The following is a 54,586-nucleotide window of genomic DNA, read 5'->3' as shown; positions in this document are numbered from 1 at the left end:
CATAGATAAAAGTAACTGATTACAGTTTTGGTAATAAACTGAAATATTCATTTACAAATGTTTTTTGACCATCTTTAAAGATATTAAAACAATTAAAATTGATTATAATTCCTTTTGGTGCTTTTAACAGTTTCATATAAGTTAAAAGTTGTGCTTGATGCATTGCATTTATTTCAGAAACTGACTTTAACTCAACCACAAAACAATTCTCAACAAATAAGTCACATCTTAAATCTGTATTTAAATCTTTGCCTTTATAGATTATCGGCACTTTCATCTCTGTGAAAAAATTTAATTTTCTATATGATAGTTCTTCTTTCAGACATTGATGATAAACACTTTCTAATAATCCTTTTCCAATTGTTTTATGTACTTCTATAGATGCTCCAATTACTTCATAAGTCAATTCATCTAAATATTTCTGAGTAATCATTAATTCTTTAATTAAAATAAAAACTATGTTTCTATGTGTTAAAAAAACAAGATACTAAATATTTGTAAGTATTTTACTCAAAATTTCTTTTTCGGACTAATAACCAAATTACTACTGGTGCTCCAATTATTGATGTTATCGCATTAATCGGTAATGTGGTTTCTAATCCTGGTAATTGTGATGCGATGTCGCAAAACAACATAATTATTCCTCCATAAAAAAGAGTACTCCAATATAAAACTGCATGATTACTGGTTCTAAATGTAAGCTTAGCAATATGCGGAACGGCTAATCCTATAAAAGCAATTGGACCTGCAAATGCAGTAACACTTCCTGCCAAAATACTTGTGGCTAGAATAATTATAAGTCTTGTTTTCTTGAAATTAAGTCCCATGCTTTTGGCATAATTCTCTCCAAGAAGTAATGCGTTTAATGGTTTAATACTACTCACGCTTAAAAGCAAACCGATACTAACACTAACTGCTAAAACTACAATCGACGACCAGGAAAGATTCCCTAGACTTCCTAATGACCAAAAGGTAAATTTCTGCAATTGTTCTGCTGAACTAAAATAGGTTAGAACTCCAACAATGGCACTAGTAAAACTACCGAACATAAGCCCGACAATTAAAATAGCCATTGTGTTTCGTAACCGTTGCGATACTAATAAAACCAAGAATAAAACTGAAATACTTCCTAATGTAGATGCAAATACTATCCCGTAGCTTGACAACAAAATTGTATTTAAAAATGAAGGCAATAAACCTGCTCCTAAAATTACTATTGCCACGGCTAATATTGCTCCGGAACTTAATCCTAAAACATCGGGACCTGCTAATGGATTCCTAAATAATGTTTGCATTAACAAACCGCTTATCGATAATCCTACACCTACCAATACTGCCGTAATTGCTTTGGGCAAACGGTAATTAATTATGATATATTCCCATGTCGATTTACTTGCTTCCCCTCCAGTTAAACTGGTATACACTTCTTTAAACGGGATTGTAATCGACCCGAAACTAATATCCAGAAAGAATAGTAACAAAAGTGCTAAACCGAGTATAAAGAACAAGATTGTATTTCGCTTTTGATTCGCCAATTGAAATTAGTTTAATTTAGACGCAAACGTAAATTCATAACTAGGCAATAATTCTGGATGAAATATCTTGATGTAATCTTTAAGAACTAAATCTGGGCGGCTTGGTGCCAATTCGTAATAAATTGTTCCTCCTGTAGCTCCAAATTTACTCTCGAATGTATATACATTTTTTGTTTTGAAAGCATCGAACTGACTGTAATGTGGGTTGCTTTTTTCTAATTCTGATAATGATTTAAAAGAACCTGTTGCAATCCAGACTGAAGCTGTTTTGGCTTTGTCTAATATTTTTTCAAATGATAATCCCTGGCTTCCTGTTCCTTTTAGATCTGCCCATAAATAATCGGCTTTGGCATCGGCCATAAATTGTGCCACCCAACTATTTCCTTTGGCAACATACCACTGATCCATATACATAGAACCATATAAAACTGTAGAAGTTGCTTTCTTAGATTCTACTAATTTCTTAGCTTCTTTATAACTCGTTACGATTTTATCAAAAAGTTCTTTTGCTTCTGCTTCTTTTCCGAATAAGGCTCCGTAAAGTTTAATCCACTCAGCTTTTCCTAGTGGTGATTGTTCCATCCAATCGGCTTGAATAAGAACTTTTAAACCACTTTTTTGTAAATTATCCAACATTGGGTTGTTGTTATCTACCCCGAAAGTAACAATTAGATTTGGTGCTAATTCTATAAGTTGTTCGATATTTAATTTTTCGTTTTGACCTACATTCTTAACAGAGCCTTTGTCTATTAATTTTCTGGTTTTCTCAGAAGAAACATAATCGGTATGTGGAAAACCAACTAAATTGTTTTCGACATCCAACATTTCTAAAAACGGAATATTGGTTGTTGATGTTACTACAATTGTTTGTAACGGAACCTGAATGGTTGTGTAACTTTTTAAACTATCTGGTACAACTCCGTCTTTTTCTTTTAATACATAAGTATAATCTTTTCCAGCATCTGGCCAAGGGTTTGTAACTTTTACAACTGAATATCCTGTGAATTTATTGATGGAAAGTCCAGAAGCATATTCAATACTGTTTTGTCCTGTTTCGGCTTTTATTTCTGGAGTACTTTCGTTTTTCTTGCATCCTAATACTACTAAAAACGAGAAAAGAAAAACAACTTTATGCAATGATGATTTCATATATAGTTAGTGTTTGTTTTTTAAAGAAATATGAAATATCTAATCTGATTTTGAATCACGATGATTTCATATTTTGCAATTTGGATAGCGACAAAGGTAGCGCAATTTCTAAATTTCTTGTTTACTTTTAAACGTAAAAAATTGAACAAATAGTATCTTTGTAACATGAATGGTCTTAAAGTAAAAAATTGCTCTAGCTGCGGAACCGCATTTAATTGCGGAGATTCTCCTGATGGAAACAAATGTTGGTGTAACGACTTCCCTCCTATTTTTGTACCTTCGGAAGTTGTAGATTGTCTTTGCCCAAATTGTTTTAAAAATGCTTGCACTGTAAAAATAGATGATTTTGTAAATACAATTACTCCCGAAATTGCGATTGATAATAAAGCCTCGGTTTTACCCAAAAACAATACGCTTATTGAAGGAATTGACTATTATCTGGAAAATGGGAATTATGTTTTTAAGGAATGGTTTCATCTAAAAAGAGGAAGTTGTTGCGGAAATAAATGTAGACATTGTCCATATAAATAATTGTAAATTATTAATTGTTAGTTATTAATTATGAAAAGTAATATTGTAAAAGATAAAAGTTTTGATTTCGCCATTCGGATAGTTAAATTATATCAATACTTATGTGTCGAGAAAAAGGAATTTACACTTTCTAAACAACTTTTAAGATCGGGAACGAGTATTGGCGCAATGGTTCGAGAAGCTGAACATGCTGAAAGTAAAAATGATTTTATCCATAAATTTGCGATTGCTCAAAAAGAGGCCAATGAATCCGTTTATTGGTTAGAATTATTAAAAGCAACTGATTATTTAAATGAAAAACAATTTGAAACCATTTATAATGATGCTATTTCAATATTAAAACTTATAACTAGTATCCTTAAAACTACTAAGCAGCAACTTACAATTAATTAATTAATAATTAACAACTAATAATTAATTAAATGGTTGCGTTAGGGATAGTAGCGGCATCCTTTTATTTTTTTCTTTAAAAAATAAAAGATATAGCGAATAGCCCGACCGAAGGGAACGCCCTTCTTAAATTTACAATTCATAATTAACAATTATAAAAAATGGTTTACTTGATTACTGGTGGGGAACGTTCGGGGAAAAGCAGTTATGCTCAGGAACTGGCTTTAGAACTTACGAACACACCAATGTATGTGGCGACGGCTCGAAAATGGGATGAAGATTTCCAGAACAGAATTGACAGACACCAACAAGAACGCGACGAACGCTGGACAAATATTGAAAAGGAAAAACACTTAAGCGAAATTGATTTTTCGAGTAAAGTGGCTTTGATTGATTGTGTAACGCTTTGGTTAACGAACTTTTTTGTTGACACTAAAAACGATGTTGCATTATCTCTTGATGAAGCTAAAGCTGAATTTTTGAAAATAGCCAATCAGCCTGATGCAACTTTGATAATTGTAACCAACGAAATCGGAATGGGACTTCATGCTGATACCCACGTAGGAAGAAAATTTACGGAATTACAAGGTTGGATGAATCAGTTTCTTGCAAAAAATGCCGATACTGTTGTGCTAATGGTTTCTGGAATTCCGGTAAAAATAAAAGGGTAAATTGGCTTTGTCCCTCTGAACCTTTGCGCCTTTGAACCTTAAAAAGAAAAAAAATATGAGTTATTTAGATGATATTTTAAAATCACGCCGTGATACACGCCATTTTACAAATGATGAAGTTCCTGACGAAGTTATCCAAAAAGCTTTGCAGGCAGGACATTGGGCACCTTCGGTAGGTTTGACTGATGCAACTAAATACTATATCATAAAATCTGATGGGGTTAAAAAAGCTATCAAAGATTTATTTTTGGATTATAATAAAAAAGCAGAATCATTAACTGATGACGAGCACCAAAAAGAGCACTATAAATCCTTGAAACTAGAAGCTATAGAAGAAGCTCCGATTGGGATGATTATTGCGTATGATCGCGCTGTACTAAATAACTTTACAATAGGAACCGTTGGCAGTAACGAAGCGGTAAAATTTAGCTCAGTTTGTGCTGCGCAAAATATCTGGTTATCTCTTACAGAACAAGGTTACGGCATGGGTTGGGTTTCTATTTTAAACTATTATCAGTTTAAGAAAATAATTGACTTACCCGAAAACATCGAACCTCTGGGATATTTTTGTATTGGCAAACCTGCAACAAACTACGATAATCAGCCGATGTTGCAGCAATTAAATTGGAAACAGAAATCGGAAACTTTTGATTGTACTGAAATCAAAACCATAAATGAGAATTTTGTTCCGAAATTAGATTTAGACAATCAATCAAAAATTGAAGTTACTGCTTCTTTCAAAGAATCACTACAACATAAAATTGACTCAAAAACGAAGCCTCTTGGCGCTTTGGGTATTTTAGAAAAGTTAGCATTCCAAATCGGGACTGTTTTCCAGACTTTGAATCCTGAGATTATAAAACCTAATATCGTTGTTTTTGCCGCAGACCACGGAATTGCTAATCATGGTGTGAGTGCATATCCGCAAGATGTTACCAGACAAATGGTTGGTAATTTTCTTGAAGGTGGCGCTGCAATTAATGTGTTTTGTAAACAAAATAATATCGGACTTTCTATTGTAGATGCTGGTGTAAATTATGATTTCCCTACAAATGCCAATTTAATTAATGCCAAAATTGCTAAGGGAACTCAATCCTTTTTACACGTTCCCGCTATGAGCGAAACTGAACTGCAATTGTGCTTTTTGAAAGGTTCTGAAATAGTAGATTCTATTGCAAAAACTGGAAGTAATTGTATTGGTTTTGGCGAAATGGGTATTGGAAACACCTCTACAGCATCTGTCTTAATGAGTATTTTAACTGGTTTCTCTATAGAAGAATGCGTGGGAAAAGGGACTGGAGTTGATGATGCTAAATTAATTGAGAAACAGGAAATCTTAAAAAAAGCTATCGGAAATTATTCTGGTCAAGCCGAATTAAAAGAACAACTCGCCTATTTTGGTGGTTTTGAAATCATGCAAATGACTGGCGGAATGTTAGCCGCTTATAAAAACAATATGCTTATTCTTGTAGATGGTTTTATTTGTACTGTCGCTTTTTTAATTGCCTTTAAAATAAATCCTGATATTAAAAAGAATGCTATTTTCTGTCATTCTTCGGCTGAACAAGGACATCAGAAATTATTAGATTATCTTGAAGCCAAATCAGTATTACAACTTGATTTACGATTAGGCGAAGGAACTGGCTGTGCAATTGCATTACCCATATTACAATCGGCAACTGCTTTCCTAAACGAAATGGCTACTTTTGAGAATGCTGGGGTGAGTAATAAATGACAGTAACAGTTTTTAGTTTCAGTAATCACCTAAATAAAACAAAACTCTTAAATGAAAAAACAACTCCATATATTTTTTACTGCATTAATGTTCTACACAAGGATTCCTTGCCCTAAAAACATCGATCATAATCCTGATTATCTTAATAAAGCAAGTCGCTATTTCCCTTTGATTGGTTGGATTGTTGGAGGGATTTCTTTTCTGGCATTTTATGGCGCTGCATTTTTAGTATCATTATCTGCTGCAGTAATTATAGGAATGATTGCCGGAATCTTGACTACAGGTGCTTTTCACGAAGATGGTTTTGCCGATGTTTGTGATGGCTTTGGTGGTGGTTGGACTAAAGAAAAGATTTTATTAATTATGAAAGATAGTGCCATTGGTGCTTATGGAGCCATTGGAGTTGTATTATTGTTTTTATTGAAGTTTCAATTACTTTCAGAACTAGTAACCACAGAAACAATCACAAACCAGCAATCAGCATTTACTATCTTGTTATTGTTTATTGCAGGGCATTCTATTAGCCGTTTAGCCGCAATAAGTATTGTATTTACTCATGAATATTCTCGTGAAGATGCTACAAGCAAAAGCAAACCAATTGCAAAAAACTTTAGTTGGAAAGAAGTTTTAGGTTCTTTCTTTTTTGGTTTATTACCTCTTTTAGTACTTTCTTTTTTTCAATACCAATTACTTTTGGTTATAATCCCTGTTTTTCTGGCTCGTTATTTCTTAGCTCGTTATTTCCAGAAATGGATTGATGGTTACACTGGAGATTGTCTAGGCGCAACACAACAAGTTTGCGAAGTTATTTTTTACTTAAGTGTTATAGCAATATGGAAATTTATTTAGTTCGTCATACCGAAACTGTTTGCGAAAAAGGAATTTGCTACGGTCAAACCGATGTAAATATTGCTGAACCATACGATTTGATTTTTGACAACATCGTAAAGCAATTACCTCAAGACGCATTGTTATATTCAAGTCCGCTGAAACGTTGCGTATTACTCGCTGAGCATATCCAACAAGAAAACAAAATTTCAAACTACCAAGAAGACAAACGCTTGATGGAAATGAATTTTGGCGATTGGGAAATGAAAAATTGGAATGAAATTGCTCAAGAAGATTTAAATCCGTGGATGGAAGATTTCGTAAATATTCGAGTTCCAAACGGAGAATCTTTCATCGATTTGCATGAAAGAGTCACTCATTTTATGGAAAACGAAATACTTACTAAAACCTCATCAAAGTCAATTATTGTTGCACATGCCGGAGTTGTACGAAGTATTTTATGCCTTTTAAATTCTCTTCCTCTTAAAGATGCTTTTCAAAACAAAGTCGATTTTGGACAGGTTATAAAAGTTGAAATCTAAAGAAAACCTACTTTTACTTTGTTTATGAATAGCGTTAAAAAATCAAATAGCATTGATTTTTAAGCTTTTTTAACTTTATATTTGCACCCACATTAAGGTTGTGCCATATTTTTTAGACACATTAAAAGGGAATCAAGTAATTGAAGATTGAAATTATCAAAATCAACATTCGAAAATCTTGAGCTGTACCCGCAACTGTAAGCTTAGTTCTGTAAGGAATGCTTGTTGTTAACTACAAACCACTGTTTTAGGACGGGAAGGGAAACAACAAGACGCGAAGCCAGGAGACCTGCCTTTGTTAACAAATATCGAACTCTCGGGAAAAAGAGTTTAGAAATTATGACATTACAAAAGTTTTACATCGGTTTTTTGCTCCTAGCTTGCCAATTTATTTCGGCACAAAATGATTCTATAACAAAATTAAAAGAAGTTATAGTTTCAGATACTAACCTCAAGAAATACTCAGACTCACAATCGGTTCAGGTGCTTAATGATTCTATTATTAATAAAAACCAAGCGTCCTTAACTTCTCTTTTAAATTACAACACTGTTATTTACTTTAAGGAGAATGGTCTAGGAATGACTTCTGCACCTTCTTTTAGAGGAACTACAGGCGCCCAAACCGCAGTTATTTGGAACGGAATAAATATCAATTCTCAATTTTTAGGTCAAGCCGATTTTAATACAATCGGAACTAGAGATTTCAATTCTATTGCTGTAAAAGCTGGAGGAGGAAGTGTTTTATACGGAAGCGGTGCAATAGGCGGAAGTATTCACTTAAATAATGACATCCGTTTTAAGAAGGGTTTCTCTAATCATTTATTCCTCAGTAGAGGTAGTTATGATACTTATAGCACAAATTATCGTGCAAACGTTTCGTCCGACAAATACAGTATTCAGGTTAATATTTCTAGAAACAGTTCCGAAAATGATTTTAAATACCCTGGAACTACTGACCAAAAAAACCTTAATGGTGCATACTACAATACGAGTATGAATACAACATTTGGTTATAAAATAGACTCTAAAAACACCTTAAAACTATATAGTCAGTTTTATGATGGAGAACGTCATTTCTCTTTAACCTCTCCAAATGAAACAAAAACGAAATACAATGATTTCAATACTCGTAATCTTTTAGAATGGGAAAGTTTATTTAATCGTTTTACTTCCAAATTAAGAGTCGCACATATCGGAGAATCTTATAAATACTTTCCAAATATTACCTCAGATTCTTTTACCTATGGAAAAGTTGAAACTTCTATTATAAAATATGATTTAGCTTTTGATGTAAATGAAAAAATCAAATTAAATGCAATTGTTGATTACAATCGTAATAAAGGATATGGCTCTAGCATAAATAATGTAAAAAGGCAAGTTGGTTCCGCTAGTTTATTATTGCAACATTTCGTAACCGATAAATGGGATTACACAGCTAGTATTCGCCAAGAATTAACCGATAATTATGGTAATCCTTTCCTCTTTTCATTAGGAACAAGATATGAATTTACAGATTTTTATCGCATAAAATTAAACGCTTCTAAGAATTTCAGAATGCCTACTTACAACGATTTATATTGGCAAGGAAGTGGTAATCCTGATTTAAAACCTGAAACTTCTTATCAAGGAGAAATCGGCAATGAATTTTTTACAAAAAACTTCTCATTATCTGTAACTACATATTACAATTCTATAAAAGATTTATTACGCTGGATCCCTTCTGAGGGCGGAGGTGATACTTGGTCTCCAGAAAACACAGCCAAAGTAAGAGCTTATGGTGCCGAAATACTTTTGGAATGGAGAACAAAAATAAAAAATCACAATTTGACTCTTAACGGAACTTATGCCTATACCGTTTCTGAAAGCAAACAATTAATTAAAGGAGAACTATTATACAAACAACTTATATATGTTCCTTATCATAAATTAACTGGGTCTGTTTCTTATAATTGGAAAAAAGTTTCCTCTTATTTTCAATACTTATATACCGGAGAAGCATTTAGCACACCATTTAATAATCCCGCTACCAAAATAAAACCTTATAACGTTGGTAATCTAGGAATTGATTACGACTTAGGAAAAAAGAATAGCTACAAAATTGGATTTCAAATACTAAATATTTGGAACGAAAATTATCAACCAGTTATTAGCAGGCAAATGCCTGGAAGAAATTACACAGTATATATAAATCTTAACTTTTAAAAAAATGAAAAAATTAAACAAACTATTTTTGGCTGTAATTATAAGCTCTGCATTTTTTGCTTCTTGTAGTAGTAGCGACGATGATAATACCCCTCAAGAACCAAGAGGAAATTACGAAAGCGGAATCTTTATTCTGAATGAAGGACAATTTAAAAATAGTAATGCATCAATTTCTTATTTATCAGATGATTTAAAAATCGAAAACAATGTATTTTCATTAGTTAATACAGAAAAAAATTTAGGTGAAATAGCTCAAAATATTGGATTAAATGGTGATTTTGCTTATATCGTTGTTAATGTTTCTAATAAAATTGAAGTAGTAAACAGATATACTTTTAAGAGTATTGCTACAATTACAACTGGCTTAAATAACCCTAGATATATTGCTTTTGCAAACGGAAAAGGATATGTTACAAATTGGGGTGATGGAGCAAGCGCTACTGATGATTATGTAGGCGTAATTGACCTTGCTTCAAACACGATTACTTCTAAAATTTCTGTAATTGAAGGTCCTGAAAAAATCATTGAAAATGACGGAAAACTATATATAGGCCACAAAGGCGGCTGGAATCAAGGTAACTCATTATCAGTTATCAACTCTACCACTAATACAGTTACAGCAAACTTTGTAGTAGGAGATGTTCCTAGTTCATTAGTAAAAGATAATGGCACTTTATATGTTTTATGTAATGGACGACCATATTACGCTTTACCTGAAACAACTGGTAAATTAGTAAAAGTCAACATGAGCAACAATACAGTTTCCTCAACAATTGATTTTCCCGGCATAACACATCCTGGATTCTTAGCTATTGAAAATAATAAACTATATTATACTATAGGATCTGATATTTACTCTGCTGCAACTAGTATAACAACTTTGCCAACCACTCCAATATTCAAAGCAACTAAGACTTCTAATCTTTATGGTTTTGCAGTAAAGAACAATAAAATATATGTTGCAGATGCAGTAAACAATCAAGATCCTGGAGATGTTTACATTTATTCTTTAACAGGAGTTTTATCTAATGAATTTAGTGTTGGTATAGGACCAAATGGTTTCTATTTTAATAACTAATAAAGAATCATCAATTTCATATCTTACTTGTTTTCAACAAAAAAGGCTTTCTAACGAAAGCCTTTTTTGTTATTCTTATCTATCTTGCAATGCTCGCAAAAGTCCTTCAGGAGCTTTATCTAGATACATTTGGTTTCTGATACCATCTATTGATTTTGAATCGGTAAAATATTCAAACTCCTTACCTTCTTTAGGCAAAACCACTTTCCCTGTTCCTGTAATTTTAGAAATTGCAGTACCTAATAACGGCTCATTTTCATCTCCTAAAACACCTAATGCGTTTATAGATTCAATTACACTATATGTAGGTGCTAATCCGTTAGTATATTCTCCAAAACCTACTGAGTTAACAATTTTCAAGACAATTGGCTGCATAGCATATTTATGACTTGGATTTCTATTTGTTTTGCTAAAAGTAGGAGAATCATATAAAGTAACCGAACCCACATTTTTACCAATAGTTACATCACCTATCTGCACCACATCAATATACGGCTTTAGCCCATTAATAACCAATTCACTTGCAGATGCAGTACTTTTACTTGTTAATATATATACTTTGGTCAGATTCAAACTATTTAATGCAATACCATTAAATTTATCTACAAAATTATTGTTCAATAATTCTGCGTCTTCACTTTCAAAATATTTATTGAGCTTGCTATTCCATTTTTGTTTAGAGAAATTTTTATCTGTAAACTGCCCTGTAATCATACTTGCTAATCGGGTTGCCGTTTGCACAGAACCTCCACCATTATATCGCAAATCAAGTACTAAGTCGGTGATACCTTTACCTTTTAGTTCTCCAAATGCATCATTTAACTGAATATCATAATTACCATAGAAGCCATTATACATTAAATAACCTATTTTACGGCCATTTTTTTCTATCACCTTATTAATGTAAATTGGATTTTCATCCAAAACTGTTTTAGTAAGAGTAACTGATTTTCCATTTGGCACAAATTTAGTCCCATCATAATCAGTTAAATTTATAGTATAACTATCTGGCGCAAGTAACGTTTTGTAATTATCATAGGTAATTTGCGTTCCGTTAATACCATAAAATAAATCACCTCGCTTCACTCCTTTGCTAGCTGCATCTGAGCCAGGCAAAATATAGCGCACAAAACCAATCAAATCATTAGAACCTTTAGATTTTGGGCTTAACTTAAAATCAATTCCGTTATTTTTTGATGTTCCCTGAAGTTCTTGTTCTAATACAGTATAATCATCTACAATCCAACTAAATCTATCTATTGACGGATCTACGCGCAAAGAATTAAATAATGTTTCTGGATCTGGATATCCTCTTAAAAAAGAATTTAGTTGTTCTTGATTTCCAAAACGATCATCTGCTAAATTTGGAACATCTGCTTGCCATAAATAATATTGATTTAATCCTTTCCAGATAAAATCCTGAACTTGTAAGCTTTTAGGAGCAGACACATCATCCTGATCCTGACAGGCTTGAAAGCAGAATATAGCTAGAAATAATAATATTGCGGTTCTTAATATTGTCTTCATATAGTAGGTGTCAATATAGTATTAACGTAAAAATACTATCTTTAGTTTTATTTCACACACATTTGTAACAAAAATAATTCTGTTTCGTCTTGATATTATAAGCGAACCTATAATTTGTAATTTTTATGAACCAAATCGTTTTCCTTCAGTTAGTAAATCCTTTTAAAGACAAAGTATTTCGTCTGGCAAAACGATTACTCATAAGTACAGAAGAAGCAGAAGATGCCTCGCAAGAGATTTTAGTTAAACTATGGAGTAAGAAAGAAACATTAAACACCTATAATAATGTAGAAGCTCTTGCCATGACAATGACAAAAAATTATTGTCTGGATCAATTAAAATCAAAACGAGCTAGTAATCTTACTCTTGTACATTCTAATTACACTGATAGGGAACCGCGGTTAGATCAAAAAGTAGAAGACAATAATAGTTTAGAATGGGTAGAAAAAATAATGAGTCAGTTGCCAGAACAGCAACAAATTTTAATTCAGTTACGAGATGTCGAACAATATGAGTTTGACGAAATCTCCAAAATAGTTAACATGAACGAAACCGCTATTCGCGTAGCGCTTTCAAGAGCTAGAAAAAAAATAAGAGAATCTATGCTTAATACACATCAATATGGAATCAGATAAAATAGAAATAATATTAGAAAAATACTTTCAGGGAGAAAGTACTATTGCCGAAGAAAATGAATTAAAAAATTATTTTTCTTCTTCGAATGTTGCGCAGCATTTGGAACAATACAAACCAATTTTTGGTTATTTCTCTCAAGTAAAAGAACAACGTTTAACGCAAGAAATTCCACTACAAACTAAGAAACGTAATGTGGCGTGGTTATCAATTGCTGCTTCGGCTGTCCTTTTACTAGGAATAGGTTCTTATTTTTACCTCAACAACACAAATAATACAACTCCTGTTGTTGCAAAATCAGACTTAGGAACTTATGTCTCTCCAGAAGAAGCTTTGGCGGCAACGCAAAAAGCCCTCGCCATGGTGTCGCACAATGTTAATACTGGTATAGAAAGTGTCCAGTATATTAAAGAATACGAACAATCAAAAAACTTAATTTTCAAACAAAATAAAATTAGATAAAATGAAATCAACAATTCAAGAAAATAGAAAAAATAATAGAAGAAGCTTAAGTAAAAACTTTATACTAACACTAATTTTCGCATTAGTTAGCCATGCCTTTTACGCACAAGGAGCTTTTGATAAATACGATGGTCAAGACGATGTAACATCTGTAATTGTAAACAAAAAGATGTTTGATTTGATGAGTAAAGTAAAGGTTGATGCTTCTGATAAGGAAACACAACAATACTTAAACCTTATCAAAAAACTAGACAATTTAAAAGTGTTTACAACACAAAGTACAAGAGTTGTAACCGATATGAAACTTACTACAGATAAATACATTAAATCTGCAGGCTTAGAAGAATTAATGCGAGTAAACGACAACGGAAGAAACGTAAAAATTTATGTGAAATCTGGAGCAACAGACACTCAAATAAAAGAATTATTTATGTTTATTGATTCAGGCAGAAATGAAGATACTGTTTTACTATCACTTACTGGTAATTTTGACTTAAACGAAATCTCGGTACTTACAGATAAAATGAAATTACCTGGAGGTTCTGATTTGAAAAAAGCATCTAAAGGAAAAAAATAACATGAAACGAATCACCAACATTTTCGCCTTTTTAGGATTATTACTTTTAGTAAGTTGTAATTCTGAACCTTCATTACAGAAATATTTTGTAGAAAATACTGAGAACAAAAACTTTATTGCTCTCGATGTTTCGCCAAGTATTCTTAATGTAAACAAAGAAAAACTATCTGCGGAACAAAGCGAAGCTTTAAACTCTTTCGATAAAATGAACATCTTGGCTTTTAAAAGAAATGATAAAAACCAAACGGAATACGAAGCTGAAAGAACTAAGTTAAATACTATTTTAAAGAACCCAAAATACCAACAATTAATGAAATTTGGTTCTGGAAAAGATGGTGCTTCTGTAAGTTATGTTGGGACAGATGAAAATATTGAAGAGTTTGTGATTTACGCTAATAGAAACGAAAATGGTTTTGCTGTAGTTCGTGTTTTAGGAAAAAATATGAATCCAAACAATATCATGACATTAATGACCGTTCTTAAAGAATCTAATATAGATATGGAACAACTTAAACCGCTACAACAACTGATTAAATAATTCATTCTTACTTTAAAAACAAAAAAGCCTCATAATTGAGGCTTTTTTTATATCCTAAATTTGATTTTTTTTTCACAACTCCAACAAAAGACAATTTTAACAAAATTATTAAATTATATTTTTTTAACAAAAAAAGAAGCAATAACAACACTCTTTCTTACAAAAACACACCATTAGAAACTAAAAAACATATCTTTGATTAAACATTAAAATCATATATATGAAAAAAATTTTACTCTTTGCTTTATTCTCTACATTTAGTATTAACGCCCAAACACCTAGTGATTATGTAACTGGATTACCAAATCCAACAGGAATTGCATTTGATAGTGCTGGAAACTTATATGTTGCCGATTACGGCGCATACAATGTGACTAAAATCACTCCAAACTTTACAAAAACTCCTTTTATTAGTGCTCTAAATGGAACACCACAACAAATAGCTTTTGATGTCAATGGGAATCTTTGGATTGCCGGATCTGGATCCTTTAATGGAATCGTAAAAGTAAACACAGCTGGAGTTTCAACTACTTATTCTGCATCAGGTAGCCCTTACGGAATAGCCATTGACGCATCTGGTAATGTATATTATTCAGAGGCTAATTCTGGAGATATTAAAAAATTAGACCCAAATGGAACCGTTTCCACTTTTGCAACTGGTCTTACTCAACCAAACGGGATGGTATTTGATAAATCGGGCAATTTAATTGTTGCTGATAAAGGTCAAGGTGAAATAAAAAAAATAACTCCTGCTGGTGTTGTAAGCACACTTATTTCTGGAATGATGAATCCCTCTAACCTTCTTTACACACCAAATGGAGACTTATACATTTCAACAGGTATACTAGGTAGAATTTTTCGTTTTCCTACAGGAAGCGCTAATGGAACTGCACCTGATTTCTACATAAGACCTAATATTAGTGACAGTGTAGGGCAAATGGCTTTTTATAATGGAGCACTTTACGTTAGTACTAATGCAAAAAAAGTAATCAAAATTACTGATCCAATGTTAGGACTAAAAGACGTAAACAGCGTTACAGACAACTTTGTTGTTTATCCTAATCCTGCAACAGATTATTTAGTTATCGAAAACAGTAAAGTTGATTTAAAAACGATTCAATTATTTGATATGACAGGTAGAGAAGTTCAAAACTTCAAAGCATCTGACAGCAAAGACAATAAAATCATTTTATCAAATTTAACTTCAGGAAATTATATTTTAAAAGTTAACAATACATCTAAAAAGATAATTGTAAAATAAGCGATTTATACATTAAACAAAAAAGCCTCAAAATTTAATTTTGAGGCTTTTTTTATATCCGGATTTGAGATTATTTACTCAAATACATTTTTCTTCTTGAATACAATTCGTAGAATTGATCGTCTTTTAAGTCATCAATAAACAAGATACTTTCTCCTGTCGATTTCATCTCTGGCCCTAATGCTTTGTTTACATTATGAAACTTACTAAAAGAGAATACTGGTTGCTTTATTGCAAATCCTTTTAATTGTGGATTAAAATTAAAGTCGGTTACTTTATTATGACCCAACATTACTTTTGTAGCGTAGTTTACATAAGGCTCTCCGTAAGCTTTTGCAATAAATGGTACTGTTCTCGATGCTCTAGGATTTGCCTCGATAATATATACTGTATCATCTTTTATCGCAAACTGAATATTTATTAAACCTACTGTTTTAAGAGCTCTTGCAATCTTTTTAGTATGATCTTTTATTTGTTGCATCACAAACTCCCCTAAGTTAAAAGGAGGCAATGTAGCATTACTATCTCCCGAGTGAACTCCGCAAGGTTCGATGTGCTCCATAATTCCGATGATATAAACATTACCATCAGCATCACAAATTGCATCTGCTTCTGCTTCGATTGCTCCAGCTAAATAATGATCAAGAAGTAGTTTATTACCAGGAATCGTTTTCAATAAATTAATAACGTGTTCTTCAAGTTCTTTCTTATTGATCACAATTTTCATCCCCTGACCTCCTAATACGTAAGAAGGACGAATCAATAACGGGAAGTCTAAAGTATCTGCAAGAGCAGAAGCTTCGTCAGCTGTTTCAGCAATTCCGAATTGTGGGAAAGGAATATGTAATTCAGTTAATAACTCAGAGAAACGTCCTCTATCTTCGGCTAAATCTAAGGCATCAAAACTTGTTCCTATAATTTTCACACCGTATTTAGATAATTTATCTGCTAGTTTCAAAGCTGTTTGCCCACCTAACTGTACAATTACACCTTCTGGTTTTTCATGCTGAATAATATCGTAGATATGCTCCCAGAAAACTGGCTCAAAATATAATTTATCGGCAGTATCAAAATCTGTCGAAACCGTTTCTGGATTACAGTTAATCATGATGGTTTCGTAACCACATTCTTTAGCCGCAAGTACACCGTGTACACAAGAATAATCAAACTCAATTCCTTGTCCAATTCTGTTTGGTCCTGAACCCAGAACTATGATTTTCTTTTTATCCGTTACAACACTTTCGTTATCTACATAACGCTCACCGTTTGCTTTTTCTATTTCTGCTTCAAAAGTAGAATAGTAGTAAGGTGTTTTTGCTTTAAATTCGGCAGCACAAGTATCTACTAATTTAAACACACGATTAATGTTCTTATCCATACGTAAAGTATGAACTTCACTTTCTAAACAATTCATCATGTGAGCAATTTGTCTGTCGGCAAAACCTTTTTGTTTCGCTTCTAGCAAAAGTTCTTTTGGCAAAGTAGCTACTTTATAGTTCGAAATTTCTTTCTCAAGAGTATAAAGTTCTTCATATTGTTTCAAGAACCACATATCTATTTTAGTAATTTCATGAATACGGCTCAACGGAATTCCCATTGCAATTGCATCATAAATTACAAAAACACGATCCCAACTTGCAAAAGTTAGTTTCTCGATAATTTGTTCGTAGTTTTTATATCCTTTTCCATCAGCACCTAAACCATTACGTTTAATTTCTAATGATTGAGTTGCTTTATGTAAAGCTTCTTGGAATGAACGTCCGATACCCATAACCTCTCCTACAGATTTCATCTGAAGACCTAGAGTTCTATCAGCACCTTCAAATTTATCAAAGTTCCAACGAGGTATTTTTACAATCACATAATCAAGAGTTGGTTCAAAAAGAGCCGAAGTTGATTTTGTAATTTGGTTTTGCAATTCATCAAGATTATATCCTAAAGCTAGTTTAGAAGCTATTTTAGCAATTGGATAACCCGTTGCTTTTGATGCTAATGCAGATGAACGAGATACACGAGGATTAATTTCAATCGCTACGATATCTTCTTTTTCGTCTGGCGAAACTGCAAATTGTACGTTACAACCTCCAGCAAAATTCCCGATACTTCTCATCATTAAGATAGCGTAATCACGTAATTTCTGGAATGTTGTATCTGATAATGTCATTGCTGGCGCAACTGTAATCGAATCTCCAGTATGAATTCCCATTGGATCCATATTTTCGATAGAACAAATAATTACAACATTATCATTTTTATCTCTTAAAAGCTCCAACTCGTATTCTTTCCAACCCATTAAAGCTTTATCAATTAAAACTTCGTGTATTGGCGAAGCTTCAAGGCCTCTTGTTAAAAGTTCATCGAAATCTTCTTTTTTGTAAACCACCGCAGCTCCAGTTCCTCCAAGCGTAAACGAAGGACGAATTACAAGTGGAAAACCAAATTCCTGAGCAATTTCTTTTCCTTCTAAGTATGAAGTAGCTGTTTTTGCAGGTGCAGTTGGTACATTAATTTTTTCAAGAAGTTGTTTAAACTGCTCTCTATCTTCAGTAATATTAATGGCGTTCACATCAACACCTATTAATCTTACTCCAAAATCAGCCCAAATTCCTTTTTCATCTGCTTCTAAACATAAATTTAATGCAGTTTGTCCTCCCATTGTAGGTAAAACAGCATCAATTTGCGGATGAGCTTTCAGAATTTCAATAATCGATTTTGTAGTTAATGGCTTTAAGTATATATGATCGGCCATTGATGGGTCGGTCATTATAGTCGCTGGATTTGAGTTTATCAAGATAACTTCAATTCCTTCTTCACGAATAGAACGTGCAGATTGAGAACCTGCATAATCAAATTCGCAAGCTTGACCAATAACAATAGGTCCTGAACCTATTATTAAAACGGATTTTATTGATGTGTCTTTAGGCATTTTATTTGTATTGTGTAGTTATATAAAGTACTTTAAAAAACATTCGTAGTATATTCTAAACTAGAATGTTGAGAGATTTTTTACCGACAAGGTATAAAAAAAGGCGATACTAAAAAAGTAATCGCCTTATGTATGTTTATACAAACATTATTTTTTGTGTCTAGGTTCGCTAGAAACAGTTAATTTATGTCTTCCTTTAGCTCTTCTACGCGCCAGAACTTTTCTTCCATTCGCAGAAGCCATTCTGTCCATAAATCCGTGCTTATTTCTTCTTTTTCTTTTCGATGGTTGAAACGTTCTTTTGCTCATTGCTTTGTATCTTTAAATATGGTGTCTAATATCTTCTTTTTGTTCTTCGAATACTGTTACTCTAAAACCGAGTGCAAATATACAAAGACTTTTTTTCCTTGCAAGTAGTTTTATAAAAATATTTTTAATTCATTTTACTATCTTTGCAATCACAAAAATACACCTATTATGTTTCACAGAAATATTAAAATTATTTTAGCCGGACTATTAGTAGTTGCTGGCGTTTGGCAATTTACAGAAAGTAATATCGGGAATGGAATTTTCCTTATTTTATTGACGGCAATTCCAATTTTTCTTTATTTTAAAAATGAATTTATCTTATTAGCCTTCTTGAAATTAAGAAAACAAGATTTTGAAGGTGCTAAAAAATGGCTGGCATACATCAAAAACCCTGAAACTGCTTTAGTAAGAAAACAACAAGGTTACTTTAACTACCTACATGGTATTATGGTTTCTCAAACTAATATCAATCAAGCGGAGAAATATTTCAAAAAAGCAATTGAACTTGGTTTATCTATGGATATGGATTTGGCTGTTGCCAAATTAAACCTTGCTGGTGTTGCTATGTCACGCCGCAGAAAACTTGAAGCTACAAACTTGCTAAATGAAGCTAAGAAATTAGACAAACAAGGAATGCTGAAGGATCAAATCTCAATGATGAAAGATCAAATGAAGAAAATCTAACGATTTTTTAAAACCAATATCTAAATCCCAAATTCCAAAAGAGTTTGGGATTTTTTTATTTTAAATTAGAGGATCTCTCTAGTTAAACACACCGCAGTGCGCCTAATCAAAGATTAGCACATCGGGAATTACCTTATGGAAAAATCTTTGTCAGAGTTTTAAAACTTTGACAAAGATTCTTAATCACGAAACATTAGTGATTTTATAAAAACTAATCCTCCAATATAATCTTAGGTAAATTTTCATTCAACCATTTATATTTATTGAGAATCATGATATGAGTTCCGCCTTTTACCACTTTACAATTGGCAATATATTTTATCGGGAAAACCTCATCTTCATCACCATGAATATGAATTACATTATCGTCAATTTTAGTTCTATCCCAAAGAATTACTTGTTCGACGGCCCAATCTAAATAACGAATATCACGCACAGATAAGAATTTCTCATATAGCTTTAACCTCTTATTAATCTTTTCTCCAAAAGAAAACTTAGCCAAATTCTCTACATTCAATATCAGTCGCATCGGAATCAGCTTATATGCTTTTGTAGTTTTAGCAATTTTCATTCTTCGAGGAAACTCTGTATTACATTTAACGCTCGAAATAATAATTACTCTTCTAACCTCAATATGCTTCGCCATCTCCTGAACAAGAATCCCTCCAAACGAAACACCTACCAAAACAGGATTCGGATGTTTTATATTCAATGTCATTCTTTTTGCATAATCTGGTAAAGACTCATGATCAAGCGGAATTTCCCATTCTAATAAATGTATTTCAAAAGTGTCTTCAGGTAAAGCGATTCGCTCAAAAATAGTAGCACTTGCCGCAAGACCCGGCATAAAGTAAACAGGAATTTTATTCATAATTGTATTTCAGGCATTAACAACCAAGTGTATATCATTATTGATATAAAATTATTGCTTTTTAACGACTCTTGTCTATTTTTTTAGATAATATTATTATTAAAAAGTACAGCAAATATGAGTGCTGACAACATTTTTAAAAACGTAAAACATATCTCACTCACAAAATCATTTGATATTGAATATCAAATGATTATCTTTGCTATAGAAATAATTTGTTTCTGATAATATATTACAAGAAGTTTTTTGAACCTCTTAATATGGTTCATTTCTTCTATTTTTTTTTAAATACCACATAAAAAACAAATAATATGGAACCCATTTCATTAATGGAGATCAAAGACAATGCCTTTGCAAGACAATTTGAAACCTCAAGCCCTACAGGATTAGTTACAATCGAATACTCTTTTCAAGAAAAAAAGATATTTCTAACAAAAATTAATACTCCCGACTCATTCGAAGACCAAGAATTTCTTTTTAGCATGCTTAGAAGCATCATGGAAATTGCGATTGAACGAAAATTAAAAGTAGTCCCTATTCATCCTAAAATTGTAGTTTTCTTTAAGAAAAATCCAACTTATAAAGAATTACTTCCTCCTGGTATCCGAATTTAATAGTACCCTATTATATTCATCCACAAGCCTCCTATTACCATATATATGAGTAATAGGACAATTCCTGTTACAAGACCTTTTACCCACCAGCTCTTTAAATCAACATAACCACTACCAAAAAATACAGGAGCTGGCCCGTGACCGTAATGAGTTAATGTTCCGTAAAGTGAGCCCACAAACCCAAGCATAAAAGCCAATAACAATCCTGGAATACCAAGAGAAACTCCTACTCCTAATAATGCTGCATACATTGCCGCAACGTGAGCTGTTGCGCTTGCAAAAAGATAGTGACTAAAAAAGTACACCAAAATTATTATAGGAAAAGCCATTTGCCAGCTTAAACCTCCTATTTGTTGTTTTACCAAATCGCTAAACCAGCCAATAAATCCTAATTCATTAAGCGAACTTGCCATCATTACCAAAACCGAAAACCAAACAATAGTATCCCAAGCTCCTTTTTCAGATTTTACATCTTCCCATGTTAATACTGAGGTTAGCAATAATATCACCAATCCTATAAAAGCTGTTGTTGTAGCATCGATAGAAAACAAATCGCCTGTCATCCAAAGAAATAATAAAATGAAAAACGTTAACAACATTAGCCATTCATTTCTAGAAATTGGCCCCATTTCTTTTAGTTTTTGCTTAGCAATCCCCGGAGCATCTTTTGTCGATTTTAATTCAGGCGGATAAATTTTATATAAAACAAAAGGAATTACAAAAAAAGCTACTAATCCCGGCACAATTGCAGCAAGCGCCCAAGACATCCAAGTAATTTTAATTCCTAAGTTTAAAGCAAACTTCTGACACATCGGGTTACTTGCCGTTCCCGTTAAAAACATCGAAGATGCAATAAGGTTCATATTATAACTATTTAAAGTTAAAAAAGAACCTAATTTTCTATGCGTTTCAGGTTTATCTGGCTCTGAGCCAAAGCTTATTGCCATCGATTTCATAATAGGATAAATAATACCTCCACCTCTGGCTGTATTACTAGGAACCGCAGGAGCAAGACATAAATCGGCAAGTCCTAATCCGTAGGCTAATCCCAATGAACTTTTCCCAAATATTCTTATGAATATAAAAGCAATCCTGTTTCCTAATCCTGTTTTAATAAAACCACGTGCTATAAAAAACGAAATTCCGATAAGCCAAATCACTTTATCTCCAAAACCTCTTAATGCAAGCGTGATTGACTTTCCTGCTTCTCCCGGAGCCAGAACTTGTGAAAATGCCGTAACTGCAATCGCAATCATACACATTGTACCCATTGGAGCTGCCTTTAAAATAATTCCAAGAATAGTGGCTACAAAAATGGCAAATAAATGCCAAGCTTCTTGTTTTACTCCTTCGGGAGCGGGAATAATCCAAAGAACAATACCTACTGCAAGTGTTATTAATGTTTGAGGAATTTTTACTTCTTTCATAAAAAATAGAGATTAATTTAAACTAAAGTCTGCATTGAAATTGTATAATAAATAGCTCTTTATCATAATAGCTTGTATTAGGAATATTCTTGCTGTATCTATCTATTTCAACTCCCATTTCAATACGCCCTGTATATGCTTTTCCAAATTCTAAACTCAGCATTGGCGTAAGCGTTTGCCTCACATTAGAATCTACTTTAAAACTTGAATCAAAATATTCATATCTGGTAGAAAATTCAAGAGAGGTAAGTTTTTTATAATTGATTACATATCTAAAATTAGGTAAAAAATAAAAACCTCTCATTTGGTAATCATTCACATTTGCAGTTCTAGCATCAACTGGCAAAGAATAATACAAATTATGATTGGTTCCTTGCTTGATTTCAAATTGAGTATCTAGAGAAAGTTTATCTGCTAGTTTAAAATCGGCAGCAATATCTGCTCCTAAAGCAAATACATCGCTGGTATAAACTTTTCCTGTTCCTCCGTTAAGTCCTAAATTAACATGATGTTTTTTTGATAATCCAAAAACAACACGGGTAGAATATTGTTTTCCACTGTCTTTATCCATGTTTTGATTTCTCCCATTTCCATTTAAAACTGAAACAGCATAATTAACGGGAATCTCTCCTAAATCTACAGATCCCGTCATCGAAGCCCCGATTTGAAAACTAGTCCATCCGTTTTTACCAAATTCATAATATTGATTAGAAAAATCAAATGACTTAATAATATCTACAGGAACACTTTCTTCTATACCAAAACCTGGTCGAAACTGACCTCCTGTAAAAGCAATGTATTTATTAAAAGTATATTTTGCATAAGCATTCTCTAACACTTTATTTTGGGGATCTGTTTTAAAATCGGCTAAATTTACCAATACAACTACCTCTGTATGTTCGCTTAAATTTGCAGCAACACTTAGACGCATTCTTTTTATATCAAATGAGCTTCTTGTAATTTCTCCAGTAGTATGCTGAACTCCTAAAACATCGACATTATCTGTAATCGACCCTAGAAAACGCACTTGCAAAAGTCCCTTAAATTTAAATTTCGGGTATATTACTTCTTTTTCTTTCTCCTTTTCTTTCAGCTCTACCTTCACAGTATCCTTCACTGATTGAGCTATCAGAAAAACTGGCATTATCAGAAATATAAAAACAATTCTAGCTAGCATAGATTTCCCCATAAGCTTCTTAAATATAAAATTAGGCGTGTACGTTCTATCTGAGTTTAAGCTCAGCTTTATTTTTAAATCTATCTTCTCTCTGTACCGCGATTTGCAGGTCTTGTTGTCGTTGGCCTTGTTACTGGGCGCGTTGTTGGTCGAGTCGTAGGAGTCACTGGACGAGTTGTTGGTCGAGTTGTTCCTGGATTAGTTGGTCTGGTAACTGGTCTTGTAGTTGGGTTAGTCGGCGTTACAGGACGAGTGACTGGCCTTGTAGTACCTGTTCCTCCTCCCGGCCTAGTCGACGGATTTGTAGGTCGCGTTACTGGACGAGTAGTTGGGTTTGTAGGACGTGTTACTGGCCTAGTTGTTCCTCCTCCCGGTCTAGTAGTTGGATTCGTAGGTCTGGTACCTGGCCTATTTGGCCTTGTAGTAGTAACTGGTGCTGGCCTTTTATAATCTCTACCATTATAAGTCGTATTATAACGCCCGTTTACACGATTATCTCTAACAATTACTGATGTATTTCTTCTAGAAACATAATTATTATAATATCTTGGATTCCTTACAACAACTGTTCTTCTGTAATATGGGCTTCTGTAGTAATGACCATGGTATCCCCAATAATCATGGTAATAAACCGGACGCCAAGGACGCCAGTACGGAGGATAATATCCCCAGTGCCAAGGTGATCTATACGCCACATAAATAGGAGAAAACAAAAATAATATTACTGGCCATGCACTTACACTTGTACTTACATAACTAGGGTTGGTAGTTGTATTATAATTATTGGTTGTGTTATTATTTACAATTACAGTAGCATCTCCTTTATAACCAGGGTTAGGTGTTCCCGAGGCAGTATCTGCAGGTTCAACTATATAATTTTTGCCATATAAATCTTGATCTCCAATAGCTTGAACATGGACATTACCCTTTTTATCTTTGTCGACTTCAATTACAGCAACATCTTGTGTCTCCTTACTATTTACTGCTACCTGAAGTACAATAACATGGGTATTCCCTTCTTTATGACCTTCAACCTCAAGGTAGTCAATCTCTCCATCATTATTTAAATCTAAATTATTAACCTTATTATCAGGATCGTTCAATGCTTTTTCAAAATCTTCCAACGTTTTAGATTTCTGAAAAATGTCTAAAACTGCATATAAATTAAGATTATCTCCTGGCAAACCTAAAGCGACTGGCTCATTATCTGTTTGAGAAAATATAGGAAGACTAAAGAAACTAGTCAACACAATAGCTAAATATAATATACTTTTTTTCATGTTAATAATTAGTTAATTTATAAATACGCATACTAAGGTATAAAAAAACTGACAAAGTTTATCAACATCCTACAACTTTCTATTTTTAACAAACCTTACTGAAAAGTTTTTAAATAAACCACCTATTTTCCTATTGATAAAACGCAAATTGTAAGACTTATATCCTTAACTTTGTAAATAACCGTATTTCGCATACGTCTATTCTATTTGTAATACCTTACAAAAGCCGTTTACAATTTATCATATAATAGAAACAAAAATTATGATGAGAAAACTTTTACCTATTTTCTTTTTCTTCTTTTCCTTAACTTATGGATATGCCCAGATAGAAGTTTCACCAACTCTTGAAGATGCTATTTATAAAGCTATAGAAAAAAGCACCTCCTTAAAAAATAAAGATTTAGACATTGAAAAATTAAATCTTCAGGAAAAAGGAGTCTGGAACAAATATATTCCTACTGTCGAAGCAAGTGCTTTATATACTTATTTTGACAATAAACTTACTGTAGATCTTCCTACGGCTACTATACCTATTGTAAATTATCCACTTTTTGACGGTAAAACCGCTTTTAAAAATTACGGAAATATTTTTAACGGAAGTGTTATGGCAAAAACGGTATTGTTTAGCGGTATGCAAATTCCTAATGGTGCCAAAGCCATACAAGAAAAATCTAAAGGAACCGTATTCTTAAAGGAATCCGAGAAAGACGGAATCATAAAAGATGTCATTAATACCTTTGATCAATTAGAGCTTTTAAAAGAAATAGACAAACTAATAAAAGAAAGCGAAAAACGATTAGACACCGAAACTAAACGCGTTACAAAAGCAATAGAACAAGGTCTTGCAATTCCTTACGATCGAGATAAAATTAAATTAGCTTCATTAGAATTATCTTCTAAAAAAATTGAACTGGACGGAAAACGTAAGTTAGTTTATAAAAAAATCCAGTACTTAACTGGTTATTCGATTAGCGAAATAGACAACGTTCAATACAACTTAGTTCCTTACTTAATTACTGATGAAAAATTAAGCACTCAAAACAAACAAGAAATAAAAGCCTTAGAATCGTTTAAAACAGCTTATGAATATTTATTAAAGAAAGAAAAAGGTACGTATTTACCAACTTTGGGAGCTTTTGGAGGGGTTTCTTATTCCAGCTTATTTAATGCTAATGCAACAACTCCAATAGTTACAGGAATTAATCAAGCATTATATTTAGGATTAAATGAAGCTACTATAAGTAATAACTGGGTTGTGGGTGCAGCAATGAAATGGGAAGTTTTTTCGGGTTTTGAAAGAAAACACAAAGTACACGAAGCCAAAATAAACATCGAACAGATGCAAAATCAAATAGATGATACTAAGGAAAAACTAGAATTACTGCTCGAAAAAAACCTTGTTGATTATAGCGTTCTGACTCAAAAGATAGACATTACACAACAACAAGAAAAAGTAGCAGACAACAATTTGAATCTAGCTATAAAGCAATATAAGGAAGGACTGATTAATATATCTGAACGTCTTGAAGCCGAAAACGATTCTTATAAAGCATCTGTAAACAAAACGACTACATTAATCGAGCAACGATTATCAGCTATTGAAACAATAATTGCCACTGGCGATTTATCAAAAAAACTATCTAAATAAAAGTTCTATTCTATGAAAAAAGCAATTATAATAGTCAATTTAATCTTCATTTTTACTAGCTGTGAAAAAGCAAAAAAAGAAGATTTAATTCAAGGGAAAATAGAAAAAGAACAAATTGCTGTTGTAAGCAAGATTCCTGGTAAAATTTTAAAAATCTACGTTAAAGAAGGAGATATTGTCCAAAAAGGAGATACACTCGCAATTCTTGATATTCCAGAGGTAGATGCTAAAAAAAATCAAGCCGAAGGAGCTGTTATTTCTGCGAAAGCACAATATAAAATGGCTGTAAAGGGAGCGACCGAAAACCAGATTAAGCAGCTTGAAGCTAAAAAGATGGGGTTAAAGGAACAATATGAGTTTGCACAAAAATCGATTAAACGATTAACAAATATGCTCAAAGATTCTTTAATATCACAACAAACTTATGACGAAACTTTTGCTAAATATCAAGGAGCTCAAGCACAATACAATGCTGTAGTTGCCGAACTAGACGATGCTAAAAAAGGAGCTCGTATAGAGCAACAAACCATGGCTTTAGGACAACAAGACAGAGCGCTTGGTGCATTGCAAGAAGTAGAAACTGCCGATCAGGAACGTTATATAATTGCACCACAAAATATGAGTATAGAAACGATAACTTTAACTGTTGGCGAACTGGCTTTACCTGGTTATACTTTATTTAATGGATATGTTGCAAACAGCACTTACTTTCGCTTTACAATACCCGAAAAACAATTAGATAAATTTAAAAAAGGACAAGAAGTAACAGTACATATTCCTTATAAAAAAACAGATATAAAAGGGAATATCAGTACTATAAAACAATTGGGAGCATACGGAAATATCGCCACTGCTTACCCGGATTATGAAATGCAGGAAAGTTTATTCGAAATAAAAATAACACCTTCTAACAACGATGAAACAAAAGATTTAATTACAAAAACAACCGTTACCTTATCTCTTTAAACTATGCGAAATTTCTTTTCATTGCTTAAACGGGAATTCCGATTATTCTGGAAAAACAAAGTGCTTCGATTACTTTTTATTGGTGCACCAATTCTTTACGGAGTCTTACTAGGTTACGTTTATGGTAAAGGTAAAGTAACCGATTTACCCATAATTGTTGTTGACCAAGACAGAACTGAATTAAGCTCAAAAGCAATTCAGATGTTTGAGGATAATGAGGTTTTATCTATAGCTTCTATTCTATACGACCAGAATAATCTATCCAAGATTGCTATCGAAAAAGGGGCAACTTGCGTTGTTATTATTCCGAAAGATTTTGAGAAAATGACTCTCACAAAAAAGTATCCCGAGATTACAACTATTGTAAATACATCTAATGTTTTAACCGCAAATTATGCTTCGACAGCAATTCAAATTTGCCTTGGAACATTAAAAGCAGGGATTCAGATTGAAACTTTGAGAAAACAAGGTGTACCCGAAAATTTACTTATGTCGCAGTATGAACCATTCAAAACTACTTTCATAAAAAAATACAATCGAAGTACCAACTATATGTATTTCCTATGGCCAGGAGTTTTAGCAACTGTTCTGCAGCAAGTACTTTTGTTAGGACTAGCTCTTTCTTTTGCCTCCGAATTTGAAAATGGGACATTTAAAGATCTTGTAAAAAGATGCCCTTCTATTTTAAATTTACTAGCCGTAAAAATCATTCCTTATATGCTAATGAGTTTTGGTATTTGGTTTATATATTGGCTTTTTACTTTATGGTTCAGATTGCCTTTTTACGACAACTTACTTCCGCTCACTTTTATAGCCGGTATATTTGTACTCTCAGTTTCCTTTATTGGAATTCTTGTGAGTATTGTGGTTCCAAATCAATTAAAAGCTACCGAAATTCTAATGGTTATTGCAACTCCTAGTTTTATCCTAAGCGGGTTTACTTGGCCTTTAAGCCAAATGCCAGTTGCCGTGCAAGCAATTGCCAATGTGATTCCGTTAACGCATTTCTTAAAAGCTTTTAGAATATTGATTATTGAGGACGGAACTTTTTCTCAAACCACAAGACCTATCTGGAACATGATAATTATAGGTGTAGTATGTTCTATTGCTGCTTACATTGCTTTATACTTAAAAAAGAAAAATGCTCTAAAAGAAGCATAGATTCTTTATTTAATACTAATATGAAAAACGGCATAGGGATTTACCTTATGCCGTTTCTATTTTATACTAAAATTTCTTCTCTATTTCTATTATCAAATTAATCAATAAAGCTACTGTTATAAAAAATCTCTATTAAAATGTTTGGCATTTTTACTCTACAATAAAGCAGTAATTAAAGCCTACATTGAAATTGTATTATAAATAAATCTTTGTTACAATATTCAGTATTGAGTATATTTCTATCATATCTATTAATTTCAAATCCCATCTCAACACGACTTCTATATGCCTTTCCTAATTCTAAACTTACCATCGGTGTATAAGTTTGTCTTACATTCGAGTTTAATTTAAAACTAGAATCAAAATACTCATATCGGCATGAAAACTCAAGGGAAATAAGTTTCTTATAATTAATATCATACCTTAAATTAGGCAAGAAGTAAAACCCTCTCATTTGATAATCATCTGCGTTTCCAGTTCTACTTTCAAGCGGAAGAGAATAATACAAACTATGATTTGTTCCTTGCTTAAGTTCAAATTGAGAATCTAAAGTAAGTTTATCAGCCAGTTTAAAATCGACTGTAATATCGGCACCTAAAGCAAATACATCACTGGTAAAAACTTTCCCTGTACCTGCGCTAAAACCTAAATTGATATCATACTCCTTAGACAATCCAAAAACAACACGAGAGGAATATAATTTTCCGTCATCTTTATCCTTTTCCTGATTTCTCCCATTTCCATTTAAAATAGAAATTGCATACTTAACTGGTACTTTTCCTAAATCTACCTCACCAATCATCGAAGCTCCTATCTGAAAACTTGTCCAGCCATTTCTACCAAACTCGTAATATTGATTGGAGAAATCAAATGATTTTATAATATCAACAGGAATACTTTCTTCGATACCAAAACTAGGTCGGAACTGACCTGCTATAAAAACAAGATATTTATTGAAGGTATATTTTGCGTAAGCATTTTCTAAAACTTTATTCTTAGGATCTGATTTAAAATCGGCTAGATTTACCAAAATAACAGCTTCTAAATTCTCATCTATTTTTGTTGTTAATCCCACACGCATTCTTTTAATATCGAATGAACTCTTAGTTACATCTCCTCTAGCATCCTGCACTCCTAAAACATCAACATCATTTGTGGCTGATCCTAAATATCGCACTTGCAAAAGCCCTCCAAACTTAAATTGTGGATATTTTACCTCTTGCTTTTTTATTTTTATAGTATCAATATTCGTTTGTCCATATGAAAGAAATGGAATCAAAAAAATTAAAAGCACAACCTTTTTTGACAAAAAATTATTTAATAAGTTCATAAATAAAAGTTTAGATTTTACCTCAATAAATACTCAGTTATTTAAAATAGCTTTTTTCTTACATCAAAGTTATCTAATCCAACCAGCTTTAATCTGACTTATATCATGCTTTTAGATTTATTTAATAATTAATTTTCATGTTTTTTTTCACAAAAAAAAGCGCTAGAATTAACTTGCGCCTTTTATAATAATATTTTTTAAACTGAATTATTTTTCGATTTCTCTCATCGAATCCATTTTTTTATGCGCTAAGAAACCTGCAACATCTTCAAAATGCTCTTTAACACGCTTGTTTCCAAATTCGAAAACTTTAGTTGCTAATCCGTCAAGGAAATCACGATCGTGAGAAACCAAGATTAAAGTTCCATCAAAATCACGTAATGCATCTTTAATAATATCTTTAGTTTTCATATCTAAGTGATTCGAAGGCTCATCCAGAATCAATAAGTTTACAGGTTCTAGCAATAATTTTATCATTGCCAAACGTGTTTTTTCTCCTCCAGAAAGCACTTTTACTTTCTTAGTAATATCATCTCCCTGAAACATAAAAGCTCCAAGTATATTCTTGATTTGCGTACGAACATCTCCAACCGCAATTGCATCAATAGTTTCAAAAATTGTAGCATTTTCATCTAATAAAGAAGCTTGGTTTTGTGCAAAATATCCAATTTGTGAATTATGACCAATATCAACACTTCCTTCATCAATGCCTATTTCTTTCATGATGGCTTTGATCATAGTCGATTTTCCTTCACCATTTTTACCTACAAAAGCTACTTTCTGCCCTCTTTCGATAACAATATTTGCATCTTTAAAAACCACATGGTCTCCGTAAGATTTTGATAAATCTTTTACAATAACAGGATATTGCCCAGAACGCGCTGCTGGCGGAAATTTAAGTTTTAATGCTGAGTTATCTACTTCATCTACTTGTACGATAACAAGTTTCTCTAACATCTTAACACGAGATTGCACTGCGTCTGTTTTAGAGAAAGTTCCTTTAAATCTGTCAATAAATGCCCTGTTATCTGCAATCATTTTTTGTTGCTCATCGTATGCTTTTTGTTGATGTACACGACGATCTTTTCTTAACTCTAAATAATGAGAATACTTTGCTTTATAGTCGTAGATTCTTCCCATTGTAACTTCGATAGTACGATTTGTAATATTATCTACAAACGCTCTATCGTGCGAGATTACTACAACTGCTTTTGCTGAATTTATCAAAAACTCTTCTAACCATTGAATACTCTCTATATCCATGTGGTTAGTTGGCTCATCTAACAAAATTAAGTCTGGCTTACGCAAAAGAATTTTAGCCAACTCTATTCGCATTCTCCATCCTCCAGAAAACTCAGAAGTCTGACGTGTAAAATCTTCACGCTCGAAACCTAAACCAACTAATATTTTCTCAACTTCTGCCTCATAATTTACCTCTTCGATAGCATAAAATTTCTCGCTTAAGTCCGAAACTCTTTCGATTAATTTCATGTAAGCATCACTTTCATAATCAGTACGAACAGTTAATTGCTCATTGATCTCATCAATTTCGGCTTTCATTTGAAAAATCTCACCAAATGCTTTTGAAGCTTCTTCCATTACAGTCGATCCATCTTTGGTCAATAAATGCTGAGGCAAATAAGCCACAACAGCATCTTTTGGAGCCGAGATACTTCCGGTAGAAGGTTTGCTTTGTCCTGCTATTATCTTTAAAAGTGTCGATTTTCCCGCACCATTTTTACCCATAAGGGCAATTTTATCATTCTCATTTATAGCAAAAGAAACATCGCTAAAAAGTGTAGTTCCACCAAACTGAACTGAAATATCATTAACTGTAATCATATAGATTTTTAGATTTTTAGACTGCTTAGATTTTTAGACTTCTCAGCAAGTATTTTTTTGAAAGTGCAAAGATAGATTAATTAGATAATTAGGCAATACAATCAATACCTGACATCTTAGTTTTTTCAAGTTTTACAATTATTCCTACATCTTTTAAAATTTTAGTTATACCTTGTATAATAATTTAAAAATCAGAAAATTATGAGAACGAAATTAAACTTGGTAGCTTGCCTAATCGCAGGATTAATATTTGGGCTTTCTGCAAATGCTCAAAAAACAGTAATTAAAAAAGCTGCTTTACCAGCAAATGCGCAAACTTTTTTGAAAACTCACTTCGCTGGACAGGAACCAACTTATATTCTTGAGGATAAAGAAATCTTATCTAAAGAGTACAAAGTTCAATTTGCAAATAACCTTCAAATTGAATTTGACGGAAAAGGAAACTGGAAAGAAGTTGATGGAAAAAACACAGCAATTCCTGCAGCTATTATTCCTGCTAAAATTGCTACTTATGTAAAGACTAATTTTGCTAAAGACAAAATAACCAAAATAGAAAAAGAAACTTTGGGCTACGAAGCAAAACTAAGCAGTGGTTTAGAATTAAAGTTTAACTCCAAAGGAGAATTTATAAAGATTGCCAAGTAAAATTCATTTAAAAAACAAAAAACCTCGATTTCTAGAAATCGAGGTTTTTTGTTTTTTAGTCTTTACGCCATTTTTTTGTTTCTTCAAAAATGTGCTCCAAAATTGCAGCTTCAGTTTCATCAAAATCAATATTTCTGCGTCCCATAACTAATTTTGCTGTTTCAAAAGCTTTCTTTGTTACGTATGTAGTAAAACCTGCTGCTCCTCCCCAAGAAAAACTTGGTACAAAGTTGCGAGGAAAACCTGAACCAAAAATATTAGCACTAACTCCTACTACGGTTCCTGTATTAAACATAGTGTTGATTCCACATTTACTATGATCTCCCATCATTAAACCACAAAACTGAAGTCCCGTTTTAGCGAATCCTTCGGTTTCATAACTCCATAACTTTACTTCTTCGTAATTATTTTTTAGGTTAGAATTATTAGTATCTGCACCAATATTACACCATTCTCCTAAAACTGAATCTCCTAAAAATCCGTCATGTCCTTTGTTTGAATTTGCAAAAAGAACCGAATTTTTAACCTCTCCACCTATTCTTGATCCTACTCCTACTGTTGTAGCTCCGTAAACTTTGGCATTCATTTTTACTTGTGCATTTTCGCATAAAGCAAAAGGCCCACGAATTACAGAACCTTCCATAATCTCAGCATTCTTACCTATATATATAGGACCTGTAGACGCATTAAGAGTAACAAACTCTAATTTTGCTCCTTCTTCTATAAATATATCGTCAGGATTAATCGTATTTACACTTTTTGGTATTGGCTGGGATTTTCTGTCTTCAGTCAAAAAGTCAAAATCTACGCGAATTGCTTCTGCATTTTTAGAAAAAATATCCCAGGTATTCTCTACTGTTATACAATCTCCATTATACTGAATGATTTCGTAAGAGTCAAAATCGACTTCTTCTTGATTTTCACTGGTATAAAATGCAATAACTTCATCTCCTTTAAAGATGGCTTGATTCGTTTTTAAATCTGAAACAAGATCTGCTAAATCATTATTTGGCAAAAACGAAGCATTAATCATCACGTTTTCTTCCAGTTCCACCATTGGATATTTTTCAGATAAATATTCTTCGGTTATTGTAGTTGTAGTTGAACCCAAATGCATTTCCCATTTTTGACGTATGGTCATTATTCCGATTAAAATATCGGCAACTGGCCTAGTAAACGTAAAAGGCAATAAGGCATTCCGGACGGGCCCGTCAAATAGAATGTAATTCATAAATTAATTTAATTTGGCAATATATTAAAATCTTGATTTGGTTATCGAGACCAAAGTTACAAATATTTTTTTTTGTACAATTATAGCTATAAGACTTCTTAATCAAGCGTTAAGGTAAAATAATTGGACAAAAAAAGCCTTCCGAGAGGAAGGCTTTGATTTATTTACAGACAAGCTAAAATTATTTAGCGTGTTTAGCGTATTTAGTTTTGAATTTATCAATACGTCCTGCAGTATCGATAAGTTTAGATTTACCTGTGTAAAAAGGGTGAGATGTTCTAGAGATCTCCATTTTTACAACTGGATATTCAACTCCATCAACTGTTATTGTTTCTTTTGTATCTGCAGTAGATTTAGTAATAAACACATCGTCATTTGACATGTCTTTGAATGCAACTAATCTGTAATTTTCTGGGTGAATTCCTTTTTTCATCTTTACTTTTATTTATTGTTTGGAGTGTTTTAATTTTGAAGCTTCTTCGTGGTTAGAAAAAGGTGTAAATGCAACGACTCTTTTTGTTTTAAAACGTTTAATTATTTCAGTTTGCAAATTTACATTTATTTTTTAATAAACAAACGTTTACTCCCTTTTTTTTATATAAAATCGAAAAGCATTTTTTATCCACGAATATATTGGGAATTGCTATATTTGTGGATTAATTTTAAAACATATAAATTATGATTAACGAAGTTATAAAAAAGAATGGAATTACTTACGGTGTAATAATTGGAATTGTTTTAGCTCTAATCACTGCAATAATGTATTCAATAGACCTTAAACTATTTGTTTCAGGATGGATTGGAGGATTAACATTTGTTATTTTTCTAGCGATAACTATTGCATTATTAGTAAAAACTAAAAAGGAATTAAATAATATTTTTTCTTTTAAAGATGCTTTCACAACTTATTTTATTGCTATACTAATAGGTATACTAATTTCTACTTTTTTTAATATTATCTTATTTAACTTCATTGATCCTAGCGCAAAAGAAACTTTGGGCGAATTAATTAGAAAATATATGGCCGAAACATTGCAAAAATTCGGTACTCCTGCATCGGTAATAAATGAAACTCTGGCAAAAATGAAAGAAAGCAATCCTTATGCTACTGGAGAACTATTAAAGGCTCTAGTATTTAGTATTGTTGGCTACTCTATATTAGGATTAATTTTGGCGGCCTTTTTTAAAAGCAAAACTACATATCAAGAATAAAAATAAATGAATTTATCTATACTTATACCGCTTCTTAACGAAGAGGAATCACTTAAAGAGCTATACAGCTGGATCATTAAAGTGATGCAATCTAACAATTACTCATATGAAATCATTTTTGTAGATGATGGTAGTACAGATAATTCTTGGAATATTATTGAAGGTTTTTCTAATGAAAATCCGAATGTAAAAGGTATTCGGTTCATGAAGAACTTTGGTAAATCGCAAGCTTTACACGCTGGTTTTGCCAAGGCAAATGGTGATGTTATTATTACTATGGATGCCGATTTACAAGATAGTCCGGATGAGATTCCTGGATTATACGAAATGATTACCAAAGAGAAATTTGATTTAGTTTCGGGTTGGAAAAAGAAACGTTATGACTCTGTTGTAGCAAAAAATTTACCTTCTAAATTATTTAATTGGGCTGCAAGAAAAACTTCGGGTGTTGAATTAAACGATTTTAATTGCGGATTAAAAGCTTATAAAAATACTGTTGTTAAGAACATTGAAGTTTCGGGCGAAATGCACCGATACATTCCTGTTTTGGCAAAAAATGCTGGTTTTAATAAAATTGGAGAGAAAGTAGTTATTCACCAAGCTCGTAAATACGGCGAAACCAAATTTGGGATGGAACGTTTTGTTAATGGCTTCCTGGATTTGATTACAATTTGGTTTCTTTCTAGGTTTGGAAAAAGACCAATGCACTTATTTGGCGCAATGGGGTCGCTTATGTTTATAATTGGCTTTTTATTGGCTGGTTATATCGGAGTTTCTAAACTGTACCATATGTATATGGGAATGCGCTATAACTTGGTAACGAATAATCCTTGGTTTTTTATTGCGTTAACGACTATGATATTAGGAACACAATTATTTCTTGCTGGATTTTTGGGTGAAATTATTTTACGAACTAAAAACAATGAAGCTCGTTATAAAATAGCAAATCAGGTAAATTTATAACATATACCCTAGCCCTGATGGCAGCGGCATCCTTTATGTTTTTTCTTTAAAAACATAAAGATATAGCGAACAGCAGGAGATTGCTTCGAGAAATCGAGATGATAATTCCTGAAATCGCATTATTATTTTTTTGACTTACAATTTAAACAATATACAAATGAATATAGCACCTAACATTTTAACTGCTGTAAACGAATGGCTGACGCCAGCATTTGACAATGAAACACAAGCGGCGATTAAAGAGATGATGACAACATCGCCAAAAGAACTTGAAGAAAGTTTTTATAAAAATTTAGAATTCGGAACTGGAGGGATGCGCGGTGTAATGGGCGTTGGTAGCAACCGTATCAACAAATACACGCTTGGAAAAAATACGCAAGGTCTTTCTGATTACATGCACAAAGTTTTTCCTAACCAAACTCTAAAAGTGGCAATTGCTTACGATTGTCGCCATAATAGTAATACACTTGCAAAAGTTGTAGCTGATGTTTTCTCGGCAAATGGAATTCATGTATATTTATTTTCGGATATGCGTCCTACTCCTGAACTATCTTTTGCTCTTAAATATTTAGGTTGCCAATGTGGTATCGTACTTACAGCATCACATAATCCGCCAGAATATAATGGCTACAAAGTATACTGGGAAGATGGTGGACAAATTGTTCCTCCTCAAGATGCTGAAATCATTGCTACGATTGAAAGTTTGGAATATGACAAAATTAAATTTCACCCTAACGAGAAATTAATTGAATATATAGATACTGAAATTGATCATGCTTTTATCAATTCATCTATCGAAAATGCTAGTTTTAATACTCCTGCTAAAGCTAAAGAGGATTTACAAATCGTTTTTACTTCTTTGCACGGAACATCTATAAAATCGATTCCTCCTACTTTATCACAAGCTGGTTATACTAATGTACATATTGTACCGGAGCAAGCTGTACCGAATGGAGATTTCCCAACGGTAAAATCGCCAAATCCTGAGGAGCCTGAAGCTTTAACAATGGCTCTTGCTCTAGCTGTTAAAACAAACTCTGATATTGTTGTTGGTACTGATCCTGACTGTGATCGTCTTGGAGTAGCTGTTCGTAACAACGAAGGAAAAATGATTTTGCTAAACGGAAATCAAACCATGATTTTGATGACTTCTTTCTTATTGAAAGAATGGAAAAAAGCGGACAGAATTAATGGTAAACAATTTATAGGTTCTACTATTGTTTCGACTCCTATGATGATGGAACTTGCAACAAGTTATGATGTAGAATGCAAAATAGGCTTAACAGGTTTTAAATGGATCGCTAAAATGATCAAAGATTTTCCTGAGCTTGAATTTATTGGTGGTGGTGAAGAAAGTTTTGGTTTTATGGTTGGCGATGCTGTACGCGATAAAGATGCCGTTGCTGCAACTTTATTAATTTGCGAAATGGCTGCTCAGGCAAAAGCCAGCGGAAGCTCTGTTTATAAAGAACTTTTAAAACTTTATGTTGAACACGGATTTTACAAAGAGCATTTGGTTGCATTAACCAAAAAAGGAATAGAAGGATTAGAAGAAATTAATCAGATGATGATTAATTTACGTGAGAATCCTGTTAAAGAAATAGACGGACAACGTGTAATAATGGTAGAAGATTACCAATCATCGACTGCGTTAAACTTATTGACTGATGAAGTTTCTAAAATGAGTATACCGAAATCGAATGTATTGATTTATTATACTGAAGATGGTTCTAAAATTTGCGCAAGACCAAGTGGAACGGAACCAAAAATTAAATTTTACATTAGTGTAAACACGGAATTAGATTCTATTGAAAATTTTGACGCAACCGAAGCTATTTTAGATCATAAAATAAAAAATATTATTGCAGCAATGCAATTGAATTAATTTTAAGGATAGATGAAAATATCTTAAATATCAACTCAATTATGCAGACAGTGTCTGCACAATTGAGTTGATTACATTTACATCATACCAAAACCGTTACCAAAAAAAAGCAATTGCTATAGCAGAAAATAACAATCAAAAATATAATGAACAATTTTAAAAAAATATTTCCTTTTATATTTCCATATAAAAGATATGCTTACATGAATATTTTATTCAATATTCTGTATGCATTATTCAGTACGCTTTCGTTTATGGCGTTGATTCCTATGATGCAGGTATTATTTGACCAAACGAAACGAAATACAACACTACCTGTTTATGAAGGTATTTGGGAATTGAAAAGTTACGCAGAAAACTACCTAAGCTACTACATTACCCAAGCAACAGATAATTACGGTGTAGGCTATACACTATCGGTAATGGTATCAATCATTATTTCTATATTTTTATTGAAAAACCTATGCGATTATCTTGCTATGTTTTTTATTAATTTTTTAAGAAATGGTGTTTTAAGAGACATGCGAAATGCCATGTATAAAAAAACTCTTGAATTGCCTTTATCTTTTTTCTCTGAAAAAAGAAAAGGGGATGTTATTGCTCGTATTGCAGGTGATGTTAATGAAGTACAAACTTCGTTCCTGGCAATTTTAGAACTTATCGTAAAAGAGCCACTCACGATAATATTTACAATTATTGCAATGCTTGCTATAAGCCCACAATTAACTCTTTTTGTATTTATTTTTATTCCCGTTTCTGGTTATATCATATCATTGATAGGAAAACAACTAAAGAAACAATCGACTAAGGCGCAACAAGAACAAGGAACGTTTTTATCTACTATCGAGGAAACTTTAGGTGGATTAAAAGTGGTAAAAGGGTATAACTCTGAAAATTATTTCAATGGTGTTTTCCAAAACTCTACTCAACGTTTCTTTAAATTATCAAACAGTATTGGTAACCGCCAGAACTTAGCTTCGCCTGCGAGTGAGTTTATGGGGATTATGGTTATCGCTATTTTACTTTGGTATGGTGGTCAGATGGTTTTAATAGAAAAAACATTAAACGGTGCTTCGTTCATCGCTTATATGGGATTAGCCTATAATATTCTTACTCCTGCAAAAGCTATCTCTAAGGCTTCTTATGGGGTAAAAAGAGGTAATGCTGCTGCAGAACGTGTATTAGAAATTCTTGATCAGGAAAACCCTATTACTAGTAAAGTTGACGCTATCGAAAAAACAACTTTTGATTCGAATATAGCGATCAAAAACATCAACTTTAAATATGAGAATGAAAATGTACTAAAAGACTTTTCTCTTGATATTAAAAAAGGACAAACTGTTGCTCTTGTAGGACAATCTGGTAGCGGAAAAAGTACTATTGCTAATCTTCTTACTCGTTTTTATGATGTAAACGAAGGTTCAATCTCTATTGATAATATCAATATTAAAGATATGTCTTTGCATTCTCTTCGTGGTTTGATGGGATTAGTAACTCAAGATAGCATTTTATTTAATGATACTATAAAAGCTAATATTTCATTAGGAAAACTTGATGCTACTGATGAAGAAATCATTGCGGCACTAAAAATTGCTAATGCTTTTGAATTTGTAAATAATTTACCTCTTGGCATTTATACTAATATTGGTGATAGCGGAAACAAACTTTCTGGTGGACAAAAACAACGTTTATCGATTGCTCGTGCTGTCTTAAAGAATCCTCCGATTATGATTCTTGACGAAGCAACATCTGCGCTAGATACCGAAAGCGAAAAATTTGTACAAGTTGCTCTTGAAAACATGATGCAAAACCGTACATCGATTGTTATTGCGCACCGTTTATCTACTATTCAAAAAGCAGATTTAATTGTTGTTATGCAAAAAGGTGAAATTGTTGAGCAAGGTACTCACGAAAATTTAATTGCATTAAATGGAACCTATAATAAATTGGTTACCATGCAGTCGTTTGAATAATTTTTCATAAATTAGAGATACATTAAGAAAATACTTATGTATCGTCACAACTCAAACATTAATCTTCCCGAAGATCCCAATACAGTAGTCTGGAAATACTTAGATTTATCTAAGTTTCTAGACTTATTGATGTCTAAAAAACTATTCATGTCTCGTTCTGATAAATTTGAAGATCAATACGAGGGCACGTTTAGCGAACCTACTTATGAGGAGATAAAAAAACTCGCTATAGACAATCCTGAGTTTATAGATTATTACAAAACACATCGCGAAAGAGTTGCTATAAGCAGTTGGCACATTAACGAATATGAATCGTTTGCTATGTGGCAAATATTCACTCAAAACAACGAAGGATTAGCCATTCAATCTACCATTGGGAGATTACAAAAAGCATTAAAACCTGAAGATAATTTTGACCAATATATTGGCGAGGTAAACTACATTGACTACAAGAAAGAATACATTCCATTTGATGATTTGTTCTTCCCTTTTTTATTCAAAAGAAAAAGTTTTCAGTACGAGCGTGAAGTACGCATAATCACCGACTCTACCAAAAGTGATATCAAAATCAATGATGGACTAAGAGTTAATGTAGATCTTAAATATCTTATAGAAAGACTATATATTCATCCGAAATCGGAGAATTGGTACAAGAAGCTTGTAATTGATTTAGTTCATAAACTAGGTTACGATTTTGATATTGAGAAATCAGATCTCGAAAGTGACATCTTGATATAATTTTTTTTCCACAGATTAAAATGATTCTTATTTTAATCTTAAACAGAAAAGCCATTAAAAATTAAATTTTTAATGGCTTTTCTGTTTTTACGGAACTTTTAAGTCTAAACTCTTAAATAGGTTTATAACTAACTACTTTCCAATCTTTAACTGCTAGATTAATATAGTTATAATGTAAAACATCGTTTTTATCAAACTGACCGTTTTTGTTAGTATCTTCTATTGTTCTAAAATACAAACGGTTTTTAGACTCTATAATATTCCAGTCTATCAGTTCCTGGAAATCTTCAGACACTTTAGTAAATCTTTCTCCACTAATATCACTTAAATACAATGCTTTTATATCGCTTGTATCTAATTTTCCATCTTTATTAGTATCCATATCTACCATGGTATACACCATAACATGATTATGCGTTTTATCGGCAATTGTTTTTAAATAAGTAGCTGTCTGAATCAAAACTGCTTTATCCGTTAATGGCCTTATAGAATCTGAATCTGTCTTCTGAAATTTTAAATTTTGTAAATATCCAGTAATTTCATATTCACCGATATTCGAAATTGTAAAACTTATATCATTTACACTCGATGATCCATAACGTGCTTTTGCTCCTCTTTCATACACTCTTACATCTCCAACTGGGTGAATTAAATAATTCGTTCCCTCCATCTGGATTGGCAAATCGGCAATTGCAACTTGAGTAGAATCTACTTTGGCAATTACTTTTGAAGCTGTAGATACATCGTAAGTAACCTTTGGTTTTTCGACTTCATTCTTACAACTCACTAAAAGTAAAACAGAAAGACTTATGATAGATATATGTAATTTTCTCATGTTGTTTTATTAAAAAATAAATTCAAATGTAATCAATTTTAAAAATGGTTAGCCTATTTAGCGTCAATTTATACGTTCTAAACTAGCTTTCCCATTGTTTCATTTATAACCTTGCGGTTAATTTTATATTAAAAACTCTCGAAGTCATATAATTAGGAATTGCATATTGATTTTTAGAATACACATCGCGAACCCAAGTATTTGTTATCGCATTTTGGTTATCAAAAAGATTAAAGATTTCAAACCCCAACGATAATTCTTTAAACTCTTTAAAAAACTTACTTTTTGCAACTCTATTATTATCAATAAAAACTTTAGAGAATCCTACATCCGCTCGACGATAATCTTTCAGCCTATTTTGATACAAATAAGGATCTGAATAAGAAGGCGAACCTCCTGGCAATCCTGTATTATAAACTAGGTTTAAATATATTTTTACACTCGGAATATTAGGCATATAATCCTGAAACAAAAGAGCAAATTTTAATCGCTGATCCGTTGGTCTGGCTATATATCCTTTATCCTCATAATTTTCTTGCGTTTTTAAATACCCAAAACTAAACCATGATTCAGTTCCTGGTACAAACTCCCCATTTAACCTAAGATCTAAACCTTGAGCATAAGCCGTAGCATTATTATTGGCAATATATCTAATTCGAACATTATCGATCGTATACACATTTACATCTGTCAATGATTTATAATACAACTCCGAAATAAGTTTAAATGGTCGATTCCACATTTTAAAATTATAGTCATTACTCAAAACCACATGTACAGATTGTTGCGCTTTGGTATTTGGCAACACTTCACCACTCGGATCACGTAATTCTCTATAAAATGGCGGCTGATGATATAATCCTCCCGAAAGTCTAAAAACCATATCCATGTTCCAATCTGGTTTTATCGAAAATTGAGCACGTGGACTAAATACTATTTGATTTTTTCCTTCAACAATTCCTCCCGATACTTTCCAATCCTGAAAACGAACTCCCGCATTATACCAAACTTCACTAGAACCTAAATTTCCTTTTCGACTCCATTGTGCATAACCTGAAAATCTATTTATAGTATTAAAATTTATTGCTCTAACATTCTGATACGGCAATAATGGTCCAGTATAAGGTTCGTATGGCTGCTCGTTTTTAGGCAAAATTACAATTGGCGGATTTACCGAAAATCCAGCCGAATCTATCATCTCCCACTCTGCTACACGATCACGTATAGATTCGCGAGTATATTTTACCCCCCATTCAATCAGGTTTTCTTTCCAATTATAAATCCCTTTTAATTCGGCATTTACGATTAAAGCGTCTAAATCGTTACGTGCATGATTTAATTGTGTACCAATTCCTTTGGTATAATCTACCTCTTGTAAAACAACCGAACCCTCACTATCTACCTCTCCTAAACGATATTGCGCCAAGATATCATAATGTTCTTGTTCTTGTGTATGAAATATCGAACCTATAAATTTTAACGTAAAATCTGGAGAAACAGTATACGTAGATTTTATTGCTCCAAAATAAGTATCGTATTTATCTCTTTCTTGTCCTTCATAATATACAGCAAGCGCCATTGGTTTATCGATAGTTCCAAATTTGGTTTCTCGGGTTAATGGTTGGTACAAATATTTATTTTGAGAAAGAGCTCCTAAAAAACTCCATTGCCATTTTGCCGAAGCAATATAATTTACGTTAGTCTGAATATCTGTATAAGAAGGCGTATAATTGGTTTGAGTATCCTGGCTATTTACAAGCATACTATTATTACGATAACGAACCCCAGTAATTGCCGACCATTTCTTGTTTTTGGAAACCGCATCTACGGCAACACTTCCTCCAAGGAAACTAGCCTCAAAAGCTGCTGCAAACTTTGTTGGTTTTCTATAAGTAATATCTAACACTGACGAAAGTTTATCTCCAAACTTAGATTGGAATCCTCCTGCCGAGAAATCGACATTCTGAACTAAATCAGTATTTGTAAAACTCAATCCTTCTTGTTGTCCTGAACGAATTAAAAAAGGGCGATATACTTCTATCTCGTTTACATAAACCAGATTCTCATCATAATTCCCTCCTCGTACAGCGTATTGTGTACTAAGTTCATTATTAGAATTTACTCCTGGCAATGTTTTTAGTACATTTTCGATTCCTGCATTCGCACCCGGAATTTTCTTTATCGTTACCGGATCTACAACTGTAATCCCCTGAACACGTTTTTTACTTGCCAAAACAACAATTTCGCCCATTTGCTCAGCATAACTATTCATAACAGGATTAAAAACAAAAATTTCATTTGGTTTTAAGTTCACTGTAATCGTCATCATTTTTTGCGAAACGTGAGTAAAAACAATAACTACCTTTTTGTCAGATGGAATCAAAATATCAAAAAATCCATTCGAGTCAGATTGCGTTACATTTCCCGAATGAGAAACATTTACATAAGCAACAGGAAGATTACTTTCATCCAAAATCACCCCTTTTACTCTAGCGTTTTGAGCGAGTGAAACAAAACCAATACCTAAAAAAAGGAAAACAAATAGCAGATTCTTATTCAAAAGTTATATTTTTATTTTGTTTGACTTCTAAAAAAACGAGTCTCAAAGATAGCAGAATTCCCCACATTATCAACAACTTCTATTTTTAAATCGTTTGCTCCTTCAGCTACAATACCATCATTAAAATCGTGAGTTATCTTTTTGGTTTTATTATCATACTCAAACAAAATCCAATTTCCGTTTAAATACCCATTGTAAGATTTAATCCCCGACATACTATCACTAATCGTAAACTGAATTTTCTTTACATCACTAATCCATTTATCCTGAATTGGTTTTGCAATACTAATTGTTGGCTTAATTGTATCCAAAACCAACCCAAATTGTCCTAAGGTTTTAGACTTAGCCGTATAAACATTGTCTTTACGACTTGTAGCATTGTAACTACTACTTTTTCCGGTAATTCTGCCTATATAAACTTTATCCTTAAGATTATCGGGATATTTACCATCTTCGATAGTGATTGTAAAATTAGAATGAACCGGAACTGTATCATCGTGTATATAAATACGGTCGTTTTTTACATCGAAGTTCAAATTAAAATCATCGTAAAATGTTCCTGCAGGAAAAAATACCGACATATTACCTTTAGCGAAATTAGCGTCTTTATTATATTTCACAGAGTAATTTGAAGCTTCAGCCGTAGGATTTACAATTACAGGTAATGAATCGTATTGGACCGGAATATTAACCGTGTTTTTATTTCCATAAAAATCTGAAACTTCTACACGATATGCCGAAGCTAAATTTGGCACAACAGGAAGCACACCATTTAGCGCATCAGTTTTTATAATGCTCAAGGCAAAAGGCGTTTTCATAAATAACTTTTGCACTCTCTGACCTGTTTTTTTATACCTTGGATAATCAATCAATGCATTAATATATCTCATTTCATCAAATGAGTACGTATTAAATTCATATCCGAAATTAGAATTTCCATTATAGAAAGACTCCACTTTATAAACTCCATTTTTGTTAAATGAAACATCATCATAATCTACAGCAGTTATTCCAAAACCAATTTTCCCGTTTGTTGCAACTCTATCAGACAAATAAGTTCCGTCTTTTTGCAATGCCAGGTTAAGCATTAAAGGAACTTTAGATTGATTAACAGTTGTATTTTCGTCAAGCGGATAAACATACAAATTAGAAATTACAGGCTTTTTGGTATCCTTGATATTTTTATCAAAACCAAAAAACATAGGATTAATAACAAACTCTGTTTTAGAATCACGAAATTCAAAATGCAAATGTGGCCCTTCAGAAGAACCTGTATTTCCAGACAATCCTATTAATTGCCCTTTAGTAACAACCATTTCTCCAGGCTTTAAGAACATTTCTATCTCAAACGACTTTTCTTTATAATGTGTTTTCTTAATATATTCCTGAATTGTCCCAACCATACTTTGCAAATGTCCATATACAGATGTGTATCCGTTAGGATGAGTTATGTATAAAGTTTTACCATTTCCGAAAGTCGAAATTTTAATTCTCGAGATATATCCATCAGCAACTGCATACACATTCAAGCCTTCTCTTTGATTTGTTTTTAAATCAAAACCTGCATGAAAATGATTTGGTCTTAACTCTCCAAAGTTCCCAGAAAGCTGCATTGGTATATCAAGTGGCGGTCTAAAATAATCTTTTGGATAGTCTGTCTGAGCAGAAATAAGATTACAAAATAGCAGAAAAAGTACCGAATATCTCATGATTTACATTTTTGCTAAGATAAAAAAAAGTTAGTAAAATAATTACTAAAATCACAAAATACAATACCTTGAATTCCATTAATTTGCTATTTTTAATGCAAAAAAATCGATAAAATATTGCATTAATAAAAAGGAATACTAACTTTGTATGATTAAGTAATGAATAGGATTTATAATGAGTGTAATTGCCGAAATAATTGATACTCTTGAATATAAAGTAGAAAAACTTTTTGCGAAGCTAAAAGGTTTAGAAAAAAACAATCAAGAACTAAAGTCAGAATTAATAGAGGCTAAACAGACCATACATAAGCAATCGGAAGAGATTGAGGCCCTGAAAAAGCAGTATGAAACGCTCAAAATCTCCAATTCTTTACTTGGCAGTAACGATAATAAAAGGGATACAAAGCTTAAGATAAATTCATTAATTCGCGAAATCGATCACTGTATAGCACAACTATCAGACTAGTAATAACATGGACGAAAAGCTTAAAATTAAAATATCAATCGCCGACAGAGTTTATCCGTTAACGGTAGAACTATCACAGGAAGAAGGACTTAGAAGTGCTTCTAAAAAAATTGATGTGATGATAAAGCAGTTTGAAGAAAACTACGCCGTTCGCGACAAACAAGATGTTTTAGCCATGTGTGCATTACAATTTGCATCGCAAGTAGAGCAAAAACAAATTGATAAAGCAATAGATAGCGACGAAACTATCGAAAGAATTAAAAGATTAAACATCCTTTTAGACCAATATCTCGAAAATTAAACGTTCTTTACAGAAACTAAGATACTGCCTACATTAGTTCATATTTGGTAAACTCAACACTAACAAATTAGAATGAGCAAATCATCACTACTAAAGCATGCCACGCTCCGGCGAGGAAACTTGAACAGTGAGTTAGCTCAAAACTTGTCTTTTCGAGTTTATACAAGCAACCTAATGTAGGCTTTTTTATATATAAATTTTAACAAACATGGACAGCATAATAACGATCATTATTTCAGGAATTATAGGTGTTGCAGCAGGTTTTGGGATAGCCAAAATCATCGAAAAAAGCAATATTTCCAATTTAATCAAGAACTCAAAAAAAGAAGCTGCATCGATTTTAAAAGATGCTAATCTAGAAGCCGAAAACATTAAAAAAGATAAAATTCTTCAAGCAAAAGAAAAGTTTATTGAATTAAAATCAGAACACGAACAAGTAATTCTTGCAAGAGATAAAAAAGTAGCCGAAGTAGAAAAAAGAGTTCGCGATAAAGAATCTCAAGTTTCTAATGAATTATCAAAAGCGAAGAAAACCAATGATGATTACGAAGCTAAAACACAAGAATACACTAATAAGATTGAGGTTTTAGACAAAAAACAAGCTGAAGTTGATAAATTACACAAAAGCCAATTACAACAATTAGAAGTAATTTCAGGTCTTTCTGCAGAAGAAGCTAAAAACCAATTAATGGAAGGCTTAAAAGCAGAAGCAAAAAGTAATGCAATGTCTCATATTCAAGACACTATTGAAGAAGCAAAACTTACCGCACAACAAGAAGCTAAGAAAATTATCATTAACACAATCCAGAGAGTTGGAACAGAAGAAGCAGTAGAAAACTGTGTATCTGTATTTAATATTGAATCGGATGATGTAAAAGGAAGAATTATTGGTCGTGAAGGTAGAAACATCCGTGCGCTAGAAGCTGCAACTGGTGTTGAGATTATTGTAGATGATACTCCAGAAGCAATTATCCTTTCTTGTTTTGATCCTGTACGTAGAGAAATCGCTCGTTTAGCATTACACAAATTAGTTACAGATGGTCGTATTCACCCAGCTCGTATCGAAGAAGTTGTTGCTAAAACTGCAAAACAAATTGATGATGAAATCATTGAAGTTGGTAAACGTACTGTAATAGACTTAGGAATTCACGGTTTACACCCAGAATTAATAAAAGTTGTTGGACGTATGAAATATCGTTCTTCTTACGGTCAGAACTTATTACAACACTCTAGAGAGGTATCTAAATTGTGTGGTATTATGGCTGCCGAATTAGGATTGAACGTAAAACTAGCTAAAAGAGCTGGTTTACTTCACGATATTGGTAAAGTTCCAGATACAGAAAGTGATTTACCACACGCACTATTAGGTATGCAATGGGCTGAGAAATATGGCGAGAAAGAAGAAGTTTGTAATGCAATTGGAGCGCATCACGACGAAATCGAAATGAAATCACTATTATCGCCAATCGTTCAGGTTTGTGATGCTATTTCTGGTGCAAGACCTGGTGCAAGAAGACAAGTATTAGATTCTTATATCCAACGTTTAAAAGACCTTGAGGAAGTAGCTTACGGATTTAATGGAGTTAAAAATGCCTACGCTATTCAAGCTGGTAGAGAACTTCGTGTAATTGTAGAAAGCGAAAAAGTATCTGATGATAATGCTGCAAGTTTATCATTTGATATCTCACAAAAAATTCAAACCGAAATGACTTATCCAGGTCAGGTTAAAGTAACAGTAATACGAGAAACAAGAGCAGTAAATATTGCAAAATAAGCTCTTCTTTATATCATAAAAAAACTCCTCAATCGAGGAGTTTTTTATTTTTAATACTTTTCCTTTTTTTTACCATTAAGAGGTTAAGAAAAATTAAGCTATACATCCTTATTTAATTATTTAACCGCAAAGGATGCAAAGATTTACGCAAAGTTCGCAAAGTTTTTGTTAGAGTAAATTCAGAGTAAATAGAGTATATACTCCAATCTATTATATTTTACAATCTCATTAACTCAAACTTACCCTAAAATTACCGAGTTGTTGATGGGCATTCTTCGACTCCGCCCAAAAAGTCAAGTTTGCTGGTATTACACTCGCTTTGAATCTTAGTCACTCAGAACCTTTGCAAATCAAAATCTTAAAAACTTAGCCACTCAGAACCTTAGTACCTTAGAACCTTTGCAGCTATAACTCATCATTAAATATAATTTTAAATACAGTTCCTTCACCAACAATACTTTCTACAGAAACTTCCCCTTTCATTGATTCTATTTGATTTTTTGTAATATACAAGCCTATACCACGAGCTTCTTTATGTTTATGAAAGGTTTTATACATTCCGAATATCAAATCACCATAGCGCTCCAGATCAATTCCAATGCCGTTATCTTTAACTTTTAATGCTTTACGACCATCTGGTTCAATTGCAAAAATAAACTCAACCACAGGCGCTCTATCAGGATGTGCATATTTTATAGCATTCGTCGTAAAATTTAATAAAACACTTTCCAGATAAGCTGGGTTAAAATTAATCGTTACATAATCGGGTACATTATTAAGTATTGTTATTTTTGTTTTTGCACTAAAGGCCTTGATTATAGAAACTGTCTTATCGATACTATAACCCAGTTTAAGTGGTTTAATAACTATATTGAGATTACTCTGTATCTGTACAATCTGAGTTAAATTAGAAATAGTATCATTTAAATCATTAGAAACCGTTCTTAAATGAACCAACATTTCATCAATAGTTTCTTTACTATGATCCTCATCAATAAAATCAAGAATACTCTTAATATTACCAGCTTGTGTATTTAAATTATGAGATACAATATGAGAAAAATTAAGCAATCGGCTGTTTTGATCGCTAAACAATTTCATTGTTTTAATGAGTTCTAACTCTTTTTCTTTTTGATACGAAACATCGGTATGCGTACCAAGAACTCTCAAAGGTTTTCCGTTTGGATCTCTTTCGATAACTTTTCCCCGATCGAGAATCCACTTATACTTACCACTAGAAGTTAATACGCGATGATAATTTTCATAATAAGGTATTTTATTATCAAAATGCTCACGAATATCCGAGTAATATTTAGGCAAATCATCTGGATGCACGATTTTATCCCAACGCTCTGGATCATCAAAAATATCATTCGATTCTAATTCTAAAATCTTTAAGGATAAAGACGAATAAAAAACCCTATTTGTGACCATATCCCAATCCCAAACACCAACAGTAGAAGCATCTAAAGCAAATTGGAAACGTTCTTCTGATATTTTGAGTTTAAGTTCCTGATCTTTTATATCGGTTACATCCGAAATTCGTCCGTAGAAACTAACCTGTCCATCAAGAGAATCCTCCGATTTAGCACAAACTTTAAGCCAGCGAATTCCTTTTTTAGGCAAGACTACCCGAAACTCTACTTCCCAAGGTGTTAGCGTTTTTCTGGCTTTAGATAATGAAGTGATAAACATGTGTCTATCTTCTGGATGTACTCTTTCATACATCGCAAATTTGCTTCGATTTGAAAATTCATTTGTAGGCAATTCAAAAATCTCTTCCATGGCTTTACTAACCAAAGGGAAAGAATATGTATTATCTACATCGATAATAAATTGAAAAATTAAATCGGGAATTTCGGCAAATAGTTTTTTGTAAAAGTTATTCAACTTCTGACAATTTTCATCTTCATATAAATCAAAAACCATAATTGTGTCTGTATAAGTTGACCATTTTATCAAGAATAGGACAAAATTGATACTATTATTTAAGGCTTAAAAAAACATATCAGTTTCGTTTTTTTATCGCTTATTATAAGTACGAGAACAAATTCTCTTTTTTACATACAATACACCTCCAAGATATTAATTTTTTTAAGACAAAAATAAAATCATCTAAAATATTTTAGCCAAAATTTTACTTTCTCGGATGAAAAGTATGAATTACCTGTGTTAAATATGTTCTGTCTAAATGAACATATATTTCGGTTGTAGTAATAGATTCATGTCCTAACATTAATTGTATCGATCGCAAATCAGCACCATTCTCTAGTAAATGTGTCGCAAAAGAATGTCTTAAAGTATGCGGACTTATGCTCTTATTTAAACCAATCCTGAAAGCCAAATCTTTGATAATTGTAAAAATCATGGCTCGGGTTAACTGACTTCCTCTTCGATTTAAAAATAAAGTATCTTCAAACCCTTTTTTAATGTTTAAGTGTGACCGAACTAAATTAACGTATAGTAAAATATATTTTTGTGTTGATTCTCCAATAGGAACAAAACGCTCTTTATTTCCTTTTCCGGTAATTTTTATGAATCCTTCTTCAAAAAATAAATCAGATATTTTTAGAGCAACTAATTCCGAAACCCTAAGTCCACAGCCATATAAAGTTTCTAACATAGCACGATTTCGTTCCCCTTCATTAGAACTCAAATCTATTGCAGCAATAAGTCTATCAATATCATCAACAGATAAAGTATCAGGTAATTTCCTCCCTGTTTTAGGAGATTCTATAAGCTCTAAAGGGCTATTATTGCGATAATCTTCGAATATCAAATAATTAAAAAAACTCTTTAAGCCAGAAATAATTCGAGCCTGAGAACGCGGATTAACTTCTTTGGAAACTGAATAAATAAAATCCTGAACTGTTTCTTCATTAATTTGTATTGGAGAAACCTCAATTTTATTTTGAACTAAGAAAAGACATAGACGCTCAATATCAAAAACATAGTTTTCGATTGTGTTTTTAGACAAACCACGTTCTATCTTAAGATAGGATTGATATTCTTTTATATAGCGGGTCCAGTTCATAAAACAAAGGAAAGCATTTTTTAATCATAAAAAAACCTTCTACCATGGCAGAAGGTTTTAATGTATCTATTCAAAAAAATGAAATTAGAATTTATATCCTAGCGATAAAGCCAAAACACTATTTTTAGCACTATCATAATAATCTTCTAAATCTTGATAATCACCTCTATCAGCAACACCGGATAAACCAACAGTATAACGAATACCTACTGATAAATTTTCAGTAAAATTATATCCAGCTCCTAAATTGAAACCTATATCTGTAGATTTATAGAAATCTTTAGCATCTTCGCCATCAGTTTTAGCCGACAATAAGAAACCTATTTGTGGACCAGCCTCAACTGAGAATTCTTTTGTTACATAATATTTAGCCAAAACAGGAATATTCAAATAATTTAATTTAGCATCATAATCTCCAAATGGGCTATCAAATTTTGCTCCTTGCGCAGAATACAAAAGCTCTGGTTGAATAAAGAATTTATCCATAACCTTAATCTCTGCAAAACCTCCAACATGAAAACCAACTAAAGATTTAGTATCGTAACCACCAGTGAAATTTGTTAGGTTAAGACCTCCTTTTACTCCAAATCTTGTTTCTTGAGCATTTGCAAATCCAAATGCTAAAATCGCAACCATAGATAAAATAATTTTTTTCATTTTTTAAGTTATGTTAAATTTTAGGTGACAAACCTAGAAAACAGCGCTTTAAATTCCAAAAATTCGGATTAAAAAAACTTATCTAAAAACTCTAACTCTTATACTTTCTTGACTATACAACACTGACTTAAGGCTTATTATTACTGTTTTTCTCACTAAATTTAGTGAAGTTGATTTTATTTTAAACACCTCAATAATTAACCATAAAAAACCTATAAACAGGATTTATTCTCAACAAATAACAAACTCAACTTCAATCATTCATAAAAAAACAACCCTTACATATTTCTATATAAGGGTTGCGAAGTTGTAAAAAGTCAAAATAAGAATATCTTAAAGTAGAATTATAAAATAGTTATTAGAACTTATATCCTACTGATAAAGAGAATACACTATTATGAATTTTATTAGTAGAATCTTTTTCATTATTAATATCAGAAAGACCTAAATTATACCTAACTCCAGCAGAAAAATTTTCAGTAAAATCGTAACCTGCCCCAAAATTTAGGCCAAAATCAATAGACTTTACTGCATCTTCCATGTCGACTTCTTTTGAAAAACCTAAAATTTTAGCTTCAGCTTTTGAACTAGTAAGAAATCCTACCTGAGGTCCTGCTTCTAAACTAAATTTTGGAGCTACATAATATTTTGCCATGATAGGCACATTTATATATCCTAATTTATAAATTACCTCAGCAGATTGCATATCACCATTTACATCAACTCCTCCTTTTTCTTTAGCCCCTTGTGCTGAATATAGAAGCTCAGGTTGAACAGAAAATTTATCTGTCACTTTAATTTCTGCAAAACCACCCACCTGAAAACCAACTCTAGTAGATGTAGATCCAACATCTCCTGTAAAAGTAGAAAGGTTAATTCCTCCTTTTAATCCAAATTTAACCTCTTGCGCATTAGCAAACCCAAATGCTAAAACAGCAATAATCGATAAAGTAATTTTTTTCATTTTTATTTTTATGTTAATTTTTATACGGCAAACGTAATCAAATACAATTAAAATTCCTACAAATAATATTTATATCTCTACACTAATAACCTTCAATTGTACATAAAAAACAACCCTTACATATTTCTATATAAGGGTTACTAAATTGTAAAAAGTCAAATTAAGAATATCTTAATAGAATTCTAATGTAGTTATTAGAATTTATATCCTACTGATAAAGAGAAAACACTGTTTTTAACTTTAGTATTGTTACCTTCACCAAAATCAGCGATATTAGATAAACCTAAATTATATCTAAGACCAGCAGAAAGATTTTCAGTAAAATCATATCCAGCACCAAAATTTACTCCGAAATCAATTGATTTATAAAGATCTTTAACATCTTCATCACCAGAGACAGCTCCAAAAATATCATCAGTTTCTGTAAAATCAGATTTAGCACTTAATAAAAAACCAATTTGTGGACCAGCTTCTAAACTAAATTTTTCAGCAACATAATATTTCGCCATTACTGGAATATTTAAATACGAAAATTTATCAGTGCTTTCAAATCTGTACCCCTCTTCAGTTTGATCAAGTTTTGCACCTTGTAAAGAGTATAAAAGCTCAGGTTGAATAGAGAATTTCTCAGTTAATTTAATTTCAGCGAAACCACCAACTTGGAAACCAACTTTTGATGAAACATCTTTAACATCTCCTGTAAAAGTAGAAAGGTTAACCCCTCCTTTTACACCAAATTTAACTTCTTGTGCATTTGCGAATCCAAATGCTAAAACAGCAACAATTGATAAAGTAATTTTTTTCATTTTTGTATTATGTTAAGGTTTAAGCGGCAAACGTAAAAAAGCGTAAACGAAAATCCAATAAAATCATAAAAAAATTGAAAATTCAACAAAAACACGAAATTCTATTTCTTTTCTTTATGTCATTGAAAAGAAGAATGTTATTACTGTTTTTCTCACTAAATTTAGTGATGCTAATTATTTTTTAGGCTTACTAAAAATTATTACTAAAAAACTTATAAATTAAAAAAACCTCTCATAAATAAATCATGAAAGGTTTTTAAAAACGTGCTTAAAATAGTTTTAGAACTTATATCCTACTGATAAAGAAAATACGCTATTTTTTTGTTTAAAATTATCACCAGCTTCATTTTCAAGAATATTAGATAAACCTAAATTATATCTAACTCCTGCTGAAATATTTTCGGTAAAGTCATATCCTGCACCAAAGTTTACTCCAAAATCAATAGATTTCAAATTATCTTTTACATCAATTTTTTCTGATCCATTTAATCCAAGTACAGAAAATGAATAATCGTTTTTAGCACTTACTAAAAAACCAATCTGAGGACCAGCCTCTAAACTAAATTTATCAGCAACATAATATTTTGCCATAACTGGCACATTTATGTAACCTAACTTAAGGTTATTCTTTTCAAAATACTCTCCTCCAGACATTTCAGTTTTAGTTCCTTGAGCAGAATATAAAAGCTCAGGTTGTACGAAGAATTTATCTGATAATTTTATTTCTGCAAAACCTCCAACCTGGAAACCAACTTTTGAAGAAGCATCATCAACATCTCCTGTTAAAGTAGAAAGGTTAATCCCTCCTTTTACTCCAAACTTAACCTCTTGTGCATTTGCGAACGTAAATCCAAATACTGCTACTGCAGTTAAAATAATTTTTTTCATGATTTATTATTTTTCATAATATTAATACTACAAATATATAATAATATTAAC

At 32.3% G+C, this 54,586-nt stretch carries 50 protein-coding genes and 1 riboswitch; of the genes, 27 read left to right on the top strand and 23 right to left on the bottom strand.

Translation table 11 applies throughout. The annotated features are described in order from the left end of the window. Nucleotides 1–19: 19 nt before the first annotated feature. The 3 genes from IW20_RS15925 to IW20_RS15915 all read right to left on the bottom strand — a co-directional run bounded on the left by IW20_RS15925 (nucleotide 20) and on the right by IW20_RS15915 (nucleotide 2,684). Complete coding sequence (locus IW20_RS15925) at nucleotides 20–433, bottom strand: GxxExxY protein (RefSeq protein ID WP_035624418.1); 414 nt, start codon at nucleotides 431–433, stop codon at nucleotides 20–22. Between the two features lie 73 nt (nucleotides 434–506). Then, a complete protein-coding gene (locus IW20_RS15920; RefSeq protein WP_035624415.1) occupies nucleotides 507–1,535 on the bottom strand; it encodes an iron ABC transporter permease in 1,029 nt (342 codons plus the stop codon). 6 nt (nucleotides 1,536–1,541) lie between these two features. Further along, nucleotides 1,542–2,684 (bottom strand): ABC transporter substrate-binding protein, encoded by a 1,143-nt coding sequence (locus tag IW20_RS15915; RefSeq protein ID WP_035624413.1) that lies wholly within the window; start codon nucleotides 2,682–2,684, stop codon nucleotides 1,542–1,544. A gap of 165 nt (nucleotides 2,685–2,849) precedes the next feature. On the opposite strand from IW20_RS15915, the gene IW20_RS15910 reads away from it, so the two are divergent. The 8 genes from IW20_RS15910 (at nucleotide 2,850) to IW20_RS15875 (ending at nucleotide 10,661) form a co-directional block, all read left to right on the top strand. Beyond that, entirely contained in the window at nucleotides 2,850–3,215 is a 366-nt protein-coding gene (locus IW20_RS15910; RefSeq protein ID WP_035624409.1) for a DUF5522 domain-containing protein, read from the top strand. Between the two features lie 30 nt (nucleotides 3,216–3,245). Further along, the gene (locus IW20_RS15905; RefSeq protein WP_035624407.1) at nucleotides 3,246–3,608 is read left to right on the top strand and encodes a four helix bundle protein; all 363 of its coding nucleotides are present in this window, start codon (nucleotides 3,246–3,248) and stop codon (nucleotides 3,606–3,608) included. Between the two features lie 158 nt (nucleotides 3,609–3,766). Then, complete coding sequence (gene cobU, locus IW20_RS15900) at nucleotides 3,767–4,276, top strand: bifunctional adenosylcobinamide kinase/adenosylcobinamide-phosphate guanylyltransferase (RefSeq protein WP_035624405.1); 510 nt, start codon at nucleotides 3,767–3,769, stop codon at nucleotides 4,274–4,276. A 55-nt stretch (nucleotides 4,277–4,331) separates the two neighbouring features. Continuing rightward, nucleotides 4,332–6,011: a nicotinate-nucleotide--dimethylbenzimidazole phosphoribosyltransferase gene (cobT, locus tag IW20_RS25785; protein WP_081912495.1), complete on the top strand. Its 1,680-nt coding sequence runs from the start codon at nucleotides 4,332–4,334 to the stop codon at nucleotides 6,009–6,011. A gap of 51 nt (nucleotides 6,012–6,062) precedes the next feature. After that, entirely contained in the window at nucleotides 6,063–6,860 is a 798-nt protein-coding gene (locus IW20_RS15890) for an adenosylcobinamide-GDP ribazoletransferase (protein ID WP_035624403.1), read from the top strand. Further along, nucleotides 6,845–7,381, top strand: coding sequence for an alpha-ribazole phosphatase (gene cobC, locus IW20_RS15885; RefSeq protein WP_035624401.1), 537 nt, complete (start codon nucleotides 6,845–6,847; stop codon nucleotides 7,379–7,381). Before IW20_RS15890 ends, cobC begins: the two co-directional genes overlap by 16 nt. Nucleotides 7,382–7,459: 78 nt before the next feature. Further along, a riboswitch (cobalamin riboswitch) is annotated at nucleotides 7,460–7,692 on the top strand. A 28-nt stretch (nucleotides 7,693–7,720) separates the two neighbouring features. After that, nucleotides 7,721–9,583, top strand: a complete 1,863-nt coding sequence (locus tag IW20_RS15880; protein WP_035624398.1) for a TonB-dependent receptor plug domain-containing protein — start codon at nucleotides 7,721–7,723, stop codon at nucleotides 9,581–9,583. 4 nt (nucleotides 9,584–9,587) lie between these two features. Next, nucleotides 9,588–10,661 carry a DUF5074 domain-containing protein gene (locus IW20_RS15875; RefSeq protein ID WP_035624395.1) on the top strand — a complete coding sequence of 358 codons (1,074 nt, stop codon included), beginning with the start codon at nucleotides 9,588–9,590 and terminating at the stop codon, nucleotides 10,659–10,661. 75 nt (nucleotides 10,662–10,736) lie between these two features. Here IW20_RS15875 and IW20_RS15870 read toward each other — a convergent pair whose 3' ends face one another. Continuing rightward, nucleotides 10,737–12,188, bottom strand: a complete 1,452-nt coding sequence (locus IW20_RS15870; RefSeq protein WP_035624392.1) for a S41 family peptidase — start codon at nucleotides 12,186–12,188, stop codon at nucleotides 10,737–10,739. 125 nt (nucleotides 12,189–12,313) lie between these two features. On the opposite strand from IW20_RS15870, the gene IW20_RS15865 reads away from it, so the two are divergent. From IW20_RS15865 to IW20_RS15845, 5 genes are all read left to right on the top strand, one after another. Next, nucleotides 12,314–12,823, top strand: a complete 510-nt coding sequence (locus IW20_RS15865) for an RNA polymerase sigma factor (protein WP_035624389.1) — start codon at nucleotides 12,314–12,316, stop codon at nucleotides 12,821–12,823. Continuing rightward, complete coding sequence (locus IW20_RS15860) at nucleotides 12,810–13,283, top strand: hypothetical protein (protein WP_035624386.1); 474 nt, start codon at nucleotides 12,810–12,812, stop codon at nucleotides 13,281–13,283. The genes IW20_RS15865 and IW20_RS15860 overlap by 14 nt, the downstream gene beginning before the upstream one ends. Before the next feature lies 1 nt (nucleotide 13,284). Continuing rightward, a complete protein-coding gene (locus tag IW20_RS15855; RefSeq protein WP_051885807.1) occupies nucleotides 13,285–13,860 on the top strand; it encodes a DUF4252 domain-containing protein in 576 nt (191 codons plus the stop codon). A 1-nt stretch (nucleotide 13,861) separates the two neighbouring features. Further along, nucleotides 13,862–14,398, top strand: coding sequence for a DUF4252 domain-containing protein (locus tag IW20_RS15850; protein WP_035624383.1), 537 nt, complete (start codon nucleotides 13,862–13,864; stop codon nucleotides 14,396–14,398). Nucleotides 14,399–14,618: 220 nt separating this feature from the next. Then, nucleotides 14,619–15,659: a virginiamycin B lyase family protein gene (locus tag IW20_RS15845; protein ID WP_035624381.1), complete on the top strand. Its 1,041-nt coding sequence runs from the start codon at nucleotides 14,619–14,621 to the stop codon at nucleotides 15,657–15,659. A gap of 70 nt (nucleotides 15,660–15,729) precedes the next feature. Here IW20_RS15845 and carB read toward each other — a convergent pair whose 3' ends face one another. Both carB and rpmH read right to left on the bottom strand, forming a co-directional pair. Continuing rightward, a complete protein-coding gene (carB, locus tag IW20_RS15840; protein ID WP_035624379.1) occupies nucleotides 15,730–18,585 on the bottom strand; it encodes a carbamoyl-phosphate synthase large subunit in 2,856 nt (951 codons plus the stop codon). Between the two features lie 147 nt (nucleotides 18,586–18,732). Then, entirely contained in the window at nucleotides 18,733–18,894 is a 162-nt protein-coding gene (rpmH, locus tag IW20_RS15835; protein WP_008464848.1) for a 50S ribosomal protein L34, read from the bottom strand. Between the two features lie 168 nt (nucleotides 18,895–19,062). Between rpmH and IW20_RS15830 the strand changes: the two genes are divergently transcribed. Continuing rightward, entirely contained in the window at nucleotides 19,063–19,578 is a 516-nt protein-coding gene (locus IW20_RS15830) for a hypothetical protein (RefSeq protein WP_035624374.1), read from the top strand. A gap of 211 nt (nucleotides 19,579–19,789) precedes the next feature. Here IW20_RS15830 and IW20_RS15825 read toward each other — a convergent pair whose 3' ends face one another. Next, nucleotides 19,790–20,449, bottom strand: coding sequence for an alpha/beta hydrolase (locus IW20_RS15825; protein ID WP_035624371.1), 660 nt, complete (start codon nucleotides 20,447–20,449; stop codon nucleotides 19,790–19,792). Between the two features lie 329 nt (nucleotides 20,450–20,778). On the opposite strand from IW20_RS15825, the gene IW20_RS15820 reads away from it, so the two are divergent. Further along, complete coding sequence (locus IW20_RS15820) at nucleotides 20,779–21,063, top strand: GNAT family N-acetyltransferase (RefSeq protein ID WP_035624422.1); 285 nt, start codon at nucleotides 20,779–20,781, stop codon at nucleotides 21,061–21,063. Here IW20_RS15820 and IW20_RS15815 read toward each other — a convergent pair. The 3 genes from IW20_RS15815 to IW20_RS15805 form a co-directional block, all read right to left on the bottom strand. After that, on the bottom strand, nucleotides 21,060–22,490 hold the full coding sequence (locus tag IW20_RS15815; protein WP_035624368.1) for an anion permease: 1,431 nt from the start codon (nucleotides 22,488–22,490) through the stop codon (nucleotides 21,060–21,062). The genes IW20_RS15820 and IW20_RS15815 overlap by 4 nt on opposite strands. 22 nt (nucleotides 22,491–22,512) lie before the next feature. Beyond that, the gene (locus tag IW20_RS15810; protein ID WP_240478501.1) at nucleotides 22,513–23,634 is read right to left on the bottom strand and encodes a porin; all 1,122 of its coding nucleotides are present in this window, start codon (nucleotides 23,632–23,634) and stop codon (nucleotides 22,513–22,515) included. Nucleotides 23,635–23,747: 113 nt separating this feature from the next. Further along, nucleotides 23,748–24,947, bottom strand: coding sequence for a hypothetical protein (locus IW20_RS15805; protein WP_051885806.1), 1,200 nt, complete (start codon nucleotides 24,945–24,947; stop codon nucleotides 23,748–23,750). Between the two features lie 262 nt (nucleotides 24,948–25,209). On the opposite strand from IW20_RS15805, the gene IW20_RS15800 reads away from it, so the two are divergent. The 3 genes from IW20_RS15800 to IW20_RS15790 are packed head-to-tail and all read left to right on the top strand — an operon-like array spanning nucleotide 25,210 to nucleotide 28,722. After that, on the top strand, nucleotides 25,210–26,595 hold the full coding sequence (locus IW20_RS15800; RefSeq protein ID WP_035624362.1) for a TolC family protein: 1,386 nt from the start codon (nucleotides 25,210–25,212) through the stop codon (nucleotides 26,593–26,595). Nucleotides 26,596–26,607: 12 nt separating this feature from the next. Continuing rightward, nucleotides 26,608–27,561 (top strand): HlyD family secretion protein, encoded by a 954-nt coding sequence (locus tag IW20_RS15795; protein WP_035624358.1) that lies wholly within the window; start codon nucleotides 26,608–26,610, stop codon nucleotides 27,559–27,561. 3 nt (nucleotides 27,562–27,564) lie between these two features. Next, entirely contained in the window at nucleotides 27,565–28,722 is a 1,158-nt protein-coding gene (locus IW20_RS15790; RefSeq protein ID WP_035624356.1) for an ABC transporter permease, read from the top strand. A 172-nt stretch (nucleotides 28,723–28,894) separates the two neighbouring features. Here the strand turns inward: IW20_RS15790 and IW20_RS15785 are convergent, their stop codons facing one another. Next, entirely contained in the window at nucleotides 28,895–30,052 is a 1,158-nt protein-coding gene (locus IW20_RS15785) for a porin (protein ID WP_035624354.1), read from the bottom strand. 207 nt (nucleotides 30,053–30,259) lie between these two features. Continuing rightward, complete coding sequence (locus tag IW20_RS15780; protein ID WP_035624351.1) at nucleotides 30,260–31,894, bottom strand: ABC-F family ATP-binding cassette domain-containing protein; 1,635 nt, start codon at nucleotides 31,892–31,894, stop codon at nucleotides 30,260–30,262. A 201-nt stretch (nucleotides 31,895–32,095) separates the two neighbouring features. Here IW20_RS15780 and IW20_RS15775 point away from each other — a divergent pair, with 201 nt between their 5' ends. Then, on the top strand, nucleotides 32,096–32,539 hold the full coding sequence (locus tag IW20_RS15775) for a PepSY-like domain-containing protein (RefSeq protein WP_035624349.1): 444 nt from the start codon (nucleotides 32,096–32,098) through the stop codon (nucleotides 32,537–32,539). Nucleotides 32,540–32,594: 55 nt separating this feature from the next. On the opposite strand, the gene IW20_RS15770 is transcribed toward IW20_RS15775, so the two are convergent. Both IW20_RS15770 and IW20_RS15765 read right to left on the bottom strand, forming a co-directional pair. Continuing rightward, nucleotides 32,595–33,770 carry a GlmU family protein gene (locus IW20_RS15770; RefSeq protein WP_035624347.1) on the bottom strand — a complete coding sequence of 392 codons (1,176 nt, stop codon included), beginning with the start codon at nucleotides 33,768–33,770 and terminating at the stop codon, nucleotides 32,595–32,597. A gap of 181 nt (nucleotides 33,771–33,951) precedes the next feature. Continuing rightward, nucleotides 33,952–34,203: a type B 50S ribosomal protein L31 gene (locus IW20_RS15765; protein WP_035624345.1), complete on the bottom strand. Its 252-nt coding sequence runs from the start codon at nucleotides 34,201–34,203 to the stop codon at nucleotides 33,952–33,954. Between the two features lie 245 nt (nucleotides 34,204–34,448). Between IW20_RS15765 and IW20_RS15760 the strand changes: the two genes are divergently transcribed. The 5 genes from IW20_RS15760 (at nucleotide 34,449) to IW20_RS15740 (ending at nucleotide 40,541) form a co-directional block, all read left to right on the top strand. Next, on the top strand, nucleotides 34,449–34,982 hold the full coding sequence (locus IW20_RS15760) for a DUF4199 domain-containing protein (RefSeq protein ID WP_035624343.1): 534 nt from the start codon (nucleotides 34,449–34,451) through the stop codon (nucleotides 34,980–34,982). A gap of 6 nt (nucleotides 34,983–34,988) precedes the next feature. Then, complete coding sequence (locus IW20_RS15755; protein ID WP_035624341.1) at nucleotides 34,989–35,945, top strand: glycosyltransferase family 2 protein; 957 nt, start codon at nucleotides 34,989–34,991, stop codon at nucleotides 35,943–35,945. Between the two features lie 157 nt (nucleotides 35,946–36,102). Next, the gene (locus tag IW20_RS15750) at nucleotides 36,103–37,830 is read left to right on the top strand and encodes a phospho-sugar mutase (RefSeq protein ID WP_035624339.1); all 1,728 of its coding nucleotides are present in this window, start codon (nucleotides 36,103–36,105) and stop codon (nucleotides 37,828–37,830) included. Nucleotides 37,831–37,976: 146 nt separating this feature from the next. Continuing rightward, nucleotides 37,977–39,803: an ABC transporter ATP-binding protein gene (locus tag IW20_RS15745; protein WP_035624335.1), complete on the top strand. Its 1,827-nt coding sequence runs from the start codon at nucleotides 37,977–37,979 to the stop codon at nucleotides 39,801–39,803. Nucleotides 39,804–39,839: 36 nt separating this feature from the next. Then, nucleotides 39,840–40,541, top strand: coding sequence for a DUF2971 domain-containing protein (locus IW20_RS15740; protein ID WP_035624333.1), 702 nt, complete (start codon nucleotides 39,840–39,842; stop codon nucleotides 40,539–40,541). A gap of 112 nt (nucleotides 40,542–40,653) precedes the next feature. On the opposite strand, the gene IW20_RS15735 is transcribed toward IW20_RS15740, so the two are convergent. From IW20_RS15735 to IW20_RS15725, 3 genes are all read right to left on the bottom strand, one after another. Beyond that, nucleotides 40,654–41,376 (bottom strand): CREC-EF hand family protein, encoded by a 723-nt coding sequence (locus IW20_RS15735; protein WP_035624329.1) that lies wholly within the window; start codon nucleotides 41,374–41,376, stop codon nucleotides 40,654–40,656. A gap of 103 nt (nucleotides 41,377–41,479) precedes the next feature. Beyond that, nucleotides 41,480–43,936 (bottom strand): TonB-dependent receptor, encoded by a 2,457-nt coding sequence (locus IW20_RS15730; RefSeq protein WP_035624327.1) that lies wholly within the window; start codon nucleotides 43,934–43,936, stop codon nucleotides 41,480–41,482. Nucleotides 43,937–43,947: 11 nt separating this feature from the next. Continuing rightward, nucleotides 43,948–45,645 carry a M23 family metallopeptidase gene (locus tag IW20_RS15725; RefSeq protein WP_035624325.1) on the bottom strand — a complete coding sequence of 566 codons (1,698 nt, stop codon included), beginning with the start codon at nucleotides 45,643–45,645 and terminating at the stop codon, nucleotides 43,948–43,950. Nucleotides 45,646–45,820: 175 nt separating this feature from the next. Between IW20_RS15725 and IW20_RS15720 the strand changes: the two genes are divergently transcribed. From IW20_RS15720 to rny, 3 genes are all read left to right on the top strand, one after another. Further along, entirely contained in the window at nucleotides 45,821–46,111 is a 291-nt protein-coding gene (locus tag IW20_RS15720; RefSeq protein WP_035624323.1) for a hypothetical protein, read from the top strand. Between the two features lie 7 nt (nucleotides 46,112–46,118). Further along, complete coding sequence (locus tag IW20_RS15715; protein WP_035624320.1) at nucleotides 46,119–46,412, top strand: cell division protein ZapA; 294 nt, start codon at nucleotides 46,119–46,121, stop codon at nucleotides 46,410–46,412. Nucleotides 46,413–46,620: 208 nt separating this feature from the next. Further along, entirely contained in the window at nucleotides 46,621–48,186 is a 1,566-nt protein-coding gene (rny, locus tag IW20_RS15710) for a ribonuclease Y (protein ID WP_035624317.1), read from the top strand. Between the two features lie 405 nt (nucleotides 48,187–48,591). On the opposite strand, the gene IW20_RS15705 is transcribed toward rny, so the two are convergent. The 6 genes from IW20_RS15705 to IW20_RS15680 all read right to left on the bottom strand — a co-directional run bounded on the left by IW20_RS15705 (nucleotide 48,592) and on the right by IW20_RS15680 (nucleotide 54,535). Then, nucleotides 48,592–50,115, bottom strand: coding sequence for a sensor histidine kinase (locus IW20_RS15705; RefSeq protein WP_035624314.1), 1,524 nt, complete (start codon nucleotides 50,113–50,115; stop codon nucleotides 48,592–48,594). Between the two features lie 208 nt (nucleotides 50,116–50,323). Next, nucleotides 50,324–51,220, bottom strand: a complete 897-nt coding sequence (gene xerD, locus IW20_RS15700; RefSeq protein WP_035624311.1) for a site-specific tyrosine recombinase XerD — start codon at nucleotides 51,218–51,220, stop codon at nucleotides 50,324–50,326. Between the two features lie 84 nt (nucleotides 51,221–51,304). Beyond that, nucleotides 51,305–51,877, bottom strand: a complete 573-nt coding sequence (locus IW20_RS15695) for a porin family protein (protein WP_035624308.1) — start codon at nucleotides 51,875–51,877, stop codon at nucleotides 51,305–51,307. Between the two features lie 358 nt (nucleotides 51,878–52,235). Beyond that, nucleotides 52,236–52,841, bottom strand: a complete 606-nt coding sequence (locus IW20_RS15690; protein WP_035624305.1) for a porin family protein — start codon at nucleotides 52,839–52,841, stop codon at nucleotides 52,236–52,238. A gap of 194 nt (nucleotides 52,842–53,035) precedes the next feature. Then, a complete protein-coding gene (locus IW20_RS15685) occupies nucleotides 53,036–53,647 on the bottom strand; it encodes a porin family protein (RefSeq protein ID WP_035624303.1) in 612 nt (203 codons plus the stop codon). Nucleotides 53,648–53,926: 279 nt separating this feature from the next. After that, nucleotides 53,927–54,535, bottom strand: a complete 609-nt coding sequence (locus IW20_RS15680; RefSeq protein ID WP_035624301.1) for a porin family protein — start codon at nucleotides 54,533–54,535, stop codon at nucleotides 53,927–53,929. Between the last annotated feature and the right edge of the window lie 51 nt (nucleotides 54,536–54,586).

This window comes from Flavobacterium hydatis, from assembly GCF_000737695.1.
GTDB lineage: Bacteria > Bacteroidota > Bacteroidia > Flavobacteriales > Flavobacteriaceae > Flavobacterium > Flavobacterium hydatis.
Note: the sequence above shows the minus strand (reverse complement) of the source record. Positions and strands in the feature narration are given on the sequence as shown.

What these genes read in the sequence shown, in the direction of transcription:
- IW20_RS15790 (WP_035624356.1), top strand. Translation starts at nt 27,565, where the DNA reads ATGCGAAATTTCTTTTCATTGCTTAAACGGGAATTCCGATTATTCTGG.
- IW20_RS15880 (WP_035624398.1), top strand. Translation starts at nt 7,721, where the DNA reads ATGACATTACAAAAGTTTTACATCGGTTTTTTGCTCCTAGCTTGCCAA.
- IW20_RS15850 (WP_035624383.1), top strand. Translation starts at nt 13,862, where the DNA reads ATGAAACGAATCACCAACATTTTCGCCTTTTTAGGATTATTACTTTTA.
- IW20_RS15825 (WP_035624371.1), bottom strand. Translation starts at nt 20,449, where the DNA reads ATGAATAAAATTCCTGTTTACTTTATGCCGGGTCTTGCGGCAAGTGCT.
- IW20_RS15805 (WP_051885806.1), bottom strand. Translation starts at nt 24,947, where the DNA reads ATGAAAAAAAGTATATTATATTTAGCTATTGTGTTGACTAGTTTCTTT.
- IW20_RS15925 (WP_035624418.1), bottom strand. Translation starts at nt 433, where the DNA reads ATGATTACTCAGAAATATTTAGATGAATTGACTTATGAAGTAATTGGA.
- IW20_RS15910 (WP_035624409.1), top strand. Translation starts at nt 2,850, where the DNA reads ATGAATGGTCTTAAAGTAAAAAATTGCTCTAGCTGCGGAACCGCATTT.
- IW20_RS15705 (WP_035624314.1), bottom strand. Translation starts at nt 50,115, where the DNA reads ATGGTTTTTGATTTATATGAAGATGAAAATTGTCAGAAGTTGAATAAC.
- IW20_RS15810 (WP_240478501.1), bottom strand. Translation starts at nt 23,634, where the DNA reads ATGCCAGTTTTTCTGATAGCTCAATCAGTGAAGGATACTGTGAAGGTA.
- xerD (WP_035624311.1), bottom strand. Translation starts at nt 51,220, where the DNA reads ATGAACTGGACCCGCTATATAAAAGAATATCAATCCTATCTTAAGATA.
- IW20_RS15860 (WP_035624386.1), top strand. Translation starts at nt 12,810, where the DNA reads ATGGAATCAGATAAAATAGAAATAATATTAGAAAAATACTTTCAGGGA.
- IW20_RS15890 (WP_035624403.1), top strand. Translation starts at nt 6,063, where the DNA reads ATGAAAAAACAACTCCATATATTTTTTACTGCATTAATGTTCTACACA.
- IW20_RS15875 (WP_035624395.1), top strand. Translation starts at nt 9,588, where the DNA reads ATGAAAAAATTAAACAAACTATTTTTGGCTGTAATTATAAGCTCTGCA.
- IW20_RS15795 (WP_035624358.1), top strand. Translation starts at nt 26,608, where the DNA reads ATGAAAAAAGCAATTATAATAGTCAATTTAATCTTCATTTTTACTAGC.
- IW20_RS15765 (WP_035624345.1), bottom strand. Translation starts at nt 34,203, where the DNA reads ATGAAAAAAGGAATTCACCCAGAAAATTACAGATTAGTTGCATTCAAA.
- IW20_RS15690 (WP_035624305.1), bottom strand. Translation starts at nt 52,841, where the DNA reads ATGAAAAAAATTACTTTATCGATTATTGCTGTTTTAGCATTTGGGTTT.
- IW20_RS15725 (WP_035624325.1), bottom strand. Translation starts at nt 45,645, where the DNA reads ATGAGATATTCGGTACTTTTTCTGCTATTTTGTAATCTTATTTCTGCT.
- cobT (WP_081912495.1), top strand. Translation starts at nt 4,332, where the DNA reads ATGAGTTATTTAGATGATATTTTAAAATCACGCCGTGATACACGCCAT.
- IW20_RS15715 (WP_035624320.1), top strand. Translation starts at nt 46,119, where the DNA reads ATGGACGAAAAGCTTAAAATTAAAATATCAATCGCCGACAGAGTTTAT.
- IW20_RS15720 (WP_035624323.1), top strand. Translation starts at nt 45,821, where the DNA reads ATGAGTGTAATTGCCGAAATAATTGATACTCTTGAATATAAAGTAGAA.
- IW20_RS15755 (WP_035624341.1), top strand. Translation starts at nt 34,989, where the DNA reads ATGAATTTATCTATACTTATACCGCTTCTTAACGAAGAGGAATCACTT.
- rpmH (WP_008464848.1), bottom strand. Translation starts at nt 18,894, where the DNA reads ATGAGCAAAAGAACGTTTCAACCATCGAAAAGAAAAAGAAGAAATAAG.
- IW20_RS15760 (WP_035624343.1), top strand. Translation starts at nt 34,449, where the DNA reads ATGATTAACGAAGTTATAAAAAAGAATGGAATTACTTACGGTGTAATA.
- IW20_RS15820 (WP_035624422.1), top strand. Translation starts at nt 20,779, where the DNA reads ATGGAGATCAAAGACAATGCCTTTGCAAGACAATTTGAAACCTCAAGC.
- cobU (WP_035624405.1), top strand. Translation starts at nt 3,767, where the DNA reads ATGGTTTACTTGATTACTGGTGGGGAACGTTCGGGGAAAAGCAGTTAT.
- IW20_RS15915 (WP_035624413.1), bottom strand. Translation starts at nt 2,684, where the DNA reads ATGAAATCATCATTGCATAAAGTTGTTTTTCTTTTCTCGTTTTTAGTA.
- IW20_RS15845 (WP_035624381.1), top strand. Translation starts at nt 14,619, where the DNA reads ATGAAAAAAATTTTACTCTTTGCTTTATTCTCTACATTTAGTATTAAC.
- IW20_RS15905 (WP_035624407.1), top strand. Translation starts at nt 3,246, where the DNA reads ATGAAAAGTAATATTGTAAAAGATAAAAGTTTTGATTTCGCCATTCGG.
- IW20_RS15745 (WP_035624335.1), top strand. Translation starts at nt 37,977, where the DNA reads ATGAACAATTTTAAAAAAATATTTCCTTTTATATTTCCATATAAAAGA.
- IW20_RS15685 (WP_035624303.1), bottom strand. Translation starts at nt 53,647, where the DNA reads ATGAAAAAAATTACTTTATCAATTGTTGCTGTTTTAGCATTTGGATTC.
- cobC (WP_035624401.1), top strand. Translation starts at nt 6,845, where the DNA reads ATGGAAATTTATTTAGTTCGTCATACCGAAACTGTTTGCGAAAAAGGA.
- IW20_RS15865 (WP_035624389.1), top strand. Translation starts at nt 12,314, where the DNA reads ATGAACCAAATCGTTTTCCTTCAGTTAGTAAATCCTTTTAAAGACAAA.
- IW20_RS15680 (WP_035624301.1), bottom strand. Translation starts at nt 54,535, where the DNA reads ATGAAAAAAATTATTTTAACTGCAGTAGCAGTATTTGGATTTACGTTC.
- IW20_RS15800 (WP_035624362.1), top strand. Translation starts at nt 25,210, where the DNA reads ATGATGAGAAAACTTTTACCTATTTTCTTTTTCTTCTTTTCCTTAACT.
- IW20_RS15775 (WP_035624349.1), top strand. Translation starts at nt 32,096, where the DNA reads ATGAGAACGAAATTAAACTTGGTAGCTTGCCTAATCGCAGGATTAATA.
- IW20_RS15855 (WP_051885807.1), top strand. Translation starts at nt 13,285, where the DNA reads ATGAAATCAACAATTCAAGAAAATAGAAAAAATAATAGAAGAAGCTTA.
- IW20_RS15785 (WP_035624354.1), bottom strand. Translation starts at nt 30,052, where the DNA reads ATGAACTTATTAAATAATTTTTTGTCAAAAAAGGTTGTGCTTTTAATT.
- carB (WP_035624379.1), bottom strand. Translation starts at nt 18,585, where the DNA reads ATGCCTAAAGACACATCAATAAAATCCGTTTTAATAATAGGTTCAGGA.
- IW20_RS15815 (WP_035624368.1), bottom strand. Translation starts at nt 22,490, where the DNA reads ATGAAAGAAGTAAAAATTCCTCAAACATTAATAACACTTGCAGTAGGT.
- IW20_RS15830 (WP_035624374.1), top strand. Translation starts at nt 19,063, where the DNA reads ATGTTTCACAGAAATATTAAAATTATTTTAGCCGGACTATTAGTAGTT.
- rny (WP_035624317.1), top strand. Translation starts at nt 46,621, where the DNA reads ATGGACAGCATAATAACGATCATTATTTCAGGAATTATAGGTGTTGCA.
- IW20_RS15780 (WP_035624351.1), bottom strand. Translation starts at nt 31,894, where the DNA reads ATGATTACAGTTAATGATATTTCAGTTCAGTTTGGTGGAACTACACTT.
- IW20_RS15740 (WP_035624333.1), top strand. Translation starts at nt 39,840, where the DNA reads ATGTATCGTCACAACTCAAACATTAATCTTCCCGAAGATCCCAATACA.
- IW20_RS15870 (WP_035624392.1), bottom strand. Translation starts at nt 12,188, where the DNA reads ATGAAGACAATATTAAGAACCGCAATATTATTATTTCTAGCTATATTC.
- IW20_RS15750 (WP_035624339.1), top strand. Translation starts at nt 36,103, where the DNA reads ATGAATATAGCACCTAACATTTTAACTGCTGTAAACGAATGGCTGACG.
- IW20_RS15735 (WP_035624329.1), bottom strand. Translation starts at nt 41,376, where the DNA reads ATGAGAAAATTACATATATCTATCATAAGTCTTTCTGTTTTACTTTTA.
- IW20_RS15695 (WP_035624308.1), bottom strand. Translation starts at nt 51,877, where the DNA reads ATGAAAAAAATTATTTTATCTATGGTTGCGATTTTAGCATTTGGATTT.
- IW20_RS15770 (WP_035624347.1), bottom strand. Translation starts at nt 33,770, where the DNA reads ATGAATTACATTCTATTTGACGGGCCCGTCCGGAATGCCTTATTGCCT.